The sequence below is a fragment of the Mesocryomonas fontinalis genome, from assembly GCF_055730125.2.
The window spans coordinates 1-42,858 of sequence record NZ_JBUZWG020000014.1; the positions used below are offsets into that span (position 1 = coordinate 1).

Sequence of the window (42,858 nt, forward strand, 5' to 3'; positions counted from 1 at the left end):
GGCTAAAGGCAGCAACCCAGGTCAATTTCTGCAGATTTTGACAGTAATTACTACCATCATCTAAATAATTTTAGTAAATAAGCATAATTTTTGTACAAATATGAACCTTCTCATCCCGAAAATCTATTGATAAACGTCTATCTATTGATATTTATCGTAACGCGCCTTGATAATAATACAAAATATTTTACAGGTATTTGCTCCAAATTATCCGATCACCGATCAGGAGGAGCATGCAGACGGCGCCTTAAATTGCAGACCACCAGCTTACCACATGCCAAAGCGCTTGAACTGCACCGTATTGAAAATACTAACGTTTAAAAAAATACAAAATTGCGAATTATTTTGGATTTGCATAAGGAAGACGATAGCCGTACTTCTGTTCGGGTTTTCATCCACTGAAACGCCAGCACGAGGATTCCGTAAATTCGAGATCACTGAGGGTAGCTCCCTCTCCGACGTCCATAAGGAACGCTCCCTACCCAGTGCCTCCCGCGGCCAGATCTCGCAGAAGATGCAGTCCGAGAAATCGGGTTCCTCGCCTAGCCTCAAAGTCTCGGCTGTACCTAGCGGAAAGCTTTCGTCGGCCACCACTCCCCAACAATCTAGCTGCTGGGATGGCCAACCCAGTCTCAAGGTCGTTCGGGCATGACTGCTATTGCGTGGAGACAGGGCCCAGGCTCACCGTATCAAGATGTACCTGCAGCGTGTCGCCCGCCTTCAGCAGATCGTCCTTGCCAATTTCGGCCGTCGATGCCTTGCCGGCGAGGATACGGGTCCGGAAGAAACGGATGCCGATCTGCAGATTACCGACCTTGTCGATCAGATGTTTCGGCGCAATCAACGTGGCCTCGTTCACCAGCGCGTCAGCGCGCTCAATATCGAGCATTGTGTTGGCCAGAGAAGCATGTGCCTTTTGTAGATCGTTAGCGACCTCGGTCTTGAAGCTCGTCGTCAGGTCGGCCTCGTCGCGCTCGGCCTGATTGATTTCCAAGCCGGCGGTAAGGCGAGCGATCTGCAGATCCAGAACCCGCCCCTCGATGTCGGCCACAGAACGATCGAGCTCGAGCGCGCGGCTCGCGACGCTGAGGCCCTTTCCGACCAGAGACCGGATGTCTGTCAGCTGCGACTGGGTCAGCTTGGCCTGGCGGTTCAGATTGGTGGTCTTTTCATCAATCGTCTTGAGTTGCTCCTGCGCCAGCTGCTTGCGGCTTCTCAGGCTCTCGATCTGCGACAGCCGAGCCTCGCGGCGCACGTCGAGCAGTTGCTGCTCTTCCGCCAGAAAGGGCGCGATGGCCGCGCGCTCGCTTTGAAGCACTTTGGCGGCGACGTCGACCGACGACTCGGCCTCTGCCGTGAGACGGGCGATCTGCGCCTTGAGGCGGCCGGCTTCCTCCTGAGACTTGGTCCGGTCGCCCTCGGCGATGATGACGTCGCGCTCTAGGCGCATCGCGCCGCCGGCGCCGCGATAGAAGCCACCGACCACGGCCACGGCGTTCAGCGCCGTGAGACCCGGCGTGTATTCGACACGGCCGGGCGCCTCGACCCCGCCGATGACATAGACCGGCGACCGGGCAAGCACCTGAAGATTGACGTCGGGCCGCGCGGGGAGACTCAGGCCCGTTTGCAGGCGGTTTGCGATGCTGCGCGCCAGATCGGCGAGGGACTGCGAAGCCACGTCAACCTCGCCTACGAAGGGGATCAGTAGCTTTGCGTCACTGGAGACAGTGTATTCGCCACCAATCGCCGTCCATTCCTTATACTCGCTTTTTGCCGGCTGCCACTCCAGTACCTTAATGCTCAGCCTGTCGAGTGCCTCCACCGCATCGTAGCCCTCCTGCGCACATGCGGCGGAGGACAGTGCGCCGAAGATGGCCAAGGCCGAAATAAGGACGGGTAGCTTGAACATTGCGTGTCCCTTGATAGCCAAAAGAATGTGGCCGACAATCCGTATCATCGTACCAACAAGAGCTCTAGCATACGGACCACTCGACGTACGAATCGGCAGGGCTTCTCGCCTGAACAGGCTATTCTGCTTACCGACAGACGGAATCCATCGCCACGCGCGGACGCTTTGGGGTGGGCATTTTTTGAACCAGCAAATTTTTGGCTTGTTCGCAAAAACCAATCCACGTACATTGCAGCGCAGCATAAACGTATCGTAGGTAAGCGTGCATGGTAATGGCGATCAAGATCAATGAGCGCCAGCTTCCAGACAGCGCCTGGTTCCTTTCCGCATTTTCGAGTTCTTGGATCTGATGTTTGGTCGCAAGGTAGCTGGCGCCGCGGCACTCATCGGGATTTTTCAGCTTTTTGCAAAATCCATGGACCTTTTGTCTTTGGTGGTGTTGGCGCGCGTACTGACCCCCGCAGATTTCGGTCTCGTTGCCATTGCGGTTTCCGTGTTGTTGGTGGCCAATGCAAGCACCGAACTACCGGTCGTCGACGTTTTGGTGCAACGGCCCGAGATAACAAAGGACGATGTTGATACGGCTTTCACGCTGACAGCACTGCGCGGCTTGCTCGTTTCGATCGTCATCGTGGCGTTAAGTTGGCCGATGGCTTGGTTCTATGAAGATGACAGACTGATCCTCATCCTGTGCGTCATCGCATTGGCACCATTGGCACAAGGGCTCGCGAGCCCGGCGATGGTCTATTTCATTCGGCGGATCGAGTACGGCCCCACAGCCCGGGCAGCATTGATTGGCAAGATCTGCAGCATCATTCTGTCGCTTTTAATCGCATTGTGGTCAGGCTCCTATTGGGCATTGATCATCGGATTGATCTCTCTGCAGCTGACGACAACGCTATGCACACATATATTTGCGCCCTGGCGACCCAGGCTGAGACTAAAGGGTGCGCGCGCTATCCTTGGATTTGCCGGGTGGGTAACCCTCGCGCGCATCATTTCAACATTGAGCTTGCAGGCGGATCGTCTTCTGGTTGGACGAGTGCTCGGAAAAGCGTCTTTGGGATTTTACTCGATGGCCAGCGACATTGCTTCGCTGGCCACTTACGCGATTGCAGGACCTATTATGGAGCCGGTGTTTTCCGGTTTTTCTCGAATTTCTGACGATATTTCGCGCCTTCGTCGGGCTTACATGAAAAGCCAGCAAACAATGATCATGGTCGTTCTGCCGTTTGGGGTAGGACTTGCCGCGATCGCCGACAATCTAATCCCATTGATCATGGGTAACCGATGGGAAGCAACGGTGCCAATCATCCGTTGGCTGGCACCGGTTATTGCGCTGCAAATGATGAGCGTTCCGGTGCAAGCGGTGAGTATGGCCCTCGGATTACCGAAAACACTTGCCCTCCGAGAGGGAATAGGCCTTGCAATCCGGCTTCCGGCCACTTTGCTAGCGGCGGTGTACTTCGGCCTAATCGGGGCGGCGGTGGCAAGATCCCTGACCGGACTGGTGATCATTTTGATAAACCTCGCAATTGTCCGCGGCATCATAGGCCTGACGGTGCGAGCTCAACTCTTGAACGGCTGGCGGAGCATCACCAGCGCGGGTTTTATGGCGGCCGTGCTCATCGGGATCGACGTGCTGCTTCGTAATGAGCAGCAGTCAGCGGCCGTGATTCTGGCCATCCAGATTCCGGCCGGCGGGGTGGCATATGTCGCCACGCATTGTGCATTATGGCTCGCTCGCGGCCGGCCAGATGGGGCTGAGCGGTTCGTTTTCGATATTCTTTTCCGGCGAAAGGGCCTGTACGCATAATGCGTTCGAGCTGGAACTGCTTAATGAAAGAAGAATGAAATGGTCACTCGCGTAGGTCTACTGACACTTCCTCTCCACAGCAATTACGGTGGAATCGTTCAGGTCGTCGCGCTCTACCAGTTTCTCGCGGACAATGGGAAAATGCCGTTGTTTCTGCGCAAAAAGCCGATCAGGCCCATGCTACAGCGACTGGTGGCGGAAGTCCTCTGGAGACTTCCTGGCCAGAACATTGGCGGGGCGCGTAACATGGAACGTCAGCGTGCAGTGCATTATCCGTTTATCGATCGGTTCATGCCTAACGCAACAAAGTCTCTCCGCACTTCTCGGGATTTCGGGCGGGCTGCGCAGCAACATCAGCTCGAAGCTGTTGTCGTCGGCAGCGATCAGGTCTGGCGACTTGATTACCATGGGGACGCTTCGCCGATGACTTATTTTCTCGAGTTCGTCGATCCGGCTGCCGTACGCAGAATTTCCTATGCTGCTTCCTTCGGGCGAAGCTCCTGGTCTTTTCCAGATCATACCGAGACAACAAGGCGACTTCTTTCACGCTTTCATGCCGTCTCTGTGCGAGAGAAGTCAGGTGTCGATATCTGCAGAGAAGCTCTGGGTCGGCCTGACGCCCAAGTTATGCTGGATCCTACGCTTCTCGTTGATCCGGCGTTCTATGAAAAGGCAGTTGCTCCTGGCGTAGCATTCACCCAACGGACGGTCCTGAAATACGTTTTGGATCAAAGCGAGACGGTACAGAGTGTCACAGCCTCTGTGATGAAGGGATTGGGAGGCGCCAACGCTGCTATCCGATCAATCTCACCAAACGACCAAGCCAAGCCAGTAGACATTCCTCATTGGTTACAGGCTTTTCGTGACGCTGAATTTATTATAACTGACTCATTTCATGGGACGATTTTTGCGATACTTTTTCAAAAGCCGTTTGTTACCGTGCCGAACCATGAGCGTGGCCTGGATCGTTTTATAACGCTCTTAGATTGCCTGGGCTTGAGCAATCGTCTGCTGACCAAGAATGAACTTGACAAGGTCGAGACAGTCTTAGCTGCAAACATCGATTATGACGCGGTTAAGGGCCGCCTCGAACACTTACGGGTCCAATCGGCCAACTTCCTTCTCGCGGCCTTGGCGTGAGCCAAACGAAAATTCCTTCTTGTTGGCCTGATCCCATTAAAGTAGTATTTTCGCCTTCAAGCATCATCTTAGTAAGAAGGCCCGACGGATATGGGTCATGGATCGCTTCGATAGCGACGACGCTTTGAGGACCAACTTATAGAGCAGAATGTAAGGAGCCATTTTTTTCTCATATTGCTTGTACGTTCCCCCTGCAGCACGCACCTCGGCAAATACTCGAGCTGAGTTTTGAGCAATCTTCCAACGCATATCGTAGATCGCTCGCCGAGCTATATCCGGCGCTAAGGCCGGCTTGACACGTTTTACAGGCATCCAGCGCCCCGAATCCCGGCGACGTGCGAGACGGTGTGCCAAGCCCTCGCGGCGGTGCCGTATCCCAGAAGCCTGACTTTGAATCACGTCTGAAACGCTTATAGCATCGAGAGTCACATCACCGCGAGCAGCACCTTCCTTAAGAATACGGTCGAGATCCCCGTTTCTGGTCACTACTACATTCGTGCCTCGATAATCCGAGACAAAGCCAGGAAGCCAAGCGTCACCGACCACTAGATCCGAACATTCCGCCAAAACATCGTCGCAGAATTCGCAAGCTTGGTTTTTAAACTGACCCTCACCCCAATCCTTACCCCGGACCTCGCTCATCGGCCATGGCCCCTTTAACGTATCGGGCTCCTCAGCAGTACGGAATGTAAAACCGTATTCAGATGCTTTACGTCCCTTTATTTTGTATCGAAAGTTCAGATCAACAAGGGGAGCATTGTTGCCACCCTTCTGCCATGCTAGATAGTCTGCAAAGTATTTGCTTTTTAGATGTCCGCAGACAAGCCCTATACAATATGGAATTGACTCTCGGGAAATAATTCCCGCACCTTGCATAACCCTAATACTTTTGATAAAGCACGGCAAGCCAATTACAAGGTACCTTTTAGGGGATTTTCTTAATGTCTCCAGAACGGTCGACATCTCAATGGGGTAATAACGTGACTTTGCACCCTCCATTACCTCGTCAGGGGTGCACGAGATTGCATAACCGTACATAGGAGCATCTGGAACATCATTAGCCATGGGCTTAACATGCAATACTGCATCAACGATACCACGGTTCAAGAGTTCAACTGCCAGCCAACTAACAAGCCCTCCCGAACCGCCGCTATCACGGTAGCTTCCTTGGGTCACGAACGATGCATAAGTGGATAGATACTTCCCAATCTGAACATTGCTCGGCAGATCGGGAAATAAGTCCTCCGCAATTTCGCTTTCGTTCTCGGACGATCCCGTCATCGGACAGATGTGTGAGGCGTCAATGAGCGAATTGTTTGTTAAACGTTGAGCCTCAAAATGTCCGGCAAATGACATGCCGATCTTGAACTCATCCGGGTATGCGAACGCGCAGGCGCCGCATCCAATACAATTTCCGGAGAGAATTGCATTATCAATTTCATACATTAACTTACTTTCGTGCATGATTTGCCAATTCGGCTATATCATTCCATGCCATCGGACGCCTAAGATCGAAACGCCTTAGCAGAGTGTGGCGAATAGAACTGGAAATATGCCAAAGTGCAAGCCCCTTACTCATCGGGGTTCTGCGTAAGCTGCATAATATAGGAAGTGACTTGGCTGCAATATTAAGACGACTTGAAATTAGATTGCCGTCCAGACCAATCGCCGCGTAGGGGATACCGCCGCCGAATGTCGTTCCGAAACGAGCCGTCACTTCTCTGATGATCGGATCATAACTATTTCCATCGAAGCCTTGAAGGTGCATCTGCAATCCAACCGGCTTTGTATGTCGAACGGATATGGTGTCGATGATTGCAGAACGAAACCAAGGAACGTCGAATATCCGACACCATATTGTATCAATTCCAGTCTCATAGCCAGAATCGAATAGTGGGATAAGCTCTTTCAATTGAGAGGAAGAGAAGAATGGGCACATCATTTCGATATAGTTCAGGTATCTTAACGTAAAGTTTGGCTGCTTAAGGACGCAAGCATACGAAAAATAGCTATCCCAACTCAAGCTTGGTTGCCAAATATCCAGACGATGCTTAATGCCAATCTCGAAGAGCGCATTAATTGCTGCAGCATTCGTCTCGATGTCATCATCTATTAACGCAATATAGCGATAGCGGTCAAAGATTTCAGGATTCTGTTTAAACAACGCTGAATATCCCGCCACTTTCCTACCCGGAAGGGAAATGTAAGAGGCTCGAGGATGCTCTATGCGCGGCGCTGTGTCTTGATACGCCGTCACCAAAATATCAAAATCCACGCAATCCGAAGGCGCCAACCAACTCGGATGCAACGAATTCGCCCCGGCGCGCACGATTACTAGATTTTCACACGAGCGATTCATAGAACGCTCTCCCTTCGAACCATATTCAGGAAGGCGTTTTCACACACGAGAAACATCTCAGCTTCGTTTGGCGCCCTTTTATCCAGAGATTGATTTTTTAAGCGCTCCACCTCGAAACTTTCGAAGCGCCTTTGGAAACGCAGGACTCCAAGCATTGGATGAGCGGAGTCATTTGCGCAACCCGTGATCAGACCATTAAACGGCTGCCGCTTCATAATGAAACTACCGAACCGGGCGGGGCAGCGCGTTGCATCATGTGTCGGCGTCGGAACTCGTAGCTAAGCCCTCCTGCACCGATCGCCATCATCAACCCATATCGCAGAGCACCCTGCGCTCCAAAATCAGCTGTCGTTCCAATCAAGAGTTGGACTACGAACGACGGCGCGAGTCCGTAGCGCAGTCCGCTCTGGATCACCGCCCCCTCACGATCGGCAGGATCGGAACGACGGAGCAGCGACTGCAACACGAAGGCGTAGAAGAGGATTCCGCCCAGGAGGCCGACGCTGCTGAAGGTTGCGACCAGAACGTTCGAAGCCCGTGTCGCCCCCAGGCCAACGCCAAATCCATAGCTAGCCCACAGGGCTTCCAGCGAAACGGCCGTCCACATGTTCCGCTCGACGAAGGAAGATGTCTCCGATTTCTTGAAGACCATCTCGTCGACAGCCCCGATGACCTTATCGAGCACCGTCGGCTCGAACAGCAGCAGAAGCGCGACCAGCGCCGTGCCGGTGACAACCAGGGAGAACTCGATACCAAGATAGCGTCGGCGCAACGGATTATACTGCCGATCGACCGCTCGCATGAGCCACTCGATGGTCGCCATGAACAGGAACACGGCAAGACCGACATAAGCCGCCGAGGACGTCGAGATGTAAGAGAGCACCAGAAGCATTCCGAGCAGGGGCGGAACGCAGACGTCGCGTATCCGCTGATCTGTCATCCCACGGCGAAGGAAGTACAGCAGGCAGATGTAGGAGATGCACAGGCTGCCGAATGAGGAGGCCTCCGGCATCAGGCCGACGACACGCTTTCCGCCCAGAAGTTCTGCATCCACCAGCAGAGCATAGCTCGCCGTTCGAAACACATCGAGGAAGGGCCCGATGGGAATGAACTGAGAGGCATAGTCGATGAGACCCGTCATCACCGCCACGAAGGCGCCGAACACGAGTGCGTTCAACAGTGTCTGCCGCCGTTCTGGAGATCTGAGCGTCTGTGCAAACGCGAAAGTGATCAGCACGGAGATTGTCAGATATGCCAGTTGGGAAATGTTCTGAATGGAAGGAGCGAGGGGAGATTGACCCGCCTCGGTCACTTTCAGGCTGACGACCATGATCCGGCCGGCAAACAAAGAAGGCGCGAAGATCGTCACTACGACGGCGACGACCCAAAATGCCGACAGAAGCGCGCCCCGCCGGAAGCTGAGCGCGGTAGCGAGTGCAATACGCGCACGTTGCGTATTGGCAAAGGCCTTCGCAACGATCAACACGCCGGTCATCGTCCCTGGAGCGAATGTCAGGCCGCCGGTCACCTCCGTCGGGATAACGGCGAGCGCGCCGAAAGACAGTGAAGCTGTGAACAGATAGATCAGAATGGGCCGCACGGAAATTAGGCCCCAAAGGGCAAGCGACCAGTAAATGACTAGCGGAATGGCTACCAAGGGTCCGCCCTCCTGGCGACCGAGTCCGACCGAGGCCACAGAACGCTGGCACGCGTAAGAATCGTCACTGAGCTCGGGTCCAGGAAACGTTCATTCTCGACCTCTTTAAACGCAGCAACAATTTGCGGCCGCACTCGATCTTTCTATCGCGGCGCAATATGCCACTACCCCAGTTCAGTTCCTTCTGCAAAGCCAATTGGATCAAAGGGGATTGGTCGGCTTAGCGAGCAGGCCGCCTCTGTATGCTCCGTGCAACGGCTAGATCGCTAACGGCGACCAATAAAGCACAGTACCATAGCCAGCTAGCATTCTCGGCCGACGTGTCTGGTGTTGACCAGTGCGCGGATCAGCACTTGACATCATTCACTGAGCATATCAAAGATCTTTTCGATTACATGCGCAACACCACAAAATTAATCAAATTTGAGAAATCCGCTCATGAGCAGAAATCTTTCGCTATATCTAGATTTTCTTAGATTGACAGCCGCATTGGCCGTTTTGATTGCCCATGCTCAGGGATATATCTTACCTGTTATTCCGAATTTAATCGCAGCACACGCCGACGAGGGCGTTGCTGTGTTCTTTGTCCTTTCAGGCTTCGTCATTCGTTACGTATTGGTATCGAAGGAGACGCGCTGGCAGTCTTACGTGCTGGCACGTGCTAGTCGAATATTTTCCGTTGTAATAATCGCTTTGGTTGCAACATACATTATCGACATGATCGGCTTGCTCATCAATCCTGAGCTATACCACAGCATTATTTTCTTCAATGACAATTATTTTGGCGCACTTATTAGAGCACTTACGTTTACCAACGAACTATGGCTGCACCAGTCAGTCTTCGGCAGCAATCAGGCCTACTGGTCGCTTGGATTTGAAGTTCCCTATTACGTGCTCCTCGGCCTGGTGTTCTTTCTTCCGCTTCGCCTCGCCCCCCTCGCTGTGCTGGCTTGGGCTGCGGTATTCGGCCCAAGAATTCTTTGCTTCCTGCCATTGTGGTTGCTTGGCGCTTTGACCTTCGACCTTGTTGCCTCCAACGCACTACGCACGCGCAAAGCCGGCATGGCGATTTTCACCCTGTCGATCCTGTCATATTTCGTCATGCGCTTTGCCTTCAACGACTATAAGTTACCAATCACCTCATGGCCGAAACCAGAGGAGTTGGCTCTTTCGTTCTTGTACTATTTTGGAATAGCCTGTGTTGCGTCTGCGAACATCTTTGGGTTCAGCCGGCTCTTTCTCAAGGGAGACTGGTCTGCTTCGCGCAATGCGGCAATGGTTCGCTGGCTGGCCGGCGGCAGCTTTACGCTGTACATCGTCCATCAGCCGCTGTTGACGTTGACCGAGGCGATTTTTCCGTCGATTGGCGCCAACCCGGCCCTAGGCTTTACTGCCCTGCTGGCCATCGTCCTGATATGCTACGCTCTTGCTGAACTTGGAGAGCGCCGGAAGGGTTTCTACAAGAATGCAATCCTTCAAGCGGTTGCCTATTTGCGTCTGTTAGCTAGGAAGGCCAAGATTGCTGCCCATCACTTGTAGTTGTGGGAAGAAGTCCAACGACGTAAGGTTTTTCGGTATCGTCGTTTTAATTCCTTTGATAAGACTAGCACGCTGAATTTTTAAATGAGCGGGAGCGCGCACCGAGTGTTAGTTGTCGCCTACCCCGTGAAGCTAGCCCATTAGCATTCTAAAGCGGAATTGGCCTGCCCCATTAGGTGGTCCGGTTCAAATCTAATGCATTGTGGGCTTGTCGACCACGTTTGAGGTGGCCGGCGAAGCGGGTTGGGTTGGCGCAGCCGGCCACAGCACGGCGTTGGGTGCGGGCGGGCGGTAGCCGAGCGAGGAGTGCGGGCGCCGGGTGTTGTAGTGCTGACGCCAGCCCTCGATTATGATCCGCGCTTCGGCAAGGCTGTAGAACAGTTCGCCGTTCAGAAGCTCGTCCCGGAGCTTGGAGTTGAAGCTCTCGCAGTAGCCGTTTTTTAAGGGCTGCCCGGCTCGATGAAGGCGGTCTTGGCGCCGACCGCTGTGATCCATTCCCGCACCGCCTTTGCGACGAACTCCGGGCCATTGTCCGACCGAACATGCCCGGGCACACCGCGCAGGATGAAGAGGTCGGACAGGACGTCAATGACGTCCGTGGATTTGAGCTTCCGGTCGATCCTGATCGCGATGCATTCCCGGGTAAACTCGTCGATGACATTTAGCATTCGGAACTTCTGCCCGTTATGGGTGCGATCCTCGACGAAGTCATAGGACCAGACATGGTTGGGATATTCCGGTCGCAGCCGGACGCGGGAACCGTCGTTCAGCCAGAGCCGGGCTCGCTTCGGTTGCCGGGCCGGCACCTTGAGGCCCTCCTGGCGCCAGATCCGCTCGACGCGCTTCAGGTTGACCAACCAGCCCGCCTCTTGCAGCAGTGCCGTGATCCGTCGGTATCCGTAACGGCCATACCGCGTGGCAAGCTCAATGATGTCCGCTGTCAGTGCCGCGTCGTCGAGACGGCCCCTCGGGACCTTGCGCTGCGTCGATCGATTCTGCCCCAGAACCCGACACGCCAACCGCTCCGACACGCCGAACTTCATCACGGCGTGGTCAATGCATTGGCGACGGCGGGCGGGGCTCACCAGTTTCCCAAGGCGGCTTCCTTCAGGATCAGCTTCTCGAGGGTGAGATCGGAGACCGCCTTGCGCAGCCGCTCGTTCTCTTTCTCCAATTCCTTCAGTCGCTTCACCTGGTCGGACTTCAGCCCGCCAAATTCCTTGCGCCATCGATAGTAGGTGAAAGGCGTCACGCTGATCGTGCGGATCGCCTCCGACACCGATCGAGGTCGTGTCCCAGGACGTGGTGTAGGAAGCGGCCCCTGAGGAGTTGGCCATCACCGATCTTCGGTTAGGGTTCGCATGCGAACTCGAACCTTGAGCTAAAGATGGCGATGACCGATCCGAAGATCGGCCCTTCTGGATCTGATTGAGCAAGAGGCAGATACCGATCTGGTGCGCGAGATGCTGGCCTTTTCCGCCGGGCGCATGATGGATCTGGAGATTGAGGCCCGGACGGGAGCGACGGCGGGAACTCGCTCGCCGGACCGACAGAACCACCGCAACGGTTATCGAGAAAGACCCTGGGACACGCGGGCTGGGCGGATCGACCTCGCGATCCCGAAGCTGCGAAAGGGAAGCTACTTCCCGAGCTTCCTGGAACCACGCCGGACGGCCGAGAAGGCCTTGGCTGCGGTGATACAGGAAGCCTACGTCCACGGCGTCTCGACCCGCTCGGTCGACGACCTGGTGAAGGCAATGGGCGCCGGCGGGGTATCCAAGAGCGAGGTGAGCCGCCTGGTCTGCGAGATCGACGAGCGCGTAAACGCCTTCCTCTCTCACCCATCGAAGGCGAGTGGCCCTATTTGTGGATCGACGCCACCTACGTGGAGGAGCGCCAGGGCGGAAGCATCGTCTCGACCGCCGTCATAGTGGCCGTTGCCGTCAACACGGACGGACGACGCGAGGTGCTGGGTGTCGCGACCGGCCCTTCCGAGGCTGAGGTCTTCTGGAAGAGCTTCCTGCGCTCGCTGGCGGACCGGGGTCTTCGCGGCGTGAAGCTCGTCGTTGCCGACGATCACAAGGGCCTGAGGGCGGCTGCGTCCAAGGTCTTTGCCGCCACGCACCAGCGCTGTCGGGTGCACTGGTTCCGGAACGCGCTTGCTCATGTCGGCCCTAAACAGCGGCCCGCCGTCACCGCCATGCTGAAGACAATCTTTGTCCAGGAAACGCAGGAAGTGGCACGCCGCCAATGGCGGGACGTCGCCGATGCGTTGCGTGAGAAGTTCGAGAAGCTTGCCGCGATGATGGATGGATCGTGCGACGAGGTCCTGGCTTACATGGCGTTCCCGCGTGAGCACTGGCCCCAGATCGCATCCACGAATCCGATCGAGCGGGTCAACCGGGAGATCAAGCGCCGTGCCGATGTCGTCGGCATCTTTCCCAACGATGCCGCCGTCGTGCGCCTCGTCGGCGCGCTCATGCTGGAGACCAACGACGAATGGGCCGTCTCGCGTCGTTACATGACGCTGGAAACCCTCGGCGTCGTGAGCGATAATCCCCTCGTCAGACTGCCAGTCCTGGCCGCCTGACAAAATAACTCGACCCTGCCGAGATCGGTGTTCCTACACCACGTCCCGGGACACGACCCCGATCGACCCTGTGACAACAGCACGTCGACCTGCCTCAGCTTGGCGACGATCTCTTCAGGTTGGTGCTTCTTCTGCGGCATTTCTGGCATCCTCCAAAGGCTTGAAAGCCTACTTCACGGAGGACCACTTTTCAGGGGGCAGACCAGAATGACGTGCGGTTGCTCTGAGCTTTAGACCTCAATTAAATAGCGGCTTTGGTCAGTGAGACGGCAGACAAGGTTTTGCCGATGGGTCGCACAGAGCGTCGCGATGGGAGAGGGATCGGGTCCGTTCGCGACCGAAAGATTTTGCCACGTAGGCCCTGAAATTCAAGGGAATTTGCGAGCTATCCCGCCATCTCCGGACGCCATGTTCGCTGCGGATTCCTCCAGTCGATCCCGTCGAGCAGGCAGGCGAGATCCGTGTGTGTTCGAGCCACGACGCCGTCCTTGGCCGAAGGCCAGACGAAGCGTCCGCGCTCCAGCCTCTTGGCGTAAAGCGACAGCCCGACCCCGTCATGCCAGAGGATCTTCACCAGCGATCCGCTGCGCCCGCGAAAGACGAAGAGATCGCTACCATTCGGATCGCGCTTCAGCCCCTCCTGGACGAGGAGCGACAGACCCTGAATTCCCCGCCGCATGTCGGTGTGGCCCATCGCGATCCACACCCGCGCCCGCGACGGGATATCGCAACGCCTTTAGGACCGCAGCCGCCAGCGCCGGCGGCGTCGAGGCGGCAATCCGCATCCGACTGCCGCCCGGCAGGTCCACCACGATTGCCGTGTCATCGGCGGCCGCAAAGAGGGCGGACATCGCCCCAGGGGCCATCACAACCGGAACGAAGGCCGGCTCCGGCTTTGTGGCAGGCTGCTCGGTGCGAAAGCTGCGCAGTCACGACCTTAACTGCGAGCGAGAGATCCCGTGCCGCCTTGCCGTCGCCGACACCAGACGCGGTGCCCACTGGCTCTCCATCACGAACCGGAGCTTCTCGTCTTCGCTCCACGGCGACGACGACCCGTCTCCACGATCTCCAAACGCTCGAAGGCACTGTGCTTATGGACGTCCATACGCGGAGTCTCTTACCGCGCCGGTCAGTTCGAAAGGCGGTTTGAACCGTAGGCGTACGAAATTCCTGCATACTCAATCATAGATAGGGCGACATTAAGCCTCGTTGGCTTCGTCGGCTCGCGCCGAACAAGCACCTTGTGGGTAAAGCTTTGTAAGTCGGTTCTAGGCGGAGCGCGTCGATTCAAGCGGTTTCGCGTCGATCACGAAAGTCCGGAGCGGCACCAGTGCTAGCACTATCAGACCATAGACCACTGTGCCCGCGGCGATCTTTGCGGCCAGCAATGGGGCCGGTGTTAGGGATTGGCCAAACATTCGGGATACGAGCAGAACAGCAGCAATCAAAGCCGCGCTGCCAATCAGCGCGGGATAGGCGCCTTTGGCAATACGAAGAGGCGAAATGCCGCCGTAGCGAGTTTGTATCCACAAAACGACGGGCAGCAAAGCCGCCGCGAGCACCGCTTGCCCGACCGCTATCCAGAAGACGCCAAAGGACGCGCAGAGCAGAAGGACGATGATCGCGCTCATCGTATAGGCTGCCGACAGCTTCGGCACGATCGCGATCTGCCCGTTCGAAACGAGAAGCGGCTCCGTCGCGATATTGAGGAGTGAACACAGACCCGCGATGCTGAAGGCAAACAGCAGCGGCGCGGCGTCAATCCACTCAACACCGAGGAAGATGAGAATGACGTCCTGCGAAGTGATCGCAAGTCCGACAAACAGAGGCATCACCAGGAGGATCGTCGCAATGATCAGCTGGTTCATCTTCTCCGGGCCGTCCGGGCGCTGCAGGATCGACCAGGCGAGAAGCCGAAACGGCTCATTGATGACCTCGGCCATTGCCCCCGCCAAACGCCCCGACGCGCGAAACAATCCGGCGCTTGCTGGACCAGTGAAGATTCCGATGGCGAACAAGGCGACATTGTCATGCGCAAAACTGATCAGCCGCGTGACTAGTATCCGCGCCGAAAACTTCAGCGCCTCCTGCCTTTCGTCGTGCTGTGGGCTTTGAAGCGCAAACCAGCGGGAGGCCATCAGCGATCCAGCGAAGGTGATGCCGGTCGTCGCGATCTTCGCGGTGACGAGGCCGAATAGTCCGCCTCCCGCAATGAGGACGGTTAGGGCCGCGGCAAAGCCCAGCACCTCGCCGGCGATCTGGGCACGGCCAAGCGCCGCGAAATTATTGCGGCGAACCAGAATTCCCGATTGTACAGCGCATAGCGTCGTCAGGAACGATCCGATCGATAGCAGGCCCATGATAAGGCCGAGATCGGGTCGGCCTGAGCTCTGCTCGACAATCACGGCGAGGATCAGCCCGACACCCAACATGGCAAGCCCGCTGGCGAAGGCCAGAAAATGCGTTTGCGCCAACCTGTCGGAGCTGTCGGCCACCATGATGAACTCGCGCCAGCCTGCTTCTGCAAGCCGGGACAGACCGACACCAATTGCGGACAAGAGCGCAAATGTACCGAAGTCAGCCGGGGCGACGAAGCGCGCGGCGACGATGATGATGACGAATTGCGAAATCTGCGAGCAGAACCGCGCCGCGGCCAGCCAGCTGCCATTCGCCAGGCCCACCGAGACTTCCTGCACTGGGACTTCAAGCCCATAAGAGGCTTCTTCCACGGGATGATCGCTTCCCGTATGGCTCATGAGAGTCGATATTGCGCAGGACAGATGAGGGCAGCAGCGATGGACATACGGTTCGGCTTCTGACCTTTCGAGACGCGACCATTCTAAGCGCGATCTCAGTTTTTGCCACTTCAAGTTTTGGCGATCAACAAGCTATATCATAAAATGATACAGGAACGTTAAAAAATCTGCCGTGAACGACTGCCGCCTCAACAGTCACTCCATCTTATTTCAACCAGTATTGCAAAGCCAATCACCTGTTGATCTTAGATGTTATTATTTTTTCTGGGATATTTTAGTTTTAACCGTATTAATTTGGCGTATTTGTTATAGATTTTTTATTGTTAATTTTTGGTGCGACGTATTTTTAGTTATTTTCTAAAATATCAGTTATATTTCTATTTTTTTTATAATTCATTGGTTTTTTATTGAAAATTCTTTTTTTTCATACTTTGAGGCATTTTTGTTTTAATTGAAACGGTTTCTGTTCTTTTATAGAGTATTTTGAGTGGCTTCGAGGAGCAAGCCTCGACCGCTACATCACGGGAACGCGACTAATTAAAGTAGTTATTTGTTCAGCGAGCTTTATAAGCCCGAAACAGCGGAAATTTACTACACGCCCTCCCAACCTCGGCTGACCACCCGTGGAAAGCGCGTCAGCCGCCCGAAGCATAAGGGCTGAACGATCTAGCGGGTCGCAGCGGCACACCGAGCGCTGCTGGCGAGCTCGCGCTGGAGCTATTGCCACGTTCTTTTAAAATACGACGGAAGACGTAACCAGCGACAGCCATCAGGCCAGGTATTGCGATGCCAGGGGATCGTAAAGCTTGACCTTGGCGGCAGGCACATTGGTCAAGACAACCCCCAGCAGCTTTCCGTTGATCTCGGCACTGGACCGGCTCAGTTTCTGAAGAAATGACACCGGCGTGCTCCCCCAGCCGACCACACAGACGAATGCATCAAACCATCCAGCAAGTGCGCGCGCCTCAGAAATAGGACTGGCCTGCGACAGGTCGGTGACAACGAGATCGAAGGCGTTGTGCCAGTCAGGCAAGCGATCGCTTGCAGCTTGCTGCTTAACGCCACTCAGCCCCCGGCCAGTCGCGATCGGCAAGAAGGCCAAACCGGCCTCGAGCTTGACGACAGCCCTTTCGAAAGCCACCGATCCCGCCAGAACATCCTGAAGGCTCGGTGCGCCTTCCAGTGAGAATGTCTTGGTCAGGCCGCCGTCCTGGGTATCGCCATCGACCAACAGGACGCGCAATCCGCCCGCCGCTTCGCGACGTGCGTAGGCGAGCGCGAGCTGTGACCGCTCCAGGGAGGGCTGAACGGAGACAAATCCAAGGGAGCGGCTCCGACCGCGGTGTCGAATGTCCATCGCTATGCGAATGGCCTTGAGGCTTGGCTCGAAACGATCCTGCCCATATGTCGGCGTGACGCGGCGCCAGATCCGCCGCCGCAGCCAAGAGGACTTACCGCCCCCCTTAACGTATCCAAGAAATCCAAATCCAGCGGACTCCACCTCGCTTGAGGAACGGAAGCTCGCATCCAGCAACTCTCGGGCAACTCCAATTCCGCCACCTACACCAATACCGAGCAACAGCGAGAGTGCCAGGATGATCTTTTTGTTGGGAAAGATCGGGTTCGACGGCAGATCAGGTTGCGAGATTAGGCGCCCGGTAGTTAGCGACAAGGTCTGTTGCTGCACAGCCTCCTGGTATCGGGCGAGATAATCCTGGTAAAGTGCGGTATAGGAGGTGGCTCGCTGCTCCAAGCCACGCAGCTGAACCTGCAGCGTATTGTCGACCTGCGATTGCGCCGTTGCGGATTTAACTGAATTCAGGATCGAGTCCGCTTCCGATGTCGCGAGCTGTAGATCATTTCGATAGCCCCTAAGAATTCTCCTCGCCTCCTCCAAGACCAGCCCAGACAGCCTAGTGACTTCGCTCGCCAAAGCCTTCGCCTGCTCGTTTTCAGCCCCCCAGCGCGCCGTGACTTCGCGCTGGCGTTCACTGGCTTGCAGATAGTCGCTTCGGAGGGTCTTGATCGGAGCCGTTTCCGAGATGTCGGCAGATGAGGCGGCAATGCCAAGAATGGTCTCGGCATCGCCGCGATCCAGTGCATCCTCGAAAACCGAAACGCGGGCTGCCGCTTTGGTCATATTCGATCTCGCTGTTCCCAACTCCACATTGAGCCCAGAAAGTTGCTGATCGGAGACAAGACGACCGTCGGTCGAAACGAGGTTATTGTCCTTTCGAAACTTTTCCACCGCGGCATTTGCTTCGAGCGACTGATCCCGCAGCGTATCGATACGCCCCTCAAGCCAGCTTCCCGCATTGCGGGTCGCCTCGAAGCGCGCGCTCAGTTGGTCGGTCAGATAGGCGAGCCCGTAGGCCCGGGCAATCTTCTGGGCCACGACGGGATCGGGGTCGGACGCACCGATCTCGAGCACGAAGCTCTTTTCGACCTGATAGACCTTGACGCTTTTTTGAACGGCACTGACAACTTTGGGATCGATGTTCAGCTTCACCAGATCCTCGGCACTGACCGCATTTGCCCTCGGCAATGCGGCAGTCTCAAGGGGCACCTCGCCGCTCATTCGAAGGCGCTTCAAGCCGGGATCGTAGGTCAACTGAAGATCATTGATGACACGACGCGCAACAATGTCCGAACCCACAACGGCCAGTTGCGTGGCGATATATTCATCGGCACTGGACGGCGCGATTTCTCCTGAAATCTCTGTCAACAGTTTACTTCGGTCCTGATCGAGCAGGATACGAATGCTGGACGTATAGGTCGGCTCGGCAAAAAGTAGAAAAGCAATGGCCAGTGCCAGTCCGACGGCGCCGCCAAGCAACGCGGCTGGATAGCGGCGCCGAACTATGCCAAAGATCTTTCTGATATCAGCCTGCGGATCACCCACATCAAGCTCACTGAGCATGTTTTCGCCGCGGATGCCAACTGTACGATATTCCAAGCCTATCCCCTGATAGCTACCTCAGCTGGCTTGGCTTGCGGCGGTCGCCAGCCATGCTCACCACGAGTATTTAACTCTTTCGTTACGACAACAGATCTGACCAGTACATCACTATAAGTTTGCAAGACGAGTTGCGGACTTATATTTTCAAGATATATTCAGCTTATGCGCATTCAAATCGCGGATGCCCTAAATATGCGATTTTAAGCTCGACATGATTCATTTGCATTGCAGCATAGAAGGTCAAGCGATTCAAGAGAAAGCGACGGTACTGCACCGCGGCGACCATCATGACGATAGCATTTCGCGGTCTGGCGAAGCATGATATTCGGTGGCATAGTTAATCCTGCGGCCTATCGCGCCTGAGTGCGCAAGATCGACATCATACTGAAAATGTGTCTCAAACGGGTTTTAGCGCCTTAAACGCCCTGAAATTGCCGATAGACCGAACGACAAATGCCGTGTTAGGGCCTGACTTCGGCCGATCGATTCGTGATAGCTCGACCATATCAATGGGCGCATCAACGAATTGTGATGGTTATCACCGTGAGCGCAGGTCAGGACTGCTAGGCGAGGCGCAGCTGCAAGGGTCCATCCATTTTAGCCTTCATCTACGGCAGTGGGGGCGATCGCCGGCATGGCAAGACCTGACGGGAGGTGTGATACCGTCACTTCTCCAGAGAGACACATGGAGAGCTCCGTGCAGATTGACAGACGAACGCTATTGGGTGCCGGAGTTGCCGCGGCTGCGACAAGCGCGTTATCAACAACCACTGCTTTGGCCGCGGACGCCCGCAGATTGACACTGACATCACCAATCAAGACTGGCACGGTCACGGTCGATGCACACGGCTGCGTCGCCTACCCGGACACGATCGTCCCTGCCGGCAAAGTCATTGTTTTCGCCGGCACCTATGCCGGGACATTCAAAAACATCATGATCTCGGTGCCCGGTGTATCGCCGTGGGGCAGTGGTGTTCAGGACGGCAAAGGTGGCTGGACCTGCACGATGGATCTCAGCGAAGTACGAACTGGCCCGCTCAACTGCCGTGTTATAGCCTGGTATGACGATTGGGTTGAAAAGGCGGTCAACCTGGATTTTACGCTGCTGATCGACAATCCAGCCATCAAGCGCGCCGACCCACCGGTTCCCGCTGCTGCCGCCGGGATGCTGCAGGTTCTTGCGGATGATTTCGATGCGATGCCGGAAGATAGCCAGTGGGCGTTCGGCGTGCGGCCAGATGGTTCACAATGGGGATCAAATGCGCACTTCACGACAAAGGAGGGCAATCTCGACGAGGTCTTCCAAACCCCCATGCCATCCGTCCTACGCATACGTGCCGTTTACGATCCGAATTTCAAAGACCCGCAGAACTGGAGCCGCAAGTGGCGTTCCGGGATGCTCTGCACTGCATACGCTGATGGTCGCCCACCAGTTGCTGCATTTCGCAAAGGCTATGTCGAGATGCGGGCCATACTGCCCCTCGGCAAAGGCATGTGGCCGTCGATGTGGGCTTGTCAGTTAGGCGCGAGCGAGCGTGGCATGAAGACCAACCCAGGCACCGAGCTTGACCCGCTGGAGGGGTATTGTCAGACGCCTGATCCCGGCAAATACTACCTTAGCAGCGGCGCAATCGAGTGGACCGCCGCTGGCAAGACGGGCGAGATCGATGGCCCACGGTTTAAGAAGAGCTTCGACGCCACATCTGATTGGCATGTCTACGGCGCCGCGGTCGATGAGACTGAAATGACCGTCTACGTGGACGGGATTGTCACTCAGACTATCAAGCTCCCGAAGTCGACGTCCAACGATAAATTTTTTTGGATGTTCGATAATACTCTTGGCGGCGGCTGGCCGGTTGGGATACCGCCGGCTAAATATACTGACATGTGGATCGACTACATCCGCATTTACTCGGCAGATTGAACGGAGACGCGCTCGCGTCTCGGGGCTGCCTCAGATAAAAATATTGTCGGCGCGACAGCCTTGCCCGTCCGCCGCAGGCAGTTATAGTTGCGGCAAGGATTCCCTGCCGCAGTCGCATTAACACCAGGTATCGAACTCGCCGAGCTGATCGAGCGATACATCGGTTCCGACGCTGCGCATCGAGCGAACACCGACGAACAGCATCGCCATCGTGACAATTATGTGGGGTATGATCCAAAGCATTGGTCTATCTCTCCCGAACTCGATCATGAGGCGACACATGAAGCGGTCGCAAAAGTCCCACATGCAAATTGAGACGTCTCGTAAGATACGCTGAGATAGCTTGAGTGAAACTTAACTTCAGTTGCGCTGGTCTCTGCAACCTGAGCTTGGCCGAAGATTAATTTTTCGATTGCACCGCCAGGCGGATGAGGCAGACCGTCGAAGGGAATTGCCTACTCACCTTATTGTTGCGGTGACCAGTGATCGCCCTCCGGCACCCTCATTTGGCAATATAGTCTTGCGGTACCTGGTCCGGCGCTCGAACTCTTTCGTCTCTGCTGGTTACGCGGCTGAGACATATGACGGTGGTGGCGCCGAGATAGACCGCAAAAAACCCAGCCATCCCAGGAATTTGCAGCGAGAAGTCGACAAGGCTATGGAAGCTGACAAGCAAGACCGCACCAAAAGCTAGAACCGGCACGAACCGCAGCCGGTGGCGGCTGCGATAACCGGCATAGAGATTGGCGATTACGTGACCATAAAAAAGGATGAGCAACGGGACGAAAACGACGCCCAGTCCGAGCAATCCTTCGAGGTAGAAGTTGTGAGCCCGATCGAAGGCCGCGTAGATGCTGCCGCAGTCCGGCAGGCGGTAGCTGGGAAAGACATCCTGGAAGGTCCCAAAGCCTGTTCCAAACAGCCAGTTGTGCCGGGATGCGGTCCAGGTCGCTGCATAGACGCACAGTCTGTCGATATCCACCGACTGACGTTCCAATCGAAATAACGCCTGCGCACCGAAGAATATCGCCACAAAGAGAATGCCGACGATAACGAGGCCAGAAGTAGCCCAGCGGCGTATATCCCGCGGGGACCTTGCAGTGAAATCTCCATCGCAGTTGCGCAATGCGGACAGAAGCGGCGCGACAATGATCACGTAGGCCGCAACCGTCGAGAGCAGGGCGCCCCGCGAAATCGTCAGGAAAAGTGCGAGCAGGGTGATGATCAGGGCGATGAGAATTGCGACGGCGCGATTGCGGGTGGCTTTCGGCATCTCTCCCTGGACAAAGGCATATAGCGGCCGCCTAGAACCGCCTTGCGAAATCGTCAGGAAAAACCACGTCAGAATCACCAGGCTCGACACTCCGAGAAATGTCCCGGCGGTGTTTCGGTTGACGAAAACGCTCGTAACGTTGTCGATGTAGGCGCTCTTCTCGAAGAACAGAAGGCTGCGTGGTAGCAGGCTCACCTGAAGCAACCCGAAACAGGCGAAGGCGGTACCGAGCATTCCAAGCCAAGCGATCAGCCGTTGCGCGGCTCGACTGCTGTCGAACAACGCCAATGTCGCGGAATAGAGGAGGAATGGCGGCACCAGCGTGAAGAGCGCGAGACGGGTCGCCTCAGGATTTACGGAGGCAGCGCCAGAATGGCCGCCGAGGAGGCGGTTCGCATTGGCCCAGATCGGATGGTTGAAAGCACTGCCGGGCCAGGAAAACGCCTGCCACAGGATATAGCCCAACAGCGCTGCGATCAGGATTAAGCACAGGTAGAAGGAACGTGCGAGGATAGGTTTAGTGGGGGGGAAAGCACACGCGATGGCGGTCGCCAGTCCAATCGGCAGGCATGCCGCCAGCAGGGCGATCGGGATAGCGGAGCCTTTGAGAGCTACGAGCAAGAAGAGGCCGGCGCACAGACAGGAGCGGCCAAGCTTGTTCATCATCGCGAGGCCAAGGATTCGATGTCCGAATCGCTTTCGCCCGTCGATGATTGGTGCGGCATCCGGGATGGGCAAGGCCAGTTAGCGCCTTCGGTAAGAGAGGCCATCATTATACGATAGCAGGCGAACCCGGAAGGGGGCTTCCCATGTCCTGCAACCCAGTGAGCGTTGTACAACGCTCTGGCAGCCTATCTTCAATGTCAGCGCTCTCTAGCCTGCCACTTCATTGCCACAAGCCATTAAGGTAAAGCATGCATCAAGGGTAGAGTAGGAATAGAAGCCCTGACCATATCGAAGCACGGTTTCGTTCAGAGAACACGATGCGATCGCAGCGAGAAGAAAATCCAGAGTCCCCCCGGGTGGGAGCGTGGCCAGCTGTCGTCAAGGCTTCGGCCCCCTCTTCCGGCCGGCAGGTTGGTCAACGGCTTCCGCCGATCGCCTATATGGCTGGACGCTTTCTCGGCGTGACCGCTTTGGCAGCTGGCGCAGTGGGCCTGCTGCACGCGGCCCATACCACGGCTCCCGCTGTCAAAACGAAAGTTGCCCCGCCTTCGCAGTTACCCGTGGTGCAGAAGACTGCGCCCCTCCCACCGCCCTCGCCTCCCCTAATGATGGTGACCTATTATCCAAGGCTTCTTGCAGACCAAATGTCGCCCCAACTGGTTGAACTGGCCCGCTATGCCACGGTAGACCCGCAGCGCCTTTGCGACGCCATCTCGCCGGACGATGCCGCCGCCTGGACTGAAAGCGCGCTGTTCGAAGGAGAGTGGGAATGTATCGGCACGCCTAGTTCGACCGGAGCCTCCGGACAGCGCGTCTTTGCCATGGCACGCAGCCATGATCGAGAACTGGTTCAACTTGTTCGCTTCAAGATCAACGCTGCGACTGCCGCCGAGGCGAACTCCGCCAAGAAAGATCTCGAGCGACGGGTAGGCCGCTTGATGCAAGTCATGCGGTGGGCGTACCCATCTGCGCTGATCGACCTGCTTCGCACGCTGCAGCCGACGACGGTCGATGCCGTGGGAACCACGTTCCGGCTGACGCAAGAAAATTCAGGCGGCTGGAACTACAACCTTGTTGTTAATTTCCCTAAAACGGGCAGGCTGGTGCAAGCACGGGACTACCGAACGCTCCAACGCCCGCCGTCGCCCGGCATCAGTGACTACTGATTGACGACCACACTGTTGCGGGGATTGCGCGCATCGACCGGTCGCGACCTTACCTGACGCTGCGCCGGCCGCATTCTCGCATTGTAGTCCTGCATCCGAATGCTCCGCTCCAGGCGTCGTGCATTTCCTGTCGACGAACGTTTTTCATAGAGGACAGACCGGCTCCGGCCATTCGGCACCACGCGCGGCGCATCGTCAGAATTCTGGACCGTCTGCGCTGCTGCAGGAACGGCGGCAACCTCCAGGGAGAGAAGATTGGCAGCAAGAAGAGCCGCGATACAAATGCGCTTCATGTCGATTTCTCCGGCGGGGCGGGCAAAGTCTCTGCCCACGCTCTTAGCTTAAAGCGGCAGAAACGCTTTGGCTACCAGGAGCCGGAATGGCCTGCTGCCGATCTAATGGACACAAGGTTAGGCTAACTGAGCTCGCCTCTCGAAGTCCATTGGGCTGTGATATCAGAAGGTCGAGTGTGTGCATCGGATTTTAGAAGCGATCAATGTAGCCGAACACGTCCGCCTTCGCCTGATCGCACGTGCGATATGACTTCCGCGCTGTCCTCTCTACATCCAACGATGGGAAGAAGCTCGCCGTCGCCGCGTTGTCCCAGAGGTTGCCAGACCCGCTCATCGAGCAGGTGATACTAACGAGCGCTAATCAGAACCTGTGGGCCCAGTCCCGCATTCCGATGGATATGATTTTCCAAGGCTGATCGACGAGTTTTGTCCAGGCGTGGCAGCAATGGTCGACGATGTCGTTGTAGTCGGCGAAGACGCGGTTGGAGAGCTAGTTGTCGCGCATGAACTGCCAGATGTTCTCGACGGGGTTCAGTTCGGGCGAGTAGGGCGGCAGGAAGAGCAGCGAGATATTATGCGGGATGACAAGCTTGGGCGTGGTGTGCCAGCCGGCGCGGTCCAGAATGAGGACGGCATGGGCGCCGGGATCGACTGCCGCCGAGATCTCGGCCAGATGCTGGTTCATCGCGCTGGTGTCGCAGTAGGGCAGCACGAGGCCCGCGCCCTTGCCCTTCTTTGGACAGATCGCCCCGAAGATGTAGGCCCACATCGTGCGCTGGTCCTGGGGTGCCGAGGGCCGCGTGCCGCGACGGGCCCAGCGCCGGGTGATCTTATTCTTTTGCCCTATGCGAGCTTCGTCGGCCCACCAGAGCTCGATCTCTGTTCCCTTCGCGAGTTTGGCCTTGATGGCTGCCAATTCGGCGGGAAAGTCTTTTTGAAAGCTGTCACCGCGAACTCGTTCTGGGCATGATGGCGCGGGCGTGCCGAAAGCTTGGCAAAGCCCAGCGCCTTCAGCTCGCGCCCGATCGTCGTCTCATCCAGCGAGATGCGGAATTCCTCGAAGATCCACCGTGCCAGATCCTTGCGTCGCCAGCGCACGACGCCGTGGATTGCCGGGATGGGACCGCCCTCGACGATCTTCGAAAGAGCCTGGCGCTGCTCATCGTTCAGTTTTGGCCGATTGCCCTGGGCTTTGATATTGATGAGCCCGTCCGGCCCATGCGCGTTGAACCGCATGACCCAGTCGCGCACGATCTGAAGCGTGACGCTGCCGATCGTGGCCGCCTCTGTGCGAGAGCCGCCATCATAGATCGCCGCCAGCGCCAGAAGACGCCTGGCCTGGGCTGCATCCTTCGCTGCCCGCGCCAATCGGCGAAGGTCCGAACTTTTAAAATCAGTCCGAAGCGCAATCGGTATCGCCATGACAAACCTCCGTTCGCCACAGTGATTCAGATTCTAACGGATATGGGAATCCCCCACGAGTCAGTGTCCGCGCATGTTGGTATGACACCATTGTCGGCCAGAAGATCCTAGAACAACTCGCTGGTATTTTGGCTGCTCTGATCGGAATGATGCAGCAGGGTGTCTGGCTAGCCACGCCGCCAGATCGGCACCATCAAGGCAACGTTTGCGAGTTGGGTTGTCATGGCGCTGCTCATCGACCAGTCGACCACCATATGGCGAAGAGGTCGATCACGGCAGCGGCGTAGAGCCATCCTTCATCGGTCCAGATGCATGTAAAATCGGGGACCTCTCAGATCGAGATCAGGCGCTTGCCTAGGCCGCCGATACACCTCGCTCTCGCACCAGTTTCCCCGCATCAAACTTGAACCCGCGGCTGGACTTCCGTCGTTGCATTCATACTCTCCGGTTCCAGAAACACCTTATCTCGGTGTCCACGGAACCGGCAGCATGCAAGTGCGCGCAAGGCTGGTGCAGCAGCAGCGCCCACTCCGCGACGAGGCTGTCCCACTTGGACGAGGGGCCCCTCACCCGCTTGGCTTACTTGGTTTCTTCCGCCGCCCGGTTGTAGATGTCGTCGCCGCGAACGATATCATCCTCGCCAAGATAACTGCCGATCTGGATCTCGATTAGTTCCAGGGGTACTTTGCCCGGGTTCTCGAGCCGATGCCACTGCGTTGCCTGGATGTACAGGTTCTCGTTTTCACGGGCGAACCGGACCTCGTCGCCGACGGTCACCTTCGCCGTGCCCTTGACCACGATCCAGTGCTCGGAGCGGTGGTGGTGCATCTGCATCGAAAGTTGGCTGCCGGGCGTGACGTGCAGGACCTTGACCTGGAAGCGCGACTGCAGCGACAGCGTCTCGAAATAGCCCCAGGGCCGATAATTGCGGAGGTGCTGCTCATGCTCGCGCCGTCCGCTCTCCTTCAGCTTCTGGACGATGGTGCCAACCTCCTGCGAGCGGGAGCGATCGGCCACGAGGAGAGCGTCAGGCGTGTCGACGATGATGAGGTCGCTGACGCCGAGAGTGGCGACAAGCGAGCGGTCGGAATGGACGTAGGTATTTTTGGTGTCGACCAGCACGGCGTCGCTGTGGATGGCGTTGCCGTCCGCATCGAGCGACGAGGCCTCCCAGAGCGAGCCCCAGGAACCGACATCGCTCCAGCCGACCGTCAGCGGCAGCACGGCGGCGCGGTCCGTCCGCTCCATAACCGCATAGTCGACCGAGACCGATCGGGCCTTGGCAAAGCTGGGCGCGTCGAGACGGATGAAGTCGAGGTCGTGCACCGCGCCGTCGACCGACGCTCGGACCGCCGCTGAGATTTCCGGCTCAAGCCGGGCCAGTTCTTTGAGAAAGGTACCGCCGTGCAGCAGGAAGATGCCGCTGTTCCAAAGATACTCCCCGGTCGCAAGGTAGGCTTCCGCCGTGGCAGCATCCGGCTTCTCGGCAAAGCGACGCACGTCGGAGGCAGTACCATCGCCGATGGCCGCGCCAGCCTGGATGTAACCGTAGCCGGTGTTCGGCTCCGTCGGGGTAATGCCGAACAAAACCAGTCTACCCTGACGGGCGACCTCTGCAGCGGCCTCGACCCCCGCGACAAAACCCGCAACATCCGCGATCAGATGGTCCGACGGCATGACGCACAAAATAGCCTCCGGATCCTCGTCTACCAGCAGCATCGCAGCGGCGGCAATCGCGGGTGCCGTGTTGCGCGCCTGCGGCTCCAAGACCATCATCTTCGGATGGATGCCGGCCGTGTCGCACTCTGAACGGACGAGAAAGCGGTGATCATTGTTGCAAAGGATAGTCGGCGCTGCGACGCTGACCGCCGCGCCTAGCCTGCGTAGGGTAGCGCCGAGGAAGGTGGGCTCATCCGAGCCGAAGAACGGAATGAACTGCTTGGGATACATCGATCGGGACAGGGGCCAGAGCCGCGTCCCCGAGCCGCCGGAAAGGATTACCGGGTAAATCGTCATTGCAATTCCTTGTTCAACATCTGCGACGCCGCCTGCTTCAGTCGAAGCAGCGCCGAATCCTAGCCAGAATTTATGCTGCGATGCAATATTACCTACTGCTCCGCGATAGCGTACGTGCCAGCTCCGCAATGTCAGCGTTCCAGAGCGCTTGGCCGTCATTCTCCCGGGCAACCCTAGACAGAGCAGCCGCCCAGGTACATCCAAGCCAGCCGTTTTCGGCAAAACTTGGTAAAGTCGAAGCTGAACCGGTCCGCCGGAAGCTTGGCCTCCAAGACCACATGCCGTACCCTTCCGCCGTCAATTACCCGAAGAGACCGCGGCCGCCAGATCAATGTATTTCTCGGCAGATTTTTTCCAGGAGAACTTCGTCACCTGTGCCGCGCCGCGCCGCGACAAATCCTGCCGCAATTCCGCCTGGGCCTGGAGGGCCAGCGTCGCCTGAAGCCAGGCGGAGGGGTCGGTAGGATCGGCATACAGAACGGCATCGCTCCCGATTTCCGGCATGACGGAACTGTTCGACGAGACGACAGGGCAGCCAAGCGCCATGGCTTCGACCAGGGGCAGGCCAAAGCCTTCTATCAACGATGGAAACAGAAGGCAAAGGGCGTTGCGGTAGAGCCACGCGAGATCGTCGTCGGAAATCCGCCCGAGGAGGTTAAAGTGACGAAACTGTTCGCCTTCCACAGCGCCAAACTCCCGCCCGCCGGCTCCCACCGCGACGATATCGATGCCGTGCGCCGCCAATTCCGAAGCGACCTTGGCGATCACGGCCCAGTTCTTGTGCTGCGCCAGACTGCCCACCAGCAAAACGAAGGAGCGTGTCGCATCAAGGATGCCCGGCACAGTCGCCTTCTGCGGATCCCAGCGCAGCGCATGTTCGTGGCCATTGGGTGCAACCACGATTTCCCGGTCGCGCGACACGCCGTACGACTGCAACAGCTGGGCCGAATGCAACGAGACCGACGTCACCCGCGCGGCCGAACGCGACATCAGCGCCAGCATGGTGTTCATGTACAGCCGGAATGGCTTTGAATAGCTCTCCGGCTGCTGGCGGAAATTGGCGTCGTGAATGCAGACGATGCTGCGACGGTAGAGGATGGGGCAGGTATTGCCGAGACACAGAAGGGCGCCCTCGCTTCGGAACGGCAGCCGGGTCTGCTCCCACACCACCCCGCCCCCCGACGGAACGTCGACCCGAGTAAGGGCTTTGAACGGCGGCACGGTCGTGCCCGACGGCGTCAAGAGGCGGACAGACAGAGCGGGATTTGCCGCGACAAGTTGGTCGAGCTGCCCGGTGATCTCGGCAGCATACCTCTGCACGCCCGTCACCTTCTGCGTCAAAAAACGGCCGTTGATGCTGAAATGGGTCATGAACTCACCTTATGCCGTCACCGCGAGACCCGTAGGCTTCCATCAGCTATCCAGCTCGAGAATATGGGCTGGCGACAAACGGCCAGTGACGAGATGGACCATTGCAAGGAAGTTTCCACGCAGGCGTCCTCGGCGATCCGTCCACGGCTCCGGGTTCACCGAGCGCACAGCATTTGCAACGACGTTCCGAGCCATCTGCCTCAAGGAATGGCCCCAGGACAAGGTCCCCTTGCGCGACAGATAGACCGGATTGGCAATCTGCGAATAGCCGAGGCGCTTGCCCGGACTGCGTCCCGATCGCTTGGTGCCGAGATGAACGCCGCGCAGCCTCGGGCTGATCACAATCCGCCCGTAGGGGGCGAGTTGCCGGCTGAAGTCCACGTCCTCCTGCCAGCCGTAAAGCGGCAGATTTTCGTCGAACCGCAGTCCATGCTTGCGGACGGGAGCGAGGCGTATGACCATATTGCAGCCATAGGCGTTGTAGACCTCGCGCGGCCCACTGCCGAGGTTAGGTCCCGCTGAATCCAGAACACGACGCCCTTCATCAAAATCGAGGCCGGTGCCCAGAATGCCGTCTGCCAATACCGCGCCGGTGGCGACGACGATGGACGGGTCATCTGCAAAGAGCCGCCTTACCTCGCCGACAAAATCCGGCGCAGGCAGAAAATCGTCATCGAGAAAGATCATCAAATCCGCCTCTGACTCGGCGATGAGGGCGTTGCGCTGCGCCGGCAATCCACGCGCTCCCTGAACGACCACGACGGCCGGCTCACACCCGGATGCGCGCACCGGATCGAAATCCGCCACCGAAGCCGGGCAGACGAGCAGAGCGTCCGGCCGCTCGACCTGTTTTTGCAGATGGTCCAGCGTGTCGGCCAGAACCTCGGCTCGCCCCGCCGTTGCGATCGCGATGGCGATCCATGCGTTTTCGCCACTGGCCCGGGCTCCGGATCCAGCGGTTTTGCTGTCAGACACCAAGGCGCTCACTCCATTTGTATTTGTATGAACGGCATCTGCCCCGTTGCATTACGGGGTCTAGACGGGCAGCGTGGCCGACTGGATGGTCATCCGTTTGGGCTCACTTCTGGCGGCTCTTACCTCTGCAATGAAGGCCGCCATGTGCTCGCGGAAGACTTCCGGTGAAAACGTCTCGGCGTGCCGACGAATTTCAGCGGGGTCGAGCGTTGGCTCGATCGCCTCGAACCGCTGTACGGCATCGATGAGGTCGTCCTCGGTCTGCTCAGCGAACTTCACCCCGTAGGCTTCGGACGTCACCGTCTCGCGCGCACCGCCGCTGTCGAAGGCGATGACAGGACGGCCACAAGCCATGGCCTCGACAGGAAGAATTCCGAAATCCTCTTCGCCGGGAAACACGAGCGCACGACAACGCTGCAGATGCTCGCGCAGGATGGGAAATGGCTGGTAGCCCAGAAACTCGATGGTCGGCCCGGCGATCTTGGCGAGGCTGGCCCGCTGGGCCCCCTCCCCGATCACCACCAGGCGCTTGCCCATCTTGGTGAAAGCCCGGACGGCCAGGTCAACGCGCTTGTAGCTAACCAACTGACCGGCACAGAGATAGAACTCGCCCGGCTGACCATTCGGCGTAAAGTCCTCCACCGAGACCGGCGGGTAGATGACCGTAGCTCCCCGCCCGTAGCAGCGAAATATCCGCCGGGCGACATGTGCCGAGTTGGCGACAAAGGCATCCACCCTGGACGCGGTCGTGACGTCCCACACGCGCAGGAAGGGTGCGCTGATGGACATCACCATCCGGCCCAGCCAACCCATTTCGCGGCGATAGATGTGATAATGGTCCCAAATGTACCGCATCGGCGAATGGCAGTAGCAGACATGAATCGCGTCGGGACGGGTCAATACGGCCTTGGTCGGACCGGACTCGCTGGAAATTACCAGATCATAGCTCTGCAGGTCGAACTCTTCCAAAGCGAACGGCATCAGCGGCAGAAGCTTTGTATAATACCTCCGTGACCCTGGAATTTTCTGCAGAAACGAGGTGGTGATATTTTTCGATTGCAATAGCGGCGACAGTTTCTTTCTGTCGCATACCATCGTAAAAATATCAGCCTCCGGGTACATACGGCACAATTCTTCGAGAACTTTCTCGCCGCCACGCATCGTGACGAGCCAGTAGTGTACAATCGCAACCCGCATAATGTGTGATACTCACTTCCAAAGTGTTTTCTGCCCTGCCGGGTAGGAATCCGCGGCAACGTCAAGCGCTAGAATTGAAATATAGCTCAATCCACCCCGCCATCGAGCAGCCCGCCGGCGGCACCCGACACATGGAGGCTGGAGAGCCCCGACCGATCGCGGTAACAAAACGGCAAAACGGCTTCGCCGTCAACGCACGGCGATGATCGTGGCGGTATCGCCGGCGAGCCGCACGGCACTCAACGGACCTCCCTGGCAGATGCCGGTATCCAGGCCGATGCGGTGGGGCAGAAAAACCGGCTGAAGCGAAGGCGAGTGGCCATGCACCACTACCCTCGAGAACGGCGGGCAGTCGACGTCCAGAAAAGGCCGACGTATCCACATCAGATCATGCTCATCCTGAGCATCCAGATCGATCCCCGGACGTGCTCCGGCGTGCACAAAGAAATAATTCGGCGTCGTGAGCGCGACCGGCAACTGGGACAGAAAGGCCTGATGGCTTTCTGGAACACTCCGTCGAAACTCAGCGACGATCTGCTCGTCACTCAACCCGATCTGTTGGCGCAGGTGCTGGATATCGAGCCCGTACGACTGCAACGTCGCATCGCCGCCGAAATCGAGCCAGTCATTCAACGTCATTTTGCCCTGAAGGACATTCAGCAGCAGTTCCTCGTGATTCCCGCTGAGGCAGACCCGATAGAATCCTTCTGGCGCTGGGCTTTTGAGATGCTCGATCACCTCAGCGCTGGACGGGCCCCGGTCGACGTAGTCGCCGAGCATGACGATCAGCTTGACGCCCTTCTCATCGGCAGCGTCCTCGACCAAGAGGCGTTCAAGACGCTGCAACGGCTCCAGCGACCCATGCACGTCGCCAACTGCATAGATCAGATGTGGGTTTGCCGAAAGCTCCAGCCGGCGCCGCAGCGCCCGAGTGCCGCCCACCGCTGGCGTCACCCAAGGCAAGATGTTCCAAAGGCGGCGGACCAGGTTACGCGAGGAGAATGCGGTAACCTGCCTCACTGACTTATCGACCTGTCCGATGTCCGAAATCTCTCGACAACCCCTAAGCTGCATTTTTGTGGATGACAAGCCGTGCGGTTAATCGGCAATAAGACGATACCCGCGAGTTTGACCGCACCGCCATCACGTCGGGCGTACGAGGCCCGATAGGTAGCAAGAAGCACCCACCCGGAATCCAGAATGCCCCACATTCTGCGCGACGCCAGCCAGGGCCGTCCACGGGAGCATTGCCCTACTCCGCGTCTGACACGTGAACCCTGCTTGGCCTGGCACCGGACGAACCTGGGCTAAAAGGTTGTCAGGCACGACCCCGGCTGTCAGCCGACCGGCATTGAGACAGCAATTCTTTCCTCGATGTTCCGACGACAGCTGAATTTCGCCTTAACAAAGGGCGCCGGCGATCGCCGATCTCGTTGCACTCACCCACCCAGCAACCTCTGATTGTCATCCTCAAAAATATTTTCAGGTGATCTAACGTAATCTTAACCAATGGACGGACCCTCTCGGATCAGTATTTTTTTTTCTTTAGCGGCCGAAAGCGTTGCATTACTGCACCACTGCCGAAAATCAGTCCGATTATGACTCCCCGTTTCTGGAAATTGCTGTCAGGACACCATTTCTATGAGACGACGAGGAATGCAATCATGGTTGGTAAAGGACGAGCACTGGCTTTCGGTGTACTGACAATCGCGACAGCGCTATCAGGCTGCACGACGCTGCCAAGCTCCGGTCCTGATGACGCGCAGATCAAAAAACAAGCCACCCTCTATTATGCCGCGGACAAGAAAAAGCCGCAACTAGACTACGCCCTCGTGGACCTTACGCCAGCTGTGCTGACCTACTTCCCGGCTGAAAAAGTTCAGTCCCTGAGTAGGGGATTCGGTGCGACAAGGCGCGGCGCGCCCACTCTCCCGTTGGGCATTGGCGATGTCGTGGAGATCAGCATTTTCGAATCTGCCGCGGGCGGCTTGTTCATTCCAGCTGAATCCGGCACCCGACCCGGCAACTTCGTGACCTTGCCGCAGCAGACCATTGATACCAAGGGCACCATCAGCGTTCCCTATGCCGGCCGCATCAAGGCTGCGGGTCGGCTGCCGTCTGCCGTGCAAGCGGAAATTGAATCGCGTTTGGCGGACAGGGCGATCGAGCCGCAGGCGGTGATTAACCTCGTCGAAAGCAAATCCAGTCAGGTCGCCGTTCTCGGTGACGTGAACACGCCGGCCAAACTGGAGATCAACGCCGGCGGAGAACGCGTGCTGGATTTGCTTTCCCGGGCGGGCGGCATCAGCTCCCCCAGTCCAGAAACGACGGTGACGTTGCAACGCAACGGCACCTCCGCGACAGTGCCATTCGATCTTTTGCTCGACAATCCAAAAGAGAACATCTTCGTGTATCCCGGCGATACCATTTACGCGAATCGCGACCGCCGCACCTTTATTGCCTTCGGCGCGTCCGGCCTGAATGGGCGCATCGATTTCGAGGAGTCGAACCTGACGCTGGCCGAAGCGGTCGGCAAGGCCGGCGGCTTGCTGGACGGGCGTGCGGACCCGGCGCAGGTCTTCGTCTACCGTCTGGTGAGCCCAGAAATTCTCGCCAAGATCGGCATGCCGGTCACGGCCAAGGCAGGCAAGGGGTTCCCGGTTGTGTTCCGCGCCGACCTGCGTGATCCGTCCACGCTCTTCCTCACCCAGCAGTTCAGGATGCAGGACAAGGACATCCTTTACGTATCGAACGCCGACTCCGTCGAGATCGTCAAATTCCTGAACGTCGTGAACTCGGTGTCGTCCGGCACAGTCGGCCCAGTCGTCGATGCCGCATCTGTAAGAACCGGGGTGTCCATCCTGAAGAATTAGGCCGCGGCGCAATCCTCCGGGGAATGCGCCGCTCCACCAAGGGTCGATGCGGTCGACATGTATGTTTCGGTTAGCCGTCAGTGCGGCGGTCTGATCGAGGTTAACCAGTGATGAAGCAACGCTTTGCCCTTGCTCGATAAAATTGGTTTATGGCGATGAGAATTGGCCGTATTCCGATGGGGCTGCGTTTATTGAGTGGGAAGGTTGAAGCGATGTCGAACCAGATGGTAATTGCGCTATTAAGTGCCGCGTGCATGAGCCTGACCCTCGGAACGGCTCTCGCACAATCTGCCGTTGCCCCAACAGAGCAGACCGCGCCGGCCGCAGTGTCGACAGCGTCACCTACAACTGACGTATCGGCAACCTCCACGTCTGGCGGTGCTACGCCTGCGCAGGCCGTGGCGTCCGTGGAACCCGAAGCGCTCAAGCAGACGATTCCAGCAGCCTATCTGCTCGGCTCCGCGCGCCTGCCCGATCAGACGATCGCCGATTGGCTAGCGAACCCCAAAATGATGCTGGAAGCCAATCCGGCAGGCGGCTTGGCCATGGTGAATTACGTTAAATCGCTTGCCGGGTCCGAAAACCGCACTCCTTCGGTTTTGGTCCAGCTCTCGAAGCAAAGCGAGACGACGCCGGCGCAACAGGCAGCTATGGGAACGGGACTGGCCAGAGCAGCACAGACCGGCCAAGCGATTGCACCTGAATATGCTGCCTATATCCTTGAAACCGTGGCGTCCTCGCAGTCTCCCCGCCTGATTGCCGCCTTCCAGGCCGCACTGTCGCAGACTGCCACGGCGGCGCTTGGAACAGCTTCATCCTCGGCCGGCGGCGGCGGGGGGTCGTTGGGTGGCGGTGGTACGGCAGGGCCATCTGGCGGGATCGGCGACGAGCCGACGGTGGTTGCTCAATCGGTGGATTCGTTTTCGATTTCGCGGGGCAGTGCGTCTTTCGACGACGGCGACTCGATCACCTTTCAGAGCCAGAGCAACTAGCAGGCCCTAGTTCTCGTGATGGAAAACGATGCTGGTCTCGGCCAGCGTCGTTTTTTTAGCGTGCGGTACAAACGACAAGGGATCGACAACATGCGCCGTCCTTTGCATACCAGCATCCAGATATCGTCATGTTTGCGCGCTACAGCATCGACTTTGAACCGGAGCGATGTACGGACAGCCCTCTTCTTAGATTCAAAGAGGTAGAGCGTGCCTTGTGCGGGCGAAGGTTCGCACGGCGCTAAACCTCCTACCCGCTTGATCGAGCCGATCAATCACCTGACACGTTGGGATCCTAATGGACCAGTCCTTGCTTCAGTTCTCGAATTCCCGGATTTCCCCGGCAGGAATGGACGGCGCATCGGAGGCAGAAGCGGCTGAGCTCATCGATCTCGACCGTTTGCTGGCAGCGCTACGGCGCCAGCTGTGGGTTATTATCGCGTGCGCCGTCATGGGCATTATCATCGGCGCCGCCTATGTCGTCACGGCAGTGCCCCTCTTCACGGCCTCGACGAATATTCTGATCGATCGAAGCCAGTCGAAGGTCGTCACCGAAATCTCCGGTCCGACCAGCGTCTTGAATGACGACGCCGACATGCTCAGCCAGGTCGAGCTCTTGAAGTCGCAGCAGATGGCCCGGACGGTTGTCGCCGCGCTCAAGCTGACTGAGAATAAGGATTTCATGGCGGGAAATCCGTCGCTCATCGGATCGGCGATCGGCAGCGTCAAATCGGTATTTTCGGATCTTCGAGACTGGATGATGCCGGACAATTTGCTCGACGGCACTTCGGGAGTGGCCTCGGAAGACGAGTTGGACAACGCCGTCACCATCCTCTTGTCTAATCTTTCCGTTGGCCGCGTTGCGACCACCTATGTTATCAATCTCGCCTTCACCTCGCCTAGTCCTGGCATCGCGGCCGAAATATCCCGCGCCTATGGAGAGGCTTATCTTGACGATCAGTTGCAGGCGAAGTTCGAGGCGACCAAGCGTGCCAGTTCCTGGCTGCAGAGCCGCATCGGCGAGTTGAAGCAGCAGTCCTACGATGCCGACCTCGCCGTCCAGCGCTTTCGCATGGATAACGGGCTGATCACGGCTGGTGGTCAATTGGTGTCGGAGCAGCAGCTTACCGAAATCAATACTCAACTCATTACCGCACAGGCAGCGACCGCAGAGAGCAAGGCGCGGCTCGACCAGATCAACGGGTTGATTGCAAGCGGTCGCACCGATGCCGTCGTCGATGACTCTCTGGCGAGTTCGACAATCAACGCCCTCAGAACCAAATATCTCGATGCCGCCAAGCGCGAAGAGGAAATCCGAAGCAAGCTTGGTCCGGATCATGTTCAAGTGTTGCGCCTGCGAGCGGAAATGCAACAATACGAGAAGCAGGTTTTCGACGAACTGCGCCGCATCGCTGAAAGCTACGAGAGCACCTACAAGGTCGCCGCGAGCCGCGAGCAATCACTGCGCGACAGTCTGAGCAGCATTCTGGGGGTCAATGCGACCGCCAACACGACACAGGTGAAGCTCCGCGAACTCGAGCGCGAGGCCGATACCTTCCGCTCGCTCTACGACAACTTCCTGCAGCGCTACCAGGAGACTGTGCAGCAGCAGTCATTCCCGGTGACGGAAGCTCGGATTATCACCCATCCCTCCCCGCCAAAGCATCCGAGTTTCCCCAAGAAGCCTCTCATCCTGGCGCTCTTCATGGTGATCGGTGCCGCCGCGGGAACGGGCGTTGCGGCTTTCCGGGAATACCGCGACCGGTTCTTCCGGATCGGCAACCAGATCCGAAATGAGCTCAACGTCGAGTTCCTCGGATACATGCCGGTGATCAAGGCGGGACGGCCAAGTGCCGACCGGATACTGACAGCCGAGGGCGAGCCGGGCGGCAATCTTTGGCGCCAGGAATCGACCAGCGGTCATGTCCGCTTTCACCCGATGTCGCCTTTCGCCGAAACGTTGCGGAATGTGAAGGTTGCCGCGGACATGGGCATGCCCGACCAGAAGTCGAAAGTGATCGGCATCGTCTCCTGCCTGCCTTCAGAGGGTAAATCGACGATCTCCGCCAATCTTGCGATCCTGATGGCAATGCAAGGGGCGAGGGTCCTCTTGGTCGACGGTGATCTGCGCAATCCGGGGCTGACGCGCACACTTTCCACCAAGCCGGACGAAGGCTTGATCGAGGCAGTGCTCGGAACTGCCGATTTTGCCGAAAAGCTGCAGTGGGACTCTTCGGGACTGCTCGCTTTGATGCCGACGGTGCTGAAGCGCCGCATCTCCCACACCAGCGAATTGCTGTCATCGCCGAGCATGGCGAACCTGCTGGCCGATCATAAGGCGAACTTCGACTACATCCTGGTCGACCTCCCACCGATCGGCCCTGTCGTTGACGCCAAAGCCTTCGCACACCGGGTCGATGCATTCCTCTTCGTGGTCGAGTGGGGTCGGACGCCGCGTCACGTCGTTCGCAGCATGCTCAATCTCAACCCGGCAATCCAGGAAAAGACACTTGGTGTCGTGCTGAACAAATCCGACGAAACGAAAATGAAGTTCTATCGCGCGCATGGCGCGATCGACTATTCGTCTTCGCTCTACAAGGGCTATTACCATAGCTAAGGTGGCAGGGATTCTTAGGGCGACCCTGGGAGTCCTTTGCCTGTGCTTCATGGGCTCAGCGGGCATCGTACTGGTGGCTCAAATTCGAGCTTTTCCGCTGGTCGAATTTGCCTCAGCGGTTAAGTCCAGAAAGATGACCATCGACGCGACGCCGGATTTGCAGGAGCGGATCCGGATCTTGGTGGCTGGGGATCGGCGATGTGAGCGAGAGATCGCTGCCAGCCGGGTCACAGCATCGCTGTACCTGCTGCGCCACGCCATCGACGATGCCGCGCCCATCGAGATCCGTGACCAACGCTTCGTGGACGCACAGGACGCGGTGAAATGGGCGCTGGGCTGCAACCCTCTCGATGGGAATCTCTGGCTTGTCGCTGGCATGCTCGACCGGGTCGCCGTCTATCAGCCGGACCGGTTCCACGACCTGATGGCGATGTCCATCAAGGCGGGGCCCTACGAAGGTAACCTGCTGGAGCGACGCTGGACCTTGCTCGCGCCGCTAGTCAGCGGACAGACCATTCCAATTTACGACAATATTCTCGCGACCGATCTGGGCAGCCTGCTTAAGTTTGCGCGGCCGAAGGAGACGGCGCGAATTCTTGCGATGATCAGGAGCAGTGGTGGAGCCTCGGTTGCCGAAGCGGAGTTGAAAAACGTCTCGGAGAAACGTCGCGAAGAACTTCAAGTTGCCGCCGCGACGGCAGCCGAGCAGCCCAGCGCCGTCTCAGGCAAGCCCGAAGATTTCAGGATCAATCCCTTCGGAACAACCCCATAGTCGCCATTCGGGGGGCTTCTCACCTCCCAACTCCTCGTCTGAGGACCGATACGGCTGACATTTTCCACGCGTGCCCTACCCCAGGCGGTGCAGTCTCGCCGAGACCCTTCGTAAGCCGTCCCGGGCGGTCCGGCCGCATGGCGACGTCGGTCAGATAGGTGGTGCAGCGCTTCGTGACGCACCGCCAAATGAGACAGGCTGTCACCGCTGTGATGGCAGGTTTCCTGGACTGCTAACCTATTGAAAAGAAATCGGTCGTATTCTCTGACAAGGGAAGCGATCGGAAATCCTGCAATGCGTCAAAGCCTATTGCTTTGGCTTGCGTGTCCGGGCGCGATAAGCCGTTCGGTTTCCGTTGGATCCTGGACGTCAGTGCATTGGAGTGCGGACGGGCCTGCCAGTCCGCCGCAGGGGAAACGGTATTGCGCAAGCCAGTCCAGCGTCTGACCACCGTGTTTTGTAAAGGCCTGCTCGGCCTCACGCTTTTCACCTTCCTCGTCGACGTGCTGCTGCTAGTCCAGCCGGTCTACATGCTGCAAGTCTACGATCGCGTTCTGGCCTCGGGGTCGATCGAGACGCTGGTCTACATCTCGCTGATGGCAGCAGGCGCCTTGGCGCTCCTTGGCGTCGTCGACGCCGTCCGCAGCATGATGGCGGGTCGCCTCGCAGCGGAGATGGAAGTCGACGCTGGTGGCGATGCGCTGATCGCTTCGCTCGGCGGCCAGCGCGCCAGACTTGGGGACGTACAGCCCCTGCGCGATCTTGGCACGGTTCGGGCTTTCATATCGGGCAAGGGAATCCTCGCCTATCTTGATCTGCCCTTCGCTCCGCTTTTCATCCTGATGCTTTACCTGATCCATCCGCACCTGTTCTGGATGACCGCGATCGGTGCTGCCGTGCTCACGCTGATCGCGATTGCCAATCAGTATGCGACAACCCGGCAGGCGTCGGAGTCGAGCGACGCTACCGTCAGCGCGATGCTCTCGGCACAGGCGTTTGCCCGCAGCGCAGAAAGCATCAAGGCGATGGGAATGACCGGCGACGTGATCGCCGCCTGGGGGCGCAGCGAGGCGATCTCACTCAATGCCCAGGAGCGGATGAACTGGACGAACTCGCTGTTTGCCGGTGCTTCGCGCGTCATCCGTCTCGGATTGCAGATCGCCATTCTTGGCTATGGCGGCTACCTCGTCCTTAAAGGCGAAATGACGGCCGGCATGATCTTCGCCTCCTCGCTGATTTCCGGGCGCGGCCTGCAACCGATCGACCAGGTGATTGGTGGCTGGCGGGGCTTTGTTGAGGCCCGCAAAGCCTGGGCCCGACTGAAGATCGCCCTCGAGCGAAACGCCGGAGATACGACTGCGACCGACCTGCCAGCGCCGACGGGCCGCATCCTCATCGATCAGGCCGTGGTCTATGCGCCAAGCGTTGCGCCGGGAGTTACGCCCGAGGCTCTGCTCAAGCGCGTATCGGTCGAATTCGCCGCCGGCGACTGCGTGGTTGTTATCGGCCCCTCCGGTGCCGGCAAGTCGACACTGGTGCGGGCAATAATCGGGGCTGTGCAGATCAACAGCGGGGCGATCCGGCTCGACGGTGCCGACATCCGAACCTGGGACGGCGATCGTCTTGGCCGCCATGTCGGCTATCTCGCGCAGGAGGTTGATCTCCTGCCCGGCACCATCGCCGAAAACATCGCCCGCTTCTCGACGGGCGGCAGCGATGAGGACATCATCGCGGCGGCGCGCATGGCGCATTGCCACCATCTGATCCTGTCGCTGTCCAAGGGCTACGACACGCTGATCGGCCCGGCAGGCCAGCAACTCTCTGGCGGTCAGCGCCAGCGGATCGGACTCGCCCGCGCCTTCTACGGCCGACCTCAAATTTTGATTCTCGATGAGCCCAATGCCAATCTCGATACCGATGGCGAACTCGCGCTTGACCAGGCAGTGATAGCAGCACGTGCAGCGGGTGCCACGGTGCTGATTGTCACCCAACGCCGATCGATCGCCGATCGCGCAGACAAGATCCTGATTTTGCGTGACGGAGCGGTCGAGGATTTCGGCCCGCGGAGCGAGGTCCTCACCCGACAGATGGAAAAGATCGGTCAGGCGCAAGCCGCCAATGTCGCCCGCCGACAAGCCGAGACCGCGGCGGCAGCCACCGTCCCGGCGGCCGCGACCACACGCTTCGCGATGACGGTCAATGCCGGCGCTATGGCCGTGGGAGAATAGCATGCCGAGCCAGCCAACAAAGCCAAATCAGCAGCACGGCCGCGACGCAATAGACCGCACGGCCTGGGCCAAGGGCGTGACGGTCAGCACACGGGCGCTGATGGTCGGAGGGCTGGCGGCGACCGGCATCTTCGCCTTCGGCTTCGGCTCGTGGGCAGCGCTTGCGCCGCTCGAGGGGGCAGCACAAGCGCCAGGCTTCGTCGCGGCCGCCGGACAGAACCAGCGGATACAGCATCTCGAGGGCGGCATCGTCCAGACAATTTTTGCCCGTGAAGGTGAGAAGGTGAAGGCCGGCGACGTGCTGTTCCAGCTCGATGCGACCGTGGCCGAAGCGCAGCGCAATCAGGTGGAGAAGCAGGTAGTGGCCCTCGCCGCGCGGGCCATCCGTCTCGTTGCCGAACGCGACGGCATCACCACCTTGACCTTTCCCGACGACTTGCTCGCAGAGGCAAAAGCCGGCGAAGTCGAAGGCCTGCTATCGGAACAAGACAAGGAGTTCACAGTACGGCTGGAACGCCACCGGCAGGAGCGCATCATCCTCCGCCAGCGGGTAAATTCCTTGAACGAGCAGATCGTCGGCCTTTCGGCACAGCACACGGCGGTGGAGCGTCAGCTTTACGTGGTCCAGGAGGAGACGGCACGCAAGAAAGCGCTGCTTGAAAAGGGGCTGACCGACCGCTCGGAGTACACCGCCTTGCTGCGGAGCGAGGCCGAACTCGTCGGGCAGCAAGGCCAGGCGCAGTCGAGCATTCTCTCGGCCAAAACACAGATCGTCGAGGCCGAGGAACAATTCCTGAGCCTGACCACGCAGCGGATCGAGACCGCCGCTACCCAACTCAACGATGTCCGCGCGCAAATCTCCACGGCCCGCGAGCAACTGCGCGCCGCGCGCGCCGTGCTAAGCCGCGTTCTGGTTCGCTCGCCGTCTGACGGGGTCGTCGTGCGCACCGCGTTCAACACGCCGGGTAGCGTGGTCAAGCCAGGCGATACAATGCTGGAACTGCTCCCGACGAACGAGGATCTGGTGATCCAGGCGCGAGTTTCACCGAACGACATCGATGTCATTTCGGTGGGTCAAGCTGCGACACTCCGCTTTGCTGCCCTCAATGCCAGAGTCACGCCAGTGATCCCGGCGACGGTAACCTACATCTCGGCGGATCGCCTGATGGACGATAATACGCACCAGCCTTACTACACAGCCCGTCTAAAGATCGCCGGCGACCTCCCGGCCGATATCCGCAAGGACCAGATATATCCCGGCATGGCCGTCGAGGCTTACATCAAGACCGGCGAGCGCACCTTCTTCGAATATCTCGGCAAGCCCATCGTCGACAGCTTTAGCCGCGCCTTCCGCGAGGAATAGAGTGCGGCACCGGGCCCGGGATCTTTTTCCACGAAGGCAACATCAACCGGGTGGCCCGCGGCCAGCGCTGCCTTCGCCCAGGACATCCTCGGTTCCGGCATGGGTCTTGGCCTTGGCCGCCCGACGCCAGCCTTATCGCCGCGTGATATCCTCACGTTATCAACAGCATGCGCGTCGCCGACGGCCGCTTCCATGGCGCCGGCGATTATTTGGCGAACGGAAGACGCGATTTCTCATCGGAAGAACAGGGGAATTATTGATGTCCTTTTAGCATTGGCTAACGCCTATATAGTAAACTTAAATTTAACCATAATTTTTTACGGTTGTTATCGAATGACCGGAGACGAATCACTTGCGCATTTTCACGATCCTGGCGGCATCGGCATTAGCCTTGACGGGTTGTCAAAGCTCGCGTTCGTCTACCGACTATACCGGCTCAATTGCCCGCCCCTGCGCCTCCGACAAATGCCGATCCATCGCCTCGCCTCTCGGCCCACCGTCCAATCAGAAGATCGACCATCAGGCCCATCCATTCCCCGCCTCGGTCGTCACCAACATCTGCGTGCCGGCCTTCGACGCTGCGGTTCTCCAGGGGTCGGATCGCCAGCCACTGGCTGAAATGATCGCTATGCCGATCAGTGTCAGCCCGACACGGGACGCCTTCCACGCCTCTATTCAACCCAATTCGAACCTGCGGTTGCCGTCCGACCTTGCGCGATGGAAGGAAAATCGTTCGGCGGAGAACCAGCTGACGGCGTTTGCGCCGCCGCCGGTGATCGATATCGAGGCCATCCGCTCCGCCCTCAGCCAGCCCCTTTCGTCATGGGAACGGGATACCGGGATCTAGGAATTCGTCCGGTAGTACAGGCGGCCGTTGGCATTTTCCGGCTATGTGGGCACCACCTGCCGATGGTTTCCTGGAAGGTTCGCGCGTTTGAATCTACCGGGCTGCCAATCTGAACCGCAGCCGGTTTCTTTGAAGAGACGA

General features: G+C 58.0%; 27 protein-coding genes and 5 pseudogenes. 13 read left to right on the top strand and 19 right to left on the bottom strand.

The genetic code is table 11. The features are described 5' to 3' along the window. Positions 1-655: 655 nt before the first annotated feature. Positions 656-1,909 (bottom strand): polysaccharide biosynthesis/export family protein, encoded by a 1,254-nt coding sequence (locus tag ACZL02_RS23785; RefSeq protein ID WP_472941200.1) that lies wholly within the window; start codon positions 1,907-1,909, stop codon positions 656-658. A 349-nt stretch (positions 1,910-2,258) separates the two neighbouring features. Here ACZL02_RS23785 and ACZL02_RS23790 point away from each other — a divergent pair, with 349 nt between their 5' ends. Together ACZL02_RS23790 and ACZL02_RS23795 are read left to right on the top strand one after the other, a co-directional pair. Then, positions 2,259-3,725, top strand: a complete 1,467-nt coding sequence (locus tag ACZL02_RS23790; protein WP_472941226.1) for a lipopolysaccharide biosynthesis protein — start codon at positions 2,259-2,261, stop codon at positions 3,723-3,725. Positions 3,726-3,764: 39 nt separating this feature from the next. Continuing rightward, complete coding sequence (locus ACZL02_RS23795) at positions 3,765-4,865, top strand: polysaccharide pyruvyl transferase family protein (RefSeq protein WP_472941201.1); 1,101 nt, start codon at positions 3,765-3,767, stop codon at positions 4,863-4,865. Between the two features lie 63 nt (positions 4,866-4,928). On the opposite strand, the gene ACZL02_RS23800 is transcribed toward ACZL02_RS23795, so the two are convergent. The 3 genes from ACZL02_RS23800 to ACZL02_RS23810 all read right to left on the bottom strand — a co-directional run bounded on the left by ACZL02_RS23800 (position 4,929) and on the right by ACZL02_RS23810 (position 8,881). Then, on the bottom strand, positions 4,929-6,311 hold the full coding sequence (locus ACZL02_RS23800) for a Coenzyme F420 hydrogenase/dehydrogenase, beta subunit C-terminal domain (protein WP_472941202.1): 1,383 nt from the start codon (positions 6,309-6,311) through the stop codon (positions 4,929-4,931). Positions 6,312-6,315: 4 nt separating this feature from the next. Continuing rightward, positions 6,316-7,140: a hypothetical protein gene (locus ACZL02_RS23805; RefSeq protein WP_472941203.1), complete on the bottom strand. Its 825-nt coding sequence runs from the start codon at positions 7,138-7,140 to the stop codon at positions 6,316-6,318. Between the two features lie 295 nt (positions 7,141-7,435). Next, positions 7,436-8,881, bottom strand: a complete 1,446-nt coding sequence (locus ACZL02_RS23810) for a hypothetical protein (RefSeq protein ID WP_472941204.1) — start codon at positions 8,879-8,881, stop codon at positions 7,436-7,438. Between the two features lie 438 nt (positions 8,882-9,319). Here ACZL02_RS23810 and ACZL02_RS23815 point away from each other — a divergent pair, with 438 nt between their 5' ends. Then, positions 9,320-10,420, top strand: a complete 1,101-nt coding sequence (locus tag ACZL02_RS23815) for an acyltransferase family protein (protein ID WP_472941205.1) — start codon at positions 9,320-9,322, stop codon at positions 10,418-10,420. 192 nt (positions 10,421-10,612) lie between these two features. Here the strand turns inward: ACZL02_RS23815 and ACZL02_RS23820 are convergent. Further along, positions 10,613-11,705: pseudogene (locus ACZL02_RS23820) on the bottom strand (IS3 family transposase); the annotation flags it as partial. A 115-nt stretch (positions 11,706-11,820) separates the two neighbouring features. Here ACZL02_RS23820 and ACZL02_RS23825 point away from each other — a divergent pair. Continuing rightward, positions 11,821-13,010 (top strand): annotated as a pseudogene (locus ACZL02_RS23825) (IS256 family transposase). A gap of 385 nt (positions 13,011-13,395) precedes the next feature. On the opposite strand, the gene tnpB reads toward ACZL02_RS23825, so the two are convergent. From tnpB to ACZL02_RS23840, 3 genes are all read right to left on the bottom strand, one after another. Next, a complete protein-coding gene (gene tnpB, locus ACZL02_RS23830) occupies positions 13,396-13,716 on the bottom strand; it encodes an IS66 family insertion sequence element accessory protein TnpB (protein ID WP_472941206.1) in 321 nt (106 codons plus the stop codon). A 562-nt stretch (positions 13,717-14,278) separates the two neighbouring features. Then, entirely contained in the window at positions 14,279-15,766 is a 1,488-nt protein-coding gene (locus ACZL02_RS23835) for an oligosaccharide flippase family protein (protein WP_472941207.1), read from the bottom strand. A 769-nt stretch (positions 15,767-16,535) separates the two neighbouring features. Continuing rightward, positions 16,536-18,722 carry a Wzz/FepE/Etk N-terminal domain-containing protein gene (locus ACZL02_RS23840; protein ID WP_472941208.1) on the bottom strand — a complete coding sequence of 729 codons (2,187 nt, stop codon included), beginning with the start codon at positions 18,720-18,722 and terminating at the stop codon, positions 16,536-16,538. A 700-nt stretch (positions 18,723-19,422) separates the two neighbouring features. Between ACZL02_RS23840 and ACZL02_RS23845 the strand changes: the two genes are divergently transcribed. Further along, positions 19,423-20,649 (top strand): family 16 glycosylhydrolase, encoded by a 1,227-nt coding sequence (locus ACZL02_RS23845; protein ID WP_472941209.1) that lies wholly within the window; start codon positions 19,423-19,425, stop codon positions 20,647-20,649. 502 nt (positions 20,650-21,151) lie between these two features. Here the strand turns inward: ACZL02_RS23845 and ACZL02_RS23850 are convergent. After that, on the bottom strand, positions 21,152-22,660 hold the full coding sequence (locus ACZL02_RS23850) for an O-antigen ligase family protein (protein WP_472941210.1): 1,509 nt from the start codon (positions 22,658-22,660) through the stop codon (positions 21,152-21,154). A 368-nt stretch (positions 22,661-23,028) separates the two neighbouring features. On the opposite strand from ACZL02_RS23850, the gene ACZL02_RS23855 reads away from it, so the two are divergent. Further along, on the top strand, positions 23,029-23,754 hold the full coding sequence (locus ACZL02_RS23855) for a DUF6030 family protein (protein ID WP_472941211.1): 726 nt from the start codon (positions 23,029-23,031) through the stop codon (positions 23,752-23,754). Here ACZL02_RS23855 and ACZL02_RS23860 read toward each other — a convergent pair. The 10 genes and pseudogenes from ACZL02_RS23860 to ACZL02_RS23905 all read right to left on the bottom strand — a co-directional run bounded on the left by ACZL02_RS23860 (position 23,748) and on the right by ACZL02_RS23905 (position 32,048). Continuing rightward, complete coding sequence (locus ACZL02_RS23860) at positions 23,748-24,047, bottom strand: hypothetical protein (RefSeq protein WP_472941212.1); 300 nt, start codon at positions 24,045-24,047, stop codon at positions 23,748-23,750. The genes ACZL02_RS23855 and ACZL02_RS23860 overlap by 7 nt on opposite strands. Positions 24,048-24,209: 162 nt before the next feature. Then, positions 24,210-24,393 (bottom strand): annotated as a pseudogene (locus ACZL02_RS23865) (IS3 family transposase); the annotation flags it as partial. A gap of 144 nt (positions 24,394-24,537) precedes the next feature. Beyond that, positions 24,538-24,966, bottom strand: a pseudogene (locus ACZL02_RS23870) (IS630 family transposase); the annotation flags it as partial. Next, positions 24,891-25,469: a helix-turn-helix domain-containing protein gene (locus ACZL02_RS23875; RefSeq protein ID WP_472941213.1), complete on the bottom strand. Its 579-nt coding sequence runs from the start codon at positions 25,467-25,469 to the stop codon at positions 24,891-24,893. The pseudogene ACZL02_RS23870 and the gene ACZL02_RS23875, both read right to left, overlap by 76 nt. Before the next feature lie 170 nt (positions 25,470-25,639). Beyond that, positions 25,640-25,797 (bottom strand): annotated as a pseudogene (locus ACZL02_RS23880) (IS3 family transposase); the annotation flags it as partial. Positions 25,798-26,048: 251 nt separating this feature from the next. Next, entirely contained in the window at positions 26,049-27,644 is a 1,596-nt protein-coding gene (locus ACZL02_RS23885; protein ID WP_472941214.1) for a mannose-1-phosphate guanylyltransferase/mannose-6-phosphate isomerase, read from the bottom strand. Between the two features lie 138 nt (positions 27,645-27,782). After that, a complete protein-coding gene (locus ACZL02_RS23890; RefSeq protein ID WP_472941215.1) occupies positions 27,783-28,856 on the bottom strand; it encodes a glycosyltransferase family 4 protein in 1,074 nt (357 codons plus the stop codon). A 42-nt stretch (positions 28,857-28,898) separates the two neighbouring features. After that, positions 28,899-29,831, bottom strand: coding sequence for a glycosyltransferase family 2 protein (locus ACZL02_RS23895; protein WP_472941216.1), 933 nt, complete (start codon positions 29,829-29,831; stop codon positions 28,899-28,901). 60 nt (positions 29,832-29,891) lie between these two features. Beyond that, positions 29,892-31,028 carry a glycosyltransferase gene (locus ACZL02_RS23900; RefSeq protein ID WP_472941217.1) on the bottom strand — a complete coding sequence of 379 codons (1,137 nt, stop codon included), beginning with the start codon at positions 31,026-31,028 and terminating at the stop codon, positions 29,892-29,894. Positions 31,029-31,217: 189 nt separating this feature from the next. Then, positions 31,218-32,048 carry a metallophosphoesterase family protein gene (locus tag ACZL02_RS23905; protein WP_472941218.1) on the bottom strand — a complete coding sequence of 277 codons (831 nt, stop codon included), beginning with the start codon at positions 32,046-32,048 and terminating at the stop codon, positions 31,218-31,220. Between the two features lie 644 nt (positions 32,049-32,692). Between ACZL02_RS23905 and ACZL02_RS23910 the strand changes: the two genes are divergently transcribed. The 7 genes from ACZL02_RS23910 (at position 32,693) to ACZL02_RS23940 (ending at position 42,717) form a co-directional block, all read left to right on the top strand. Continuing rightward, entirely contained in the window at positions 32,693-33,901 is a 1,209-nt protein-coding gene (locus tag ACZL02_RS23910) for a polysaccharide biosynthesis/export family protein (RefSeq protein WP_472941219.1), read from the top strand. Between the two features lie 149 nt (positions 33,902-34,050). Then, positions 34,051-34,893, top strand: coding sequence for a hypothetical protein (locus ACZL02_RS23915; RefSeq protein ID WP_472941220.1), 843 nt, complete (start codon positions 34,051-34,053; stop codon positions 34,891-34,893). 295 nt (positions 34,894-35,188) lie between these two features. Continuing rightward, complete coding sequence (locus tag ACZL02_RS23920) at positions 35,189-37,507, top strand: polysaccharide biosynthesis tyrosine autokinase (RefSeq protein ID WP_472941221.1); 2,319 nt, start codon at positions 35,189-35,191, stop codon at positions 37,505-37,507. Positions 37,508-37,640: 133 nt separating this feature from the next. Beyond that, positions 37,641-38,279 carry a hypothetical protein gene (locus tag ACZL02_RS23925; RefSeq protein ID WP_472941222.1) on the top strand — a complete coding sequence of 213 codons (639 nt, stop codon included), beginning with the start codon at positions 37,641-37,643 and terminating at the stop codon, positions 38,277-38,279. Positions 38,280-38,701: 422 nt separating this feature from the next. Beyond that, positions 38,702-40,507 (top strand): type I secretion system permease/ATPase, encoded by a 1,806-nt coding sequence (locus ACZL02_RS23930; protein ID WP_472941223.1) that lies wholly within the window; start codon positions 38,702-38,704, stop codon positions 40,505-40,507. A gap of 1 nt (position 40,508) precedes the next feature. Then, positions 40,509-41,870 (top strand): HlyD family type I secretion periplasmic adaptor subunit, encoded by a 1,362-nt coding sequence (locus ACZL02_RS23935; protein WP_472941224.1) that lies wholly within the window; start codon positions 40,509-40,511, stop codon positions 41,868-41,870. Between the two features lie 352 nt (positions 41,871-42,222). Further along, complete coding sequence (locus tag ACZL02_RS23940) at positions 42,223-42,717, top strand: hypothetical protein (protein WP_472941225.1); 495 nt, start codon at positions 42,223-42,225, stop codon at positions 42,715-42,717. Positions 42,718-42,858: the final 141 nt, after the last annotated feature.

Excerpts from the sequence above, each read along its gene's own strand:
- ACZL02_RS23785 (WP_472941200.1), bottom strand. The coding sequence starts at position 1,909 with ATGTTCAAGCTACCCGTCCTTATTTCGGCCTTGGCCATCTTCGGCGCA.
- ACZL02_RS23790 (WP_472941226.1), top strand. The coding sequence starts at position 2,259 with ATGTTTGGTCGCAAGGTAGCTGGCGCCGCGGCACTCATCGGGATTTTT.
- ACZL02_RS23795 (WP_472941201.1), top strand. The coding sequence starts at position 3,765 with ATGGTCACTCGCGTAGGTCTACTGACACTTCCTCTCCACAGCAATTAC.
- ACZL02_RS23800 (WP_472941202.1), bottom strand. The coding sequence starts at position 6,311 with ATGTATGAAATTGATAATGCAATTCTCTCCGGAAATTGTATTGGATGC.
- ACZL02_RS23815 (WP_472941205.1), top strand. The coding sequence starts at position 9,320 with ATGAGCAGAAATCTTTCGCTATATCTAGATTTTCTTAGATTGACAGCC.
- ACZL02_RS23835 (WP_472941207.1), bottom strand. The coding sequence starts at position 15,766 with ATGAGCCATACGGGAAGCGATCATCCCGTGGAAGAAGCCTCTTATGGG.
- ACZL02_RS23855 (WP_472941211.1), top strand. The coding sequence starts at position 23,029 with ATGGCTGGACGCTTTCTCGGCGTGACCGCTTTGGCAGCTGGCGCAGTG.
- ACZL02_RS23860 (WP_472941212.1), bottom strand. The coding sequence starts at position 24,047 with ATGAAGCGCATTTGTATCGCGGCTCTTCTTGCTGCCAATCTTCTCTCC.
- ACZL02_RS23875 (WP_472941213.1), bottom strand. The coding sequence starts at position 25,469 with ATGGCGATACCGATTGCGCTTCGGACTGATTTTAAAAGTTCGGACCTT.
- ACZL02_RS23885 (WP_472941214.1), bottom strand. The coding sequence starts at position 27,644 with ATGACGGCCAAGCGCTCTGGAACGCTGACATTGCGGAGCTGGCACGTA.
- ACZL02_RS23890 (WP_472941215.1), bottom strand. The coding sequence starts at position 28,856 with ATGACCCATTTCAGCATCAACGGCCGTTTTTTGACGCAGAAGGTGACG.
- ACZL02_RS23900 (WP_472941217.1), bottom strand. The coding sequence starts at position 31,028 with ATGCGGGTTGCGATTGTACACTACTGGCTCGTCACGATGCGTGGCGGC.
- ACZL02_RS23910 (WP_472941219.1), top strand. The coding sequence starts at position 32,693 with ATGGTTGGTAAAGGACGAGCACTGGCTTTCGGTGTACTGACAATCGCG.
- ACZL02_RS23915 (WP_472941220.1), top strand. The coding sequence starts at position 34,051 with ATGGCGATGAGAATTGGCCGTATTCCGATGGGGCTGCGTTTATTGAGT.
- ACZL02_RS23920 (WP_472941221.1), top strand. The coding sequence starts at position 35,189 with ATGGACCAGTCCTTGCTTCAGTTCTCGAATTCCCGGATTTCCCCGGCA.
- ACZL02_RS23925 (WP_472941222.1), top strand. The coding sequence starts at position 37,641 with ATGACCATCGACGCGACGCCGGATTTGCAGGAGCGGATCCGGATCTTG.
- ACZL02_RS23935 (WP_472941224.1), top strand. The coding sequence starts at position 40,509 with ATGCCGAGCCAGCCAACAAAGCCAAATCAGCAGCACGGCCGCGACGCA.